Origin of the sequence: Campylobacter sp. (assembly GCF_030528245.1) — a bacterium.
In the GTDB taxonomy this organism is placed as follows: domain Bacteria; phylum Campylobacterota; class Campylobacteria; order Campylobacterales; family Campylobacteraceae; genus Campylobacter_D.
On record NZ_JAUMZG010000003.1, the window covers coordinates 1 to 56,794 of the forward strand.

The following is a 56,794-nucleotide window of genomic DNA, read 5'->3' on the forward strand; positions in this document are numbered from 1 at the left end:
TCCTTTGATAATTTTGCGATATTTTAACCCCTTTGACTTTAAAAAGGGCTTTTTAGCCCCCTCCTTTCAAGCTCGAGTTTTAAGGCGTGGGCGTTTTGTTCTAAGCCCTCTTTAAATTTAGCCACTGTGGCAGGTAGGATTTGGAAAAATTCTAAATGCTGCGTGATGAAAAGCAAATTTTTCTCCCACCATTGCGCTTCGTTTTGCGGGTTAAAAACAAGAATTTGCGCGAGATTTAGCTCAAAATTATGCAGGATAGAATGATAAAACGCCTTCACCGCACTTTTGCTGAAGGCATCAAGTCTCTCCTTTGCCCTGTCGCAATCACCCATCACCTCGCGCATGAAGTCCTTATCGTTTTGCACCAGTTTGAGTTTTGCAAATTTAAGCGCGAAGGCTGGGTTGAAGTCCTCAAAAAAGGCGATGAAGTCCTCGCATTGCCTCAAAATGTCGGCTAAATTCCGCCACGCTTGGCAAAGCTGGGCGTTTTGCTCCTCCACACTCTGCAAAGTAAGGGGAGGAAAGGGTTTTTTCAAGCTTTCATCACATAAATTTTCTACGCACCATAAAAAGGGCTTCTCCTCTGTGCCTGCTATCCTCGCACCGCCCTCTGTGGCATTGTAAATGCTAAGCTCAAATGCAAGCCGGGCATTTTCAATCCCAATTTCTAGCATGTAGCGGAATTTATTCCAAAGCCCGTGCGTCCACACCACGCCCTTGCCACCATAAGCGGGGGCGCTTTCTTTTTCGGGGTAAAACTGAGCATCATAATGCTCCCCGTAAATATAGCCCTTAGGATGCGAGGCCCCGCCCTCACCATAAGCTAAGTCTTGACCGATGAAAATGATGTTTTTATGCTCCAAATAAATGGCTAAAAAAAAGGCATTGTAAGCGACAGTCGTGCCCTGCGCGAGGGAGAATTTGGGATCAAAAAATTTAAATTGGGAGGAAAATTCGTCATTGTAGGGCGCTAAAACAAAACGGCGCCCGCTCTCCTCTAAATAACGCACTGCACTGGGATGCACTAAGAATAAAAGGACGAAAAGTGCGCCCTCGTCGATGTTAGCGTGGGCTTTTTTGATAAGCTCTGAGGTGATGGCCGTGCGCTCAAGCATCACCACATAATCGGGCCTTATGTCGTGCTGGGCTAGAATGCTATAAGCCGAATCGGCACAAATGATGCTAAATTTATCTTGATGTGCTTTTAAAAGTGGAAGTTGCTTGGTGAGGCTTGGCCCGGTGGATACGATGAGAGCGGTTTGGGCTTTTGATTTTCTTTCTTTAAGCAAAGTTTCAAAAGAAGGCTGAGTGAGCATGGGGACGAGATTGGCTACAAATTGCGTTATGCCCTCAAAGGCGTCCTCGCTGCTATTTCCCAGTGCGGCGATGTTGTTTTTAATGGCGCGAGTGATGTTTTCATTGAGCTTTAGAATTTCACTTTCAAAGCCCTCATAAAAAGCGCTTGTGATGTGCAGGGTATAGGTGCGTAAAAAGGTGAAAATGCGGGGGTCTGTCAGGAGGATGGCGAGATTGCTTTCATTGATATGGCTGTCAAAAATCATCAACCTTTTGCCTTCCAAATCCTCGCTAAAATCTAAAAAATGAAAGGCTAAGTAAAGAATTTCAAGCTCATCTTCAAAAACGATCAAGTGCTTAAGGTGAGAATTTTTAAGTAGGGTTTTAAATAAAACGCCATTACCAAAGCCGTAAAAATAAAGCACGGGATAAAGTAAAAACTCTTTGTTAAAAATTTCAAGCCTCTCTTTAAGCTCTAAAATGGGGTTTTGATGGACGCGTTTGCCGCTGATGTGGATGAAATTTAAAGAAAGCACGTCCCCACCATCGCTGATGGGCTTAAATTTGCTCGAGCTTAAATTCAAAAGGGCTAGGCGTTGGTAGGGGTTTATGAGATAAGAAACATTCCTCTCAAAAAGGGCTTTTTGCTCAGGGGTAAACTCACTCAAACAAAGGCTCCAAAAGCGTCTCAAGGTAATCCGCAGGATTAAAGGGAATGAGGTCTTGCATTTTTTCACCCACACCCACATAAAAAATCGGCAACTCAAGCTCTCTAGCAATGCTAAAAAGCGCCCCGCCCTTTGCCGTGCCATCGAGCTTTGTGATGATGACGCCATCAAGCTTTATGAGGTCGTTGAAAGCCTTAGCCTGCAAAATTCCCGCATTGCCCTGCGTGCCGTCTAAGACTAAAATTTTGCGGTGGGGTGCAGAGGGGAGGGCCTTAGCACAAATGCGAACAATTTTTTCAAGCTCAGCGGCTAAATTTTTTTGATTTTGCAGCCGACCCGCCGTGTCCAAAATAACCCTATCAAAGCCCCTAGCCACCGCCTTGCTGATCGCATCATAAGCCACCGCTGAGGGGTCGTGTCCCTGTGCTGAGAGGACGATGTCCGTGCCTATTTTCTCACTCCACAAACGCAGCTGCTCGATCGCCCCCGCCCGGAAGGTATCACAAGCGCCCAAAAGCACCTTTTCTCCCTCGCTTTTATACCAATGGGCAAGTTTTGCGATGCTGGTCGTCTTACCCGCGCCATTGACTCCCAAAATGAGATCCACAAAGGGCTTTGGGGCTAAATTTTTCGCCCCCTCGTAAAGAAAATACGCCCCCATCACGCGCTTTAAATCCTCCCTTTTAACCGCATCGCCGGGCGGGAGGTAGTGGAGTATCTCCTCAACAATCTCATAAGCCACATCGGCCTCAAGCAAGAGCTCTTCGAGCAAATTTTTGTTTAATTTTTGCTGCGATTTTACGCCGCTGATGCTTTGCAGAGTTTTTTGTAGGCCTTTTTTCAAAAATCCAAGCATCACAACACCTTAGCAATGTCAATCTCTAGCATTTCGCTGGGCACTAGGCCTAAGTATTGCTTGATGAGCGTGCCGCCTTTGCCGTATAAAAACATCATCGGCACACCGCTCACGCCACCTAAAACTCTGGCGAAAAGGTAATTTTCCTCGCCATTTGCGATTTGGTAGTTGATTTTATGCTTGAGGGTGAAATTTTCAAGCCCCTCTTTGTCCTTGTCCTCGAGTAAAACGCCGATGATGTTGAAATTTTCTTTGTATTTTTCTTGGATTTTATTAAGATGTGGGATTTCACCCAGGCAGGGCATGCACCAGGTGGTGAAAAACACAAAAAGCGTGGCCTTGTTGGCATTATCAAAGCTCAAATGTCCCGCCTCCTTTTTTACGGCCATAGAGCCGCCATCAAACATTTTTAAGCTGAAGGATAAATTTTCCTCATCCATCTGCTCTTTGACGCTGCTGATATTGTTATCCTCATCTTGCTTTTCACTGCTGCAAGCCAAGAAAATCCCCGCGATCAAGGCCACTGAAAGCAAATTTTTAAGCACTTTTTCAAACATCATTTTGCCTCGCTTTAAAATGCTAAAATTGTAGCAGGGGATGATAAATTTAAGGGACAAGATGCAAAAAGAACTCTTCAGGCAGGAGCAAAAAAGAAGGCTCAAGCAAAACGCAAGGCTAAAATTTAAGAAGGATTTTTTGATCCTCAAGGACTGCCTCCAACTCATCAAAAGGATGAAGGCGAGGAAAATCCTCATCTTTTTGCCCCTGTATTATGAGCCAAATTTGGTGCGCTTTCGCAGAATTTTAAGCAAAAATTGCGAACTTTTCGTGCCGCTTATGCAAGATAAAAGTTTAAAAATTGTAAAATTAAGACTGCCTTTTTCAAAAAAGCGCTTTGGGGTTTTAGAGCCAAACAATTCTTTTTTATCCGTAAGGCTTGATGTAGCCATCGTGCCTGTAATCGGCGTTGATTGCATGATGAAAAGGATAGGACACGGGCAGGGTTTTTATGATAGATTTTTTGCAAATTTAAAACAAGAGCCTCGCATCATTTTCGTCCAAAGCATAGAGGCTTTGAGTGAAGTAAAGCTCACAAAAAGTCACGATATCGCTGCTAAGTTTTACCTCAGTCCCCATAAAAAATATTTTAAGAAAGAAAAGAAAAATGATAGCACTCATCGCACTTATCGCCGCTTTAGTCGGCATTGGGATAGGATATTTGCTCGCTAAAAAAATCAGCGATGCCAAGCATGAAATTTTTGTGGCTCAAGCAAGGGCCAAGGCAAAAGCCATAGAATACGAAGCCGAGCTCATCTTAAAGGATGCGAAAAATTCCGTTCTAAACGCCGAGCTTGAGGTCAAAAAGCGCTACGAAGATAAGGCGCATAAAAATCAAAAAGAGCTCAACCACAGGCTTGATGAGCTTCACAAAAAGGAGCAGAGGCTGAAAAACTACGAGGAAAAAATCAAAACGAGCGAGGAAGAAATCGCTAAAAACAAAAGAGAAGTGCAAGAATTTTACAATGAGAGCCTCAGGCTAAAGCAAAGCTATGAGAATAGGCTGAGTGAGCTTTTTGTCGTGCTTGAGAGGGCATCAGGCCTTACGCAAAATGAGGCCAAGGCCCTGCTTTGTGAGAAGATTGAGGAAAATTCCCGAGCCGAATTTGCCCACATCATCCGCAAATACGAAGAGGAGGCAAAAAGCGAGGCCAAAAGGCGCGCCAACTACATCCTAGCGCAGGCCACTTCGCGCTTTGCGGGGGAATTTGCCGCCGAGCGCCTCATCAATGTCGTCAATATCAAAAACGATGAACTCAAGGGGCGCATCATCGGCAAAGAGGGGCGCAATGTCAAGGCCTTGGAAATGGTTTTGGGCGTGGATATCATCATCGACGATACGCCAGGCGCCATCATCGTAAGCTGCTTTAATCTCTACCGCCGCGCCATCGCCACGAGGGTCATCGAGCTTTTGGTCGAGGATGGGCGCATCCAGCCGGCGCGCATTGAGGAAATTTACGAAAAAGTTTGCAAGGAATTTGAGGGCAACATCCTAGAAGAGGGGCAAACCATACTGATTGATTTGGGGCTTTCTAAGATGCATCCTGAAATCACCAAGCTCATAGGAAAGCTCCGCTACCGCGCAAGCTACGGGCAAAACGCCCTCGCCCACAGCCTAGAAGTGGCGCATTTGGCCGGCATCATCGCCGCAGAATGCGGGGGGGATGAAAATTTAGCGCGCCGCGCGGGGATTTTGCACGACATAGGCAAGGCTTTGACGCATGATTTTGAGGGCTCTCATGTGGATTTGGGTGCGGAGCTTTGCAAGCGCTACAAGGAGCATCCGGCCGTCATCAACGCCATCTATGCCCATCACGGCTACGAGGAGGCTTTAAGCGTAGAATGTGCGGCCGTCTGTGCGGCCGATACCCTGAGCGCAGCAAGGCCGGGCGCTAGGCGGGAGGTTTTGGAGGCCTTCTTAAAACGGGTAACGGAGCTTGAGGAAATCGCCAAAAGCAAGGAAGGCGTCAAAAGTGCCTACGCTATCAATGCGGGGCGTGAAATTCGCATCATCACCAACGCCAGGGTGGTGAATGACGATGAAAGCGTGCTTTTAGCCAAGGAAATCGCCGCCGAAATCGAAGAAAAAATGCAATATCCGGGCGAAATCAAGGTCCATGTCATCCGCGAGCTAAGGGCCGTAGAATACGCGAGGTGAGCCTTGCAGGATATGATGGATACGCTTTTGCGTTATGGTTATGTGGTCTTGTTTTTCTACTCTCTGGGCGGGGGCATGGTAGGAATTTTATGCGCGGGGGTTTTGAGCTCCTTGGGGAAGATGGAGCTGTCCTGGTGCATAGCCCTAGCCTTCATCGCTAACACCCTAGGCTCAAGCGGGCTTTATTTCTTGGGAAAGCATGGCAAAAAGGACTTTCTGCCCTATTTCAAAAAGCATCGGCGCAAGCTCGCCCTAGCCCTGCTTAAGGTCAAACAACACGGCACGATTTTAATCCTCACGCAAAAATTCATCTACGGGCTAAAAACCCTCATCCCCCTAGCCGCCGCCCTTGCCAAATACGATCTCAAGCGCTTTCTCTTTCTCAACGCCCTAGCTAGCTTTATTTGGGCTTTATCTTTGGGCTTAGTGGGTTTTGCTTTCGGGGGTTTGGTGGAGAAAATTTTTGAAAAATTTGGAAACTACAGCTATGCGAGTTTTTTATTTTTAGGGCTTTTGATCGCCCTTTTGCTTGGGTATTTGGCTAAATTTTCTCAAAAAAATGCCTCTTAGTTTCTCCCGCACCTCCTTTAAAGAATTTCTTTTTTTCCTGCTTTTTTGCCTGAGCCTTTTGGGCTTCAATGTCGGCTTGGAATTTAAGGCTTATTTAAATTTCAAAGAGCAAGGGCATTATTTTCTGCCCCAAGCCCTAGTGGAGCAAAGCTACGAAAAAACCCGCCCCAGCGGTAAAAGCTACCGCGTTTTAAGACTCAAGGCGGACGATTTTTACTTTTACACCACAAGCTACAAGGATTTAAATTTAAGCCGCGGCGACTTGCTAAGCCTTAAAATCATCACAAACGACATAGGCTTTAGGGACTATTTGGCAAAAATTTTCTACGCGCCGGGCTATGATTTGACCCCACTAGGAAAGCGTGAGGATGGCCTCATCGCGCGCTATTTTCTCTCCCAGCACAGCGAGAGCAAGGCTAGGGAATTCTACGCCGCCCTCTTTTTTGCCCAGCCCATCTCCAAAGAGCTAAGGCAGGACATCAACCACTACGGCATCGCCCATCTCATCGCCATTAGCGGCTATCATATCGGGCTTTTGTTCGCCCTCATTTTTTTCTCCCTAGCCCCCTTTTATAGCTTTTTTCAAAAAAAATTCTTCCCCCACCGCAACGCAAGGCTGGATTTAAGCCTCCTCATCTTCGCCCTCCTCCTTGCCTACGCCTACCTCATAGGCTTTGTGCCAAGCTTCATCCGCTCGCTCATCATGGCCTTTTTTGGCTTTTATCTTTTGATGAAAAATGTCAAAATTCTAAGCTTTTTCAGCCTCTTTCTCTGCGTCTGCCTTTGCATCGGCCTCTTCCCGCGTCTGCTTTTTAGCGTGGGCTTTTTCTTTTCGGTTTTGGGCGTTTTTTATATTTTTTTGTATTTGCATCATTTTGCGCGCTTTTTCCACCCCATCATCAAGCTCATCTTGCTTAATGTTTGGACCTTTTTGGCGATGGTTTTGCCCGTGCTTTACTTTTTCCCCCTGCTTTCTTTCCAGCAGCTCTTTGGCATACCCTTAAGTTTTGCCTTTGTGCTTTTTTACCCTGTGGTTTTGTTTTTGCACCTCATCCATGCGGGCTCTCTTTTGGACCCCCTCTTGCTGGAATTTTTCGCTTTTAAATTCGCAAGCATCGACTTTAATCTGCCCGCTTGGGCCCTTTGGGGCTATCTTTTGCTCTCACTTTTGAGCGTGCGTTTTAGGGCTTTGGCGCTTTTTTGCCCCACCCTTAATCTTATCCCCTTCTTTTTCATTTAAAAGGAAGCAAATTTTCACCCCGAAAAGATAAATCACCCAAGAAAAATAAATCCAAATGAAAAAGAAAAGTATGGTCGAAAAGGACCCATAAACGCTCGCATAGGTTTTATTGTAAATCACATACAGCACGAACAAAAGCTTCCCCCCATACCAAAGCCCCGCCGCACCGAAGGACACAAGGGCTAGAATTTTAAGCCTCGCCCCGCCCACCGAGCTAGAATACGCGATGAAAAAAAGCCCCCACACCAGGGCAAAGGGTAGGATTTCAAAAAAATTCACGCCGATATGATAATCGTCCAAGGTTTTTTGCACTAGAGCCGAAAGGTAAAAGCTAAGTCCCAAGCCCAAAGGCACGAGGGTTAGCAGGGTCCAGTAGGAGCTAATACTCTGCCAAAAGCCCCTCGCCTCGCTTTTTGTGATGCGGTTGATGACAAAATCATAGCCCGAAAAAAAGGCCAGCGAGGTAAAAGCCATCGCCACAAGCCCGACCAAGCCCAAATTCACGCTATTTTTTAAAAAGGTGTCCAAATACCCCGCGATTTGCTCCTGATGCGCGGGGATGAGAAAGGTAAAAATCACCGCCTTCGCCCGCTCATAATGTTCCCTAAAGCTTGGCACCTGCGTAAAAACCGAAAAGCACACAAACAAAAGCGGTATGAGTGAAAGTATGGAGTAAAAGCTAAGCGCCGCCGCGTGGTTTAAAATTTCCCTATCCCTGAGGGCAAAAAGCCCTTTTAAAATCTTTTTCATTGCATCACCAAACGCATCAAAGTCAGCTCCTCGCCCTGCAGGGTCTTAAGCTCCTCGCCCCCACAAAGCGGGCATCTAAAAACATTTTCCTCCAAAATGCTCCGCCCCCCGCACTCAAGACAAGAAATTTCAAGCGGGGCAAGCTCCACAAAAAGCTGCGCTTCCTTGCAAAGGGGCGAATTGAGTCTAAAAGTCTCAAAGCAACGCTCAAAAAGCCCCAGCTCTATCCCGCTAAGGCGTCCTATTTTTACATAAATTTCTCGCACCGCCGCCGCATCCTCACGCGCCGCATAATCCTCACAAAGCTCCACCAAAGCCTCCACTATGCTAAGCTCGTGCATCAGCAAATCCGCGGTAAAAGCTCACCCTTAGGCAGCTCCAAGAAACGCCGCGCCCCGTAAGCATTTTCTAAAATCACCCGCGCCTTTTTTTCCGCTCCTAGCTCACCGATGAGGGCAGCACTTGGATTAAAACGGCGCAAAATTTCCAAAGCCGCCACCGCGTCCTCCTCCTCCACCGCTAGCACAAAGGTCCCCTCACAAGCTAGCTCATAAGGCTCAAAGCCAAAAAGCTCACACACCCCTGCCACCTCATCACGCACGGCTATCGCCTCCTCCCGCACGCAAAGCTCTAGACCACTCTGCGTGGCCCACTCGTTTAAAACCGCACTCAACCCCCCCCGCGTCGCATCACGCATCGCCACGACGCTAAGTTTTGAATTTAAAAGGCTCAAAACCTCCTCGCTCAAGCTTTTGCAGTCGCTTTTTATATCCGCTTCTAGCCCGTTACGCCGCACGAGAACCGCCGCGCCGTGTCTGCCCACATCGCCGCTAAGTAGGATTTTCTGCCCGGCTTTTAAATTTTGTGTGCGGCAGGGTTTGATGAGGCGACCTAGGGCGGTGGTGTTGATGAAAAGCCCATCCGCGCTACCTTTTGGCACGACCTTCGTATCGCCGCAGACGATTTTGACCCCTGCAAATTTAGCCTCGTCTTTGATGCTTTTTAGAATTTTTTCAAAATCCGCCCACAAAAAGCCCTCCTCGATGATGAAAGCAAGGCTTAGAAATTCGGGCTTTGCGCCGACCATAAGCGTATCATTTACCGTGCCTGCGATGGCTAGTTTTCCGATATTTGTCGTCTCGTCCAAAAAAATGGGGCTAAGCGTGAAGCTATCGGTTGTGAGGCTAAGCTCTCGGGCGGGGATGGTGAGGAGGGCGCTATCGTTAGCCTCTTTTAAGATTGCGTTGTCAAAATGGCTAAAGATGAGGGCTAGAAGCTCGCCCATCTCCTCGCCGCCGCCGCCGTGTGCTAGGGTGATCGTTTTCATCGTTTGCCTTAAATTTTTGCAAAATTATAATATTAATGGCTTAAGCTCTCTTTGATAATCCTCTCTTTTTCACCCTCAAGGGCGTTTGTGTGCTGCTCTAGAATGTGAATTTTAGCTTCCACGCTTTCAATGGCTGAAACGATTTTTTCCTGTGCGGCGAGGGGAGGGAGGGGGATTTTTAAATCGTTAATTTTGCTTGATAAATTGTTAATATTTGAACCCGTTGCAGAATTTTCAAGTTTTTGCTTAAAATCATCATTTGCAATAGAATAGAAAACAAATTTTGCATTAAAACGACTTCTCAAAATCCCCATAAAACCACCAGCGTAATATTGGATATCGTCTTTTATAAACGCCACTTTTCCTATATGTTTTAAGCTTCCGCTTGAAAAACACATAAAAATATCATTTTTTCGTAAAATTTTATTCCTATCCCCCACAAAATTCTGTTTAAGATAAATCATTTTTGAAAGCTCAAAAGTATTATTTAAAGTGATATTGTCCGCAGTCAATACGATATTTTGTGTCTTTTGTGTTGTTTGCTCGGTTTTGTCGTATGTTATACCCCTTACAATCTCACACACTTGCTCTAGCTTTACCCTCTCCCAGCCCTCACGCGGCGGGGTTGGTAAAGAAGCTATAAGAGCTTCTAGGCTTTGAGTAAGTCCTGCTTTTTGCAAGATTTTTGTAATGAAGCGTTGTAAGATTGCCCTTTGTGAAAGGAGAGATTCTATTGTCTTTAAGATTTCTTTAAGCTCTGCCTGTTCTCTCTCTCTCTCTCTCTCGTTATTAGCGTTCAAGGCATTAGCTAAAATCTCTGCTTTTCTTGTTTCTAACATTTCAAGCTTAGAATCTATTCTTTTGATTTGAGATTCTACGCTATCAATAGCACTTACGATTTTTTCTTGTGCTTCAAGGGGTGGGAGGGGGATTTTTATGGCTTTTAAATATTTAAAATGTCTTTCATATTTTTCTTTGTTGGGTATTTCACTTTCTTTTAAAATATAAAAGGCTAATTTGGTGTTAAGTTTATTTTTAAATTTTAGAATTTGAGTGCCGTCAGCCCCTCTAAAAAATGGAAAATCTACGAATTTAAGACTGCAACTATGGTCACCGAAGACGATTAGAGGTAAATCGATGATAGGATTTTCTAAATTTGTCCATCCATTAATAATCCCGTTTTCTTGCGAAATGATAGGGTAATTGCCCTTATCTAAAAAATTATTTTTTGGAATTTTAATATCGTTGAGTTTAGGCTTTAAAAGCATTTTTTCTAGCCTTACCCTTTCCCAGCCTTGTTTTGGTGGGGTGGGGATAGAATCTAAAAGGGCTTTTAAGTCATTTGTATTTGTCATACTGAAGGGCTTTGAGCGTGAAGTATCTAATTTAGATTCTATTTTTTCTTTTTCACAAGGGGGAGGGGCTTGAATTGCGAAGTCGCTCCCTCCCCCTTGTGTATCCCCCACCCCGACAACGCTTTCAAGGTTGTGCTTCGCACTTTCATTGATTTTTATTGTGGCAAAGTCGTGCTTTGCCACCGCAAAATTTGCAAAAAAATCTAGCTTAGATTCTAGCTCTTGTATAGAATCTAGCAAGGAAGCAATTAAGCGGCTAGTTGCCCCCCCCCCCGATAGATTCATCAGTATTTGCAATAATGCCGCAATTGACTAAAATCGCTTTAATCAACTCTTGGTATTTTTCTATGCTCATTCTTATGGTGTTATACTGCTCTTCTACCTTTTCACATTCTGCTACGATTTGCTTTTGGATTTCTAAAGGCGGTAGGGGGATTTTTGTGTTTTTAATTTCATTTATATTGATACTTTCAAACGCCATTCCCTGCCTACCTACAAATAGGTTTTTGCTGTGTTGCAATATAATAAAAAGAAAATCAAAATTTTCCGCCCTAATAGCCGCAAGTCCTCTGCCTATACAAATTTTCTCATAAGGATTTAAATTCACAGCACCAACAGGAGCACGCACGCTTACCAAAATATCATTTTTCACGCTTTCTTTTGTGATTTGAGAAGTCCAAACATTAGAATTTTTTAAATATTTGTCGCCAAAATCTTTTTTCCCTTGAAAAAATAAAAGCCCCTCGTTCCTATCATTGTAAAACTGCGATTGTGGAGATTGCCCTGCAATAACTTCACACACTTCCCCCAACTTCACAAGCGGATATTTACAATTTTCAAAAGGATTCTGTGTTTTGCCCTCGCCTTGTGAATTGATAGGATTTAAACTTATCGCCTTATTAAAATCCACTTTGCTAAAGTCTAGCATATCTATGAGTTTTGCTTTAAAAGCATAGGGGCTTAAAACTTGTGGGATTTCTTGCTCTTTTTTAAGGGATTTTTGAAAGTGATTGTCTAAGGCTTTTAAATCAAGTTTGCTTAAATACTCTTGCATAATGTAAAAGCTAAGTTTAGAGCTATCAAAACGATTTTTAGGATTATAAAGAGGGGTTAGAATCTCGCTTATAGCATTTATGCCTGAAGCGGTGATGTATTGTATGCCTTGCTTACCCTTTTTATTACTCCACTCATAGCCTAAGAATCTTTTCTGCTCTTTGTTATCGCTTGGGGCTTTTATAATGAGTGGGTTAGAATCTAAGCAGTAGCAAAAGTATAGAAACTTCTCTGCTTCAAGTTTTCTTATAAATTCTTGTTTGCTTTGACTTGGAGTAAAGGGATTTTGTGCTTTATGTTTATCGCTTTTTTTATTATATTCATCTTTTTCTTTTTGGATTAAAGCTTTGTAAGCATTTGCATATTCTTTAAAAAGCTCGTTTGTATAAAGCGTAGAATCTTCTTGCAAATTTAGCTCTAAAAGTGCTAAAAACTCATCTTTGTCGTATTCTCTAAAGGTGCAATATGCTTGAAGTAAGGCTAAAAATTCACCTTTATAAGCTTTTAAAAGTGTGGTTAGCTTATTTTCTACAATGTGTTTATAGAAGTCTTTGTAAAGGTCATTTTGACTTGTTTTTGTATCAGTATTTTTTGCCTTACGCAGAGCAAAAAGAATGATAGGATTTGTGCCTGTTTTAAAAAAGGTTTGATTACCTAAACTTACAAGGGCGATAATGTAAAAGTCGCGCAGCATTAGTTCTCTAGTGGCTTTGTAGATGCTGTCTTTGTTGATTAAAGAATTTGGCAGGACAAGGGATAAAAGCCCACTATCTTGCAGAGCTTTACTTGCTTTTTCTATAAAAAAGCATTCTATGGCGTTGTTTGATTCTATATTAAGCTTATCGTTAAAAAGCTCATAGGCACTTCTTACATCATCGCTTAAAACATTTAAAAAGCCATCTACTGAATAGGGTGGATTTGAAATAAGCACATTAAATTTAGAATCATCTATGCCGCATTCAAACGAGTCGTTAGCTAAAATATCCATATCTGTGCTGTGCATAAAGGAAGCAATTTTAGCGATTTTAGCTAGGCGGGGGTCTTTATCTTGTCCTAAAAATTTAGCTTTTTTATAGGATTTATTGATTTCTGCGTATTGGGTTAGAAAATGTCCTGCTCCACAAGAAAAGTCTAGCACACTAGCATTTTTAAACACAGGCAAAGAATGGATAATAAAATTTACCAAAGGCACAGGGGTAAAATACTGCCCCTCTTGTTGTGGCATATCGTGGATATAGCTTTCAAAATAATCGCCTAAAATATTAGAATCTGCATTTTTTGTAAAGGCTGTGTCCTCTAGCTTTAGGACTATGGGTAAAAGAATTTTAAAGTTTTTATAAAAAAGATTTTCGTTATAAACTTCTATGAAATTAAAATCGCCATTGGAAAAATATTTCAAGTCATTAAATATATTTTGGATTTTCTCTTTCACAACAATGCCTTCAAACGCACTTGTAAAAGCCTCCTCAATGCTGTCTTTAGAATGATAGGTGATTGTTTGATTAAGATATTTTTCCATTCCCGTTTTATAGAGCTTTTGCAGTCTATCTACTAAATCAAAGGCAGAATCACGGCTATAACCACGCCAATTAAAGTGCAAGTCATTTGCATTTTCTAACTCATCAGTGATTTTACATAAAAAAAGATTCATTAGCCCATTTAATGCTAATGACCTATCGCCCACTGCATTTGCCCTTAAAATGGTCGCCCATTCGTGTCGCTTTTTTTGGATTTCGCTTTGACTCATAGGCTTTAGATTATCTAGCTTTGGTTTAAGCTTAGTGATATTATAAATGGCAATTTCATCTTCAAAAATTCCACTTTTTTCATACTCCTTAGCGTAAGTATCACTCCATATTTGAAAGACTTCTTTATTTGAATTTGCGTCTTTATAGCCTTTCTTTTTGCTTTGTGCTAAAGTGGCTTCATTATCTTGCATATTGATAATGTAATTTTGATATTTGATATTTTTAGATTCTGCTTCTAAATCGCTGGTGTAAAGGCACAAAAATTTTGTAGCTTTTTCTTGCTGAAAATAGCTAAAAAGCTGTCCGCCATTATTTTGCATTCTCTCCCATTCTTTGCTAAATTCGCTTTTGCTAGTTTCCCCTGCGGTTTTGCACTCTATGATGAGATAGGGGGCATTTTTATTATCACGCACTAAAATATCAGCTTTGCCACTTTTTGCCTCTCTGCCTAGCTGCCATCTTGGCTCTAGCTCTAAAGACTCTGCTTTATAGCCCTTTTCTAATAATCTATGCACACATTCAAAGACGACAAAATTTTCAGGGTGAGAGAAGTTTGAAGTCGTGGCATCGTGTATCTTTATGCCTTGCGGGTAAATGAGCTTTTGCTTGGCAAAATCCACTTGCATACCATAGCCCCCAACCCTCTTAGCATAAAGCTCGCCTTTAGCCTCAAAGCCCAAAAGCTCCAGCACTTCTTTAAAATTTTTTTCCTCAATCATCTCCACCCCGCCCCAAATTCACCGCCACCCGCAGCGCCCACTCGCGCACTGGTTCATAAGCTCCCCCCTTGGCATCCTCCCGCTCCCGCGCCTCTCCCCACCCTCGCCCTCGCAGTTGCTAAAGGACACCACAGAGGCAAAGGGCAGCGTGTGGAAGGCATTAGCCTGCAAAAGCGAAAGCGCCGTGAGCGTGAAGCCACCTCGCGTGAGATGCTCCAGCAAATCCTCGCGCGTGTAAAGGGGCCTGCTAAAAAGCGCGAATTCCTCCGCACTGATGCGCGTGTTTGTGGGGATGATGCGCGTGCCATCTTGCGAGCGGATGGCCACCACGGCGTGTGCGCCGCTTCTGCCACTGGATGCAGTGATGTCCATCAATAAAATAAAAACCGAACCCCCGGGGGAATTTAAAATGAAATCCAACCCCCGATCGATCCCCGCCGCATCAAAGCCTGAAACAGGAATTTGCCAGTCATACTGAGGCAGGAGCGAAATGGCGCTGGCTAGAGCGATGTTATTGCTATTGATGGAAATGAGCTCGGGCGTTACGGGCGTGCCACGCCGCACAAAGAGTCGAAACCACCCCAGGACATCGTTTAAGCTTTCATAAAGCAAAGAATGTCGCAGCCCAAAGGACACGAAGGGGTTAGCCCCCTCACGCGTGTCGAAAAAATACCCCCCCGATCGGCGCGGCTCGGCGGGATTTTCTAAAATTTCAGCCACGATTTGAAAGCTCTGCAAAAGGCAAATTCCACACACCCCCGCCCCGCTTTCTGAGCCATCTGTGGTTTGGATGATGTCTAAAAATCTCTGCCGCCACGCGCTTGTGAAGCGAAAGGTGCTAGGCAGCGGCGTGGGTCTTAGCTCGCGTTTTTGACGCGTCAAATTCTCAGCGCCCGGCGCGGGACAATAGGGCAAATTCTCGCCCAAATTCGCATCGATGAAGCGCAGCCACTCAGCGCCCTCGACACTCAGGGAAAAGTCCGAAGTCGGGCTATTGGCCCTGTCCTTTTGCAGATAGCTTGGCGTTACGATGTAGGGCACTCCCCAGTGCAAACCATAGCGGGTCAGGCGCAGGGCGTGGTTTTCAAAATTCACCAAGGCCACCCTGCCCTGCCCCGTGGGGATGAATTTCCAAAAGGCGCGGTTGAGCTTGGGCGGGGCCTCATCCGTGCATTTGGCCCACCAAGCCCAGTTCCACTCATAGCCCTCGCTGTCCGCATAAAGGCAGTCAAGCCGCGCGGCTGGCTCGTTGTAGCTCGCGATGTGTCCGCTTTCTAGATTGTAGTAAAGCGGGGTGGTGTTTTTGCTGGAGCTGTTGTTTTTGAGAAAATAGCGCTCATTGCCGTCCCTAGTCGTCAAATCCCAAGCGATGAAGGTCTGCACGGTCAAATTCGCAGGCTGGGCTATGGTATCTGCCCATTTTTGCATATCCTTATGCAGGGTGTGCACTCTGAGGCTTTTATCGCGCACCTTAGCCGCATAGATATAATCCCCATCGTCCTTGAGCGTGTAGGCCTCATCAAGGCTATAAAAATGCCCATCTTTGAGCCTCCACTGCTGAGACTTGTCGTTGATAGCGCAAGGCATCAAAAGCGCATAGTCCCTAGTCTGCGCCCCTTGCGCGACGGAGTCTGGCGCACTCACGCAAAACCACGAGCCATCAAGCTTATAGGCAAGGCGCGAAAAGACATCATACCTAGCCTTCAGCGCCCTTTTATCACTGCAAAGACTCAGGGATAAATAAATTTTCCCACTTCGCGAAATGTAGGGCGCGTAGCAAAATTCATTGACGCTCGTATAAACCTTAATCGCCCTATCCTGCGGAGTCTGGACCCTCTTTTGCGGGGCGGCGGAGGCGGAGCTTACCAAAAGCACAAAAAGCAAAGCCACCACGCGCCAATCCATCACCTCTCCCTAAAGCCGTATTTGTAGTAGGCCGCGCAGGCCCCCTCGCCTGAAACCATGCAGCTTCCGATGGGATTTTTGGGCGTGCAAGCCGTGCCAAAAACCTTACAATCATAAGGTTTGGCAAGCCCCCTTAAAATCTGCGGACAAAGGCAGGCCTTGCTCTCCTTTTTGCTCACCACCTCGCAGTCAAAATGCTTTCGTGCGTCCAAGTCGGCAAATTCCTCCCGCAGCTCAAGACCTGAATTTAAAATCACCCCCAGGCCCCTGAATTCAAAATCACAGGGCTTAAAATAGCGCGCCACCAAATTTTTCGCCCTCTCATTACCCCCCGCACTCACGGCGCGCGAGTATTGGTTGAAAACCTCCGCCCTGCCTTCGTTGCATTGGCGCACCACATCCAAAACTCCCTCCATAATATCCACAGGCTCAAAGCCACTCACGGCTATGGGCGTTTGAAATTTCTGCGCCAGGGGGGTGAAAATTTCATAGCCCGTTATCACGCTCACATGCGAGGGGCCCAAAAAAGCGTCGATCTTAACCGCCTCATCGCTCATTATCGTCTCCACAGCAGCTGGAACGGTGATGTGATTGCTGAAAAAATAGACATTTTTGAGCTCCTGCTCTAAAATTTTTTCCAAAAGCAAGGCGCTCATCGGCGTGGTCGTCTCAAAGCCTATGGCGAAAAAAATGATTTTTTTGTCCGCATTTTCTGCAGCGATTTGCAGCACTTCAAGGGGCGAGTAAAGCGCCCTCACATCCGCTCCGCGCGCCCTTAGCTCCTGCAAAGAAAGCTCACTCCCCCTCACGCGCAGCAAATCGCCCAAAGTGCAAAAAATCACCCCATCTTGCGCGGCGAGTTTGAGGGCGGTATCGATGCGAGAGCGAGGCATGACGCACACGGGGCAGCCTGGGCCGTGGATAAAGTTGATTTCTTTGGGCAGTAGCTCAGAGAGGGCGTATTTCATGATGCTGTGCGTGTGTCCGCCGCAAATTTCCATGATATTTAGCGGCTTTTTCGCTTCTTTTTCTATAAGGGTTTTGAGGGCTAGGAGGGTGTTTTTGTCTCTAAATTCATCGATGAAATTCATAAAGTCCCAGGTCCCCCTCGTCCTCTTTTATCTCCCCGCTTTGCATCTTTGCTACGATTTCCTCGTAGGTTTTAAGGCTCTGCAGTGCGGCTTCTTGGTCTATCTTTTCCATCGCCACGCCCACATGGATGAGCACAAAATCCCCCACCGCCAAGGGCTCGGTGATGAGGTCCAAATTCACCCGCCGCTTCACGCCCAGGGTCTGCACGAGGGCGTTGTTGTGCGCGTCGATCTCAACGATCTTAGAGGGTATCGAAAGGCACATTAAAAACACTCCTTTTTAAGCCGCAAAAACTGATACCAAAGCTCCAAATTTCTGCCCGTTCTCGCGTCCAAAGTGATGATGTCGGCCTTGGGATTGAGCCGCTTGATGAGGCTTTTTGCCTCCGCAAAATCAAAGTCAAAATGCTCGGCCAAATCGGCCTTTGTGATGAGAACCATATCCGCTTTTTGGAACATCACAGGGTATTTTTGCGGCTTGTCGCTGCCCTCAGTAACCGAGAGCAAGACGACATTAAAATGCTGCCCCAAATCATAGCTGGCCGGGCAGACCAAATTCCCCACATTTTCAATGAAAAGCAAATCACACGCTTTCAAATCCAAATGATGCAAGGCCTCATGCACCATAAAGGCGTCCAAATGACAAGTCTGCCCCGTGGTGATTTGAAAGGCCTGCGCCCCCGCCTCGCGCACCTTTTTCGCGTCATTTTCGCTTTCCAAATCCCCCTCAATCACAGAAATTCTAAACTCCCCCCCCAAAGCCTCGATGGTTTTTTGCAAAAGCATGGTTTTACCGCTTCCCGGCGAGCTCATGAGATTGATGCAAGGCACTCCTGCGGCGCTAAAATGCTCTCTGTTATGCGCAGCTTCGTGGTCGTTTTTACTCAAAATGCTAGCAATGACCTCCACTGTTTTTGCCTGCTTGAGCTCGGGATTTTCGCGAGTGCGAAGAGTGTGCGCCTCCCCCATCGAGCAACCACAGTCCTTGCACATTTTTTCTCCTTATAAACAGCTTCTTGCAAATTTCAAACGATATATTTTAAACAAAAATCTTAAACAAAAAATTTTCATTTGTAAAAATTTATATCTTTAAAAAAATAAGTTTTAATTCGTTCACCTTCTATCCTCTATGATCTCCACATCGATGATTTCTTCGTTTTCGTTTTGATTGCGCGGCGTTTTGCGCTTGAGCGTGCTTTCAAAAACGAGGGCAAAGACAAGGACGCAAATCCCCAAAAGTGAGCTTAAAACGCCCGGCACCAGCAGCAAAAATCCCGCGATGACGAAAGAAAACTGCGTGAGCATGTTTTTGAAACTTCCCATTTGAAATTCAAGCATGTTTTTCCAAAAAAGCGCCAAAAGCGCCACGCCAGCTAGCATACTCAGCAAAAGAAAAAGCAAAAAATTCCCAAAGCCAAAGGCGATGATGAAAAGCGCACTGAAGGCCACCTCCACGACGATGAGGGGCAAAAAAGAAAGCCTCATAAGCCAAGCCTCCTAATAGCCTCCAGCGCCTCGCTAGCCTTGAGGATGCTTTTTTTCAGTCCCTTGCGCTCGATGAGCTCTAGCGCGTCATTTTCCAGCTCCTTACCCACGATGAGCGCGTAAGGAAAGCCCATCAACTCAAAGTCGTTCATCTTCACGCCAAAGCGCTCAGGTCTGTCATCGAGCAAAATTTCTAGCCCCTCATTTTTCAGCCCCTCATAAAGCTCTGTGGCAAATTCCAGGCCCCTCGCGTCCTTGACATTAGAAACGATGATGCAGAGGCTAAAGGGCGCTAGGGCCTTACCCCACACGCAGCCCTTTTCATCGTGACTTGCCTCCACCGCCACCGCGACAAGGCGACTCACCCCTATGCCATAGCAGCCCATGAAAAAGGGCATCGCCTTGCCATTCTCGTCCAAAAAATGCGCATCCATCGCGGCGGAGTATTTTTGCCCGAGCTTGAAAATATGCCCCACTTCGATGCCCTTGCTTTTTTGCAAATTCCCCCCGCAAAGCGCGCAGCGGTCATTTTCTCGCACTTCCACCAAGTCCTTAAAACGCTCCTTGTTTAAATTCACCACCTCAATGCCCACCAGATGATAATCCTCCTCATTCGCCCCCACGATCATCTGCCTCTCACCCTCAAGCTCCGCATCCACATAAAATTCCACGCCACCAAGCCCCACAAAGCCGATAAAGCCGGGCCTCAAACCCGCCCCCACAAGCTCGGCCTCAGTCGCCTCCACAAGCTCCAGCGCCCCGCAGGCATTTTGCGCCTTTGTCTCCTGCAAGTCATCACACCCCCGCAGGAAAAAGACCACCAAGCGGCTTCCGTCCTCAAAAATCGCTCTCCTCACCACCGCCTTGATGGTGTAAAAGGGATCGATTTTGAAAAATTCCGCCAGAGCCGCGATGCTTTTGACGCCCGGCGTGTGAAATTTGCTAGCATAAGCTGCCTCGGGACGCTCTTTATCGCAGGTTTTTTTAGCCCTCTTTGCCGCCTCAACATTGGCCGCATAATCGCATTTTTCACAATGCAAAACATCATCCTCCCCGCTGGGCGCAAGGACCATAAATTCCTTACTCCCGCTCCCTCCGATGGCGCCGCTATCGGCCTCAACGACCCTAAAATCAAGCCCAAGTCGCCTTAAAATGCGGCAGTAAGCCTCGTGCATGTTTTCAAATTCCCGTGCCAAATCTTGCGCATCCTTGTGAAAGCTATACGCGTCCTTCATCACAAATTCACGGCAGCGCAAAAGTCCAAAGCGCGGGCGGGCCTCATCGCGAAATTTCGGCCCGATTTGGTAGAGATTGAGCGGGAGTTGCTTGTAGCTGGTGATTTTGTTTTTCACCAAGGCCACCATCGCCTCCTCGTGCGTGGGCGCTAGGACGAAGTCGTTTTCCTTTCGGTCCCTAAAGCGCAAAAGCTCCTTGCCAAAGGCCTCATAGCGCCCACTTTCCTGCCAAAGCGCGGCAGGCGTGCTAAAACTCAGGCTCGTCTCTAGAGCTCCTGCCCTGTCCATTTCCTCCTTAACGATGGCGTGAATTTTGTTCAAAACCCGCTTTCCCAGCGGCAAAAACTGATAAAGTCCGCTACCAAGCTGCTCGATAAAGCCCGCCCGCGTGAGGAAGATGTGGCTGGCTAGCTGGGCGTCTTTGGGGGCCTCCTTGAGGGTCGGGGCGTAAAATTTAGTGAATTTCATCGTTTTCTCCTTGATTCAAGCCGAAGAGGTATTCTAGGCTTTGGGTGAAATTTTGCGCGTTGTTTTGCAGATTTTTCAGCCTCAGGGTGGGCCCGTGCAAAAAGGCCTTGAAAACCTGATGGATGAGCCTCCTAGCCTCCTCTTCATCGCTTTTTTTCAAATAGCCCTTCGCAAGGGCTCTCGCAAGCTGCTCATCAGCGCACTGCTTGGCCAAAAGCCGTAGCGCCTTGATAGTGGGCGTGAGGGTGAGCTCGCTGAGATTTTTAAAAAATTCTCGCGTGGCCGCACTGATGATACGGTAGGCGATCTTAGCCTCGCACTCTCTGAGGGCTAAATTTCTTTGCACAATTTCCTTCAAATCATCCACCGCGAAGACCTCCACGCCCTCCGTCTTACTAAGCAAAACATCTCGCGGCACAGCCATGTCAAAAAAATAGCGCCTAAAAGCGCAAGGACGCAGCAAATCGTCCGTGATGATGGGCGCGGCGGCATTGGTCGCGCAAAAAAAGAGCGCGTGTTTTTGCAGGTAAAGCTCCAAACGATCCAGAGCATCAAAGCGGCTTTTTGCACCTAAATTTTGGCTTAAATTTTTTGCCTTTTCTAAGGAGCGCGCCAGAATGACGACCCTCCCCCCGGCCTGCAAAAGATGCCTCGCAGCTAGCGCGGCCATCTCTCCCGCGCCGATGATGAGGGCCTCCTCGCCCTCAAGCTCTAAAAGCTCCCTAGCCTTGCTCACGGCGACCGAGGCGACTGAGATGGGGTTTTTAGAAATTTGCGTCTCATTACGCACTCTGGCCGCACATTTTAGGGCGTGATGGAGGGCTAGGGCTAAATTTTCGCCGCAAAAGCCGCCCTCCTTGGCAAAGTCAAAGGCGTTTTTTATCTGCCCTGTGATCTGCGTCTCACCCACGACAAGGCTATCTAGCGAGCTAGCTACGGAAAAAAGATGATGGATTGCCCCGCTTCCCTCAAAAATATCCGCCCTTCGCATCAGCTCCTTATAATCCACGCCGCAAAGCAGGGCGAGGCTCGTGATGATGTGCTTGTCCGTGCCCTGAGTGTCCCTCACAAAGGCTAGAATTTCCACGCGGTTACAGGTGCTGATGATGAGGCTTTCTAAAATCGAATCCTTGGCCGCGATGAGCTTTAAAAATTCCCTCTTCTGCGCCAAATCGCCCAAAGAAAGTCTCTCTCTCAGGGCTAGATTGGTATTTTTATGCGTGAAACTGATGCAAAAATACTCCATCAAAATTCCCTCTCAAGCAAGGCGGCGATGAGGGCCTCAAGCTCTTGCTTGCGGTGATCTTTGATCGAGGCTAGGGCGAGCTGGGCCTGACTTTGGGCTGTAGCGCGTGCCTTTTGTAAACTTTCATGCTCCTCAAAGCCAGCCCTTAGCCAAGCGCTTTCTTCGGGGCTAAGCTCCCTTTTGAAGAGTCCCCTTAGTCTCTCTTGCGCGGGCGGGGTCAGGCTCTTGTAAAGGTAGATGTAGGGCAGGGTGGTTTTGCCCTCCTTAAAATCGCTCATAGCGGGCTTTCCGAGCGTTTTTTCGTCGTTTTTTACATCCAAGATGTCATCGATGATTTGAAAGGCAAGCCCCAAATGCCTCCCATAGCCCGCAAACGCCTCCTCCTCAAGCCCCGACAAAACCGCCCCACATCGCGCCACCGCCTCGATCAAAACGGCGGTTTTGTGGTGGATCATCTGCATGTAGGCCTCTTCGTCGGGGTTGAAATTCTCACTCAAACGCACGTCCATAAGCTCACCGATGGCGAGTTTGCTGACCGCTTGAGAGAGGATTTGCGCGATGCTTTGATTTTGCTTGCTGAGCTCAAAGAAGGCCTTGGAATACAAAATGTCCCCGAGCATGAGGGCGTTTTTCGTGCCAAATGCGGCGTTGATGGACCTTGCGCCGCGTCTTAACGCACTCCCATCGATGATGTCATCGTGCAGCAGGCTTGCTAGGTGGATGAGCTCGATGATGGCGCATAAAACCACACTATCCTCATGCTCCGGCGCGATGCTGAGTAGGAGCTTGGAGCGGAGTTTTTTGCCGCTTTTGAGATGGCGAAACATCTCCAAAATGGGCGCATAGGCCAAATCCTCCAAAAAGGCCTCAATCTGCGCGTCGATCCTTTGCAAATTCATTCTTTGTTTTCTCTCGTGAGGGGCCTGACCTGGGGCTGGTTGAGGTCGATCATGGGCACGATTTTGTTGTGCTGAGGGGGGTTTTTGAGGGGGGTTGTGTTAGGGTCTAGAAATTCAACCAAGAGCCTAGAATCTTTATCTTCAACATAAACGTTAAAGGTCGCGATGCCTTTTTTGTAGTCGTAAAATTCCAAGATCAAACGCGCCCTATCCAGGGGTGGATTTTTGTAGTCGGGGATGAGGCTTTGGGTGGCCCAGTCTAAATTCCTGCGCAAAGAAAGGACAAATTGGCGCGGGAATTTTCTATACTTAGAATGCACGATGATGTTGGTGTTGTCAAAAAGCGTCCAGTAAAAGTCAAAATTTTGCACCTCCTCCTCAAAACCAAGCTCTTTGATTTGCACACTCGCCTTCTGATCCTTTTTAAGCTCAAATTTATAGGTGTAATCAAAGCTAGGACTTGAGGCGCCAAGGCTCAAAAGCAGGGTAAAAAGCAGGGCAAAAATCCGCATCTAGCCCTCGTGTCCGAGTATTTTCGCGCCCAGCTCGATGAAGAGGTCGTTTTGCCTCTGTGCGATGAGCTCGCCCTCTTCTAAGATGAAATTTTGCACATCTTTCTCGCTGAGGCCCTGTTTTTCCAAAAGCTCCACCATAGCAATATACTCGGCAAAAAAATTCTCAAAGGTCCTCTCCAGGGCGCCAAGATTGCCGTTTTGGATGATTTCTATAAATTTCTCCTTGGGGCCCTTGTTGAGCATCGCGTCTAAAAAATCCATCTTCGTCCCTTTCTTAAAAGCTTGATTATAAAATTTAAGAGTTAAAACTCGTTAATGCCCTCACATAAAGCTCGGCGCATCGTTGGAAAAAAGGATCAAATCGCCATTTTTCGTGTGCCGCTTGAGGGCGGGGATGAGCTCTGCTTTGTCCTTCAAAATGAGGGTTTTGATTTTGAGCTCCCTTTTAAAAAGCGCGGCGTTCGTTTGCGCGGTGATGATGGCGCAATCAAAGCTTTCGTTGATGCTTTGCGCTAGGGCTATGTTATCGGCCTCATGCGTCTCAATGATGCCCGGCGTTACTAAAATCTTGCGCCCCTGATAACTCTTACAAAGCGCGTAGCTTTGGCTCATGCCCTTTAAATTTCCATTGAAGCCATCATCAATGATAAATTTAGGCGCCCTTGAAAGCACCTGTAAACGATGCTCCACAGGCCTTAGGCCTTGGATTTTCTGGCGGATTTTATCCAGCCTTACGCCTAAAAATTTCGCGCACAAAATCGCCGCGCAGAGATTTTCTGCATTGAAGGCGCCTAAAATAGGGCTTGAAAAATGCTCCTCCTCCCCCTCCAAAAGCAGGGAAAACTCAAGTCCCTCAAGGCTAGCCCTCACGCGCAAAAGACCCTTGTCGTAAATTTCAGTCTTATCGTCCTCATTTTTGAGGGTGCTAGAATGCAAAAAGGCCCTTTGCAAATTTTTAGAATTCAGGGCTTTGAGCTTGGTCGCCCTTGTATTTTCTACGCTTTTAAAATACTCCAAATGCGCATTGCCAATCTCCCCCACGATGCAAAATTGGGGCCCTAAAAACGCGCTCAATTCCAAAATATCCCCGCTGGCCCTAGCCCCCGCCTCGGCGATGTAAATTTGAGTCTGGGGGCTTAAATTTTCGTTGATGTCTTTTACGATACCCATCAGGGTATTGACACTGCGGGGACTTTTTTGGGTTTTAAAATCCTCACAAAGAAGCTCGTAGAGGAAATTTTTGATGCTGGTCTTGCCAAAACTTGCGGTGATGAGGATGATTTTTAGATCGGGATGGAGCTTGTTTTTTGCCTTTTTTTTGAAATGAAGGGCCTGAAAGAGGTCCAAAATTTTAAGGCTAAGCAAGGCGAGGGGGAGGGTTAGGAGATTGAAAAGAAAGGAAAATTCTAAAGATAAAATGGCAAAACAAAGCGCATAAAGGCACACGAAGATGAAAAACCATCGCACTTTAGGAGTGAAGATGAGCTTTTTGTCGAGCTTTTTGTTCCAAAAATACAAAAGCGGCGCGTGGATGAGGACAAAATACGCCAAAGCCAACCACGAAAAGCCCAAGGCGGTCAAAAAAACGACACAGGGCAGGGCCAGAAAATACACATGCCAAAGCGGTCTGTGGTAGTGGAAAATGAGGCGTGAAAGCTTGTAAGAATACCACTGCAAGGCGGTGATGAGGTAAAAGGCTAGGCAGAGATTGAAAAGCAAAACGCCGAAGTAGTAGGGCAGGGTTTGTGCCATCAAAGCTCCTTTTTGATGATGCGAGCGATGTGCGGAGCGTGGCGTAAAAAGAAAAAATGATCCCCATCAAGCGGGTGAAAGGAGCTTTTTGAGATGAGCTTGTGGATGCACTCGCCGCTGCTAAGGGGCGTGGCGGCGTCCTCTTTGCCCCAAAAAATCAGGGCTTTTTGCGAGAAATTTTCAAAAACAGAGCGAAAATCCTCATCCACAACCCTCTTAAAGGTCTCATACATCAGCGGACTAAGCCCTGCGCCGTCTTTGCTAGCAAAAAGGCGCCACAGCTTCCCGAGTCCTAGAATTTTGAGCCTTTTGAAGAGGGCGATTTTGAGCCGGACCTGGAAGGATTTTCGCACGGGGATGCCAGCACTGGAGAGCAGGATGAGGGGGGTTTTGTTTTGTGTGGCTAGGAGCGTGGCGATCTTCCCTCCGAAAGAATGCCCCATGAAGCAGTCGATTTTAAATTTTTTTTGCCGTAAAAATTCCTGCACGATGAGGGCGTAATCCTCACTTTGCAAGGCCCTCTGCACGCTAGAATTTCCAAAACCGGGCAGATCCAAATAAATTTGACAAACTCCCCCCAAGCACCCCCCAAACGCCCCGCTCATCAGCTCTTTACTTGCTCCCCAGCCGTGGAGGATGAGGATTTTTTTCTCCCGCTCTGGGGCGAAAATTTCATAAGAAAGCTCGTAAGCCAAATTTTCAAAAAAAATCGTGCTTCGCGCCATTTTAAGCCTTTTGATTTTTGTAGATATTTTCCAAAAGCTCCACGGCGTTTTGTAGCCTTTCAAATTCTTTCATGCTGAGTAAAACGGCTTCGAATTTGTTATTTTTAAGGATGACGATCTTGCCCGAATCGCTTTTTTTGAGCCTATCTAAAATGGGGCTAAAATTCCTCACAAGCTCGGTGGCGGTGTGAATTTCGTCTTGTTTGAAAGAAAGCATTACAATTTGCCCTTTTGGCCGCTGATGGAATGGAGAAAATCGTAACGGATTGCAATTTTTGCCTCATTACAAGCGCTGCGGGCTAGCCCCTCCACCACGCCGTTAAAGTCCTCAAAAAGATAGTGCGCTAGGGATCCTGGGCAGGGGTTGATTTCGTTGAGATGGACCTCCCCATTTAGGATGAAAAAATCACACCGTATCAAAGCGCCCTTAAAAAGCGGGTTGTAAATTTTAGCAAAGGTCGTTTTTAGCTTGTTTTTAAGCCCCTCATCCAAGGGCGCTTCCTGAATTTTACCCGTGCCCGAAAAGCTGAGATATTTTTGCTCAAAATCTAAAAATTCCTTTTTTTGAGGCTCTTCAATGATGGAGAAAACGAACTCCTCGCCGATCATGGCCCCTGCGAGATTGTATTCCTTCACATCGCTTTCAAAGGCCTCCACGACAATCGCATCATCAAGCTCAAAGGCCACATCTTTAGCATAGTCCAATCCTTTCGCGTCCTTAGCGATGCTGATGCCTATGCTACTGCCAAGCCTTGCGGGCTTTAAAATGCAGGGAAAGGTCGGCGTGAAATTTTGTGTCTCGTGCTTTCTTAGCATGGTGTAGGGGAGGGTTTTGATGCCTAAATTTTGCGCGTAAAGCTTGGTGAGCTCTTTGTTGAAAGACAAAACGCTAGCCTCAAGGCGAGGCCCGATGAAATTTAGATCAAAAAATTCTAGCAAGGCGGCGATTTTCCCATCCTCTCCGTCGCGCCCGTGAATGAGATTGATAACGCAATCACAAGGCACCCTCCCCTCGCTCAAAAGCCCTTTTTTGTAAAAGCCTCCCCGTTTTAGGATGAGTTTTTTTTCCTCCGTGTAGGCTTTGGAGCTGAAAATTTTCGCGTTCATTTTGGAGGCTGGGATGAGGTAAAAATCCCTCTTCGCATCACAAAAGATGAATTCCAAAGGCGCGTTGAGGATTTTTTGAAGCACCACGGCGCTAATGATGCTGATTTCATGCTCGTAAGAATTCCCGCCAAAAAGTATTGCAAATCTCATTTTCCGTCCTTAGGCGAGTTTTTTCAGGGCCTCTTTGACAAGCTCGCCCGTGTCCTTAGCCGTGCAGGAGGATAGGACGCTTAGGATTTTATCCTGCTTGAAGCCCAGACTCAGCAGGGCTGCTAGGGCACTAGCACTCTCATCGCTCACGCTACTTAGGGCTGCTTTGGCGCCTTCTAGCTCGACAAGGATGCGCTTGGCGCTTTTTGCACCGATGCCCGGCACCTTTTTAAAAAGGCTCTCATCGCCCAAAGTGAGGGCCTTGTAAAAGCTGTCGGTATCAAGGCTTGAGCACACTGCCATCGCGGTCGTAGCGCCGATGCCATTGACCCTAAGGAGCATTTCAAAAATTTTCTGCTCCTCCCTGTCCAAAAAGCCGTAAAATTTATGCGAGTCCTCCTTGATGATGGGCGTGATAAAAAGCTCATAAGACCTGCCTTTTTCAAGCTTTGCAGCGCAAAAAAGCGAGACAAAGACCCCATAGCTCACGCCGCTTTGGCATTTGAGCACGATGAAGGTTGGTTCTTTTTGGGTGATTATCCCTTCGATGGCGACGACCATTTCACATCCTCCTCTTCGTAGTTTGAACCCTGCACAAGCTCCACGCCCCCCCCATCGTTTGGATCTTTTTGGATCGTGATGCGCTTGGCCCTTTCCTCACCCGCCTCGGGGACGAAGGTGAGATCTTTCTTCGGGGCAAGGAGGCTGAATTTGATCTCATTCATATCGCTAAACGCGCCGCTTTTGTTGATGAATTTGGCGTTGAAAAGCTCATTTTGCAGCTCTAGCAACTCCTCATTAAGCGCCTCCCTTTGCTCCAAAAGTGCCCTTTCTGAAAGCTGGATTTTACCAAGCTCTTGAGTCAGCAGGGCGTAATCTTGCAGCATTTTTTGATAATTCGCCGGGACCTTCTGCCCCGAATTTTTAAGCGCTTGCACCTTTTTTTCAAGCTCTTGCACCGCGTTTTTGGAGGCGTTTAAATTTTGCTTGAGCAAAACGCCTTTTCGCTTGAGGCTTGCAAGCTCGCTTTCTATATTTTTTAAATTTTCATCGTAATTTTTTTCCATTTTGACCCGGGCGTTGAATTTATTATTTTCCCCCTCAAAACGCTCCACAATGGCACTTTCATAAAAGGCTATCGTATTGTTCGCGGCAAGGCTTTCGATGTAAATTCTATCCGCCTCGATGCTCCCGCCCAAGCTTTTTTTGATCCGCACCTCATAGGCCTTGACCCTCCCTCCCTCGAGCAAGTCTATGCTCAGTTTATCGCCCTCAGCAAAGCCTCTGTGCGTTTTGATATAGCCCTCTTTGGCGTGAATTTTAGCCTTAGTGTGCGTCGTGCCATCGATCCTCAGTCGCGTGGCGCTTAGGTGCGTGTTGCCCGCCACACTGCCATTGACATTGAGCTCCTCGCATTCTATCCGCACTCCAGAGCCCACCGCATCTTGTATTTCTGAGACCAGTCTTATGTTGATTTTGACATTTTTATCCAGTCCCGCGCGGATGATGCCCACGCTTTTAAAATCCACGCCGTTAAAATCCAGCTCGTTGGCGATGTCGTAATTGGAGCCATTTTCTGCTATGAAGCCCTTTCTGGTCGTGATATACTGAGTGCAATCCTCCTTTTCCTCCACCCTGAAGGCACTTGAGCAAGAAAATGTGATTTTATTTTCCTTAGCCTCCAAAACCTTTAAAGTTTGCAAATTTAAATTTTTGCCCTCCTTGCCGCTCTTGGCCTTGTAGTGCTTGAGAGCGATCTCATTTTCATCCACCCCAACGATGCCCGTGCGTTTTTCATCCATCGTAGCACCACTCATCCTTTCTCGGTAGCTTAAAACGAGCTTTTCATCCTGACTGTGAGTGGGATTGATGCCCCTTGCTACAGGGATGTAAATGATTTCTTTTAGAGGGCTATTTTTGTGCTTGAGGGTGAGGTCTAAAAGGCCCTGTTTGAAGTCAAAAACGCGAATTCCTATGAGGAATTTCAATTTCAGCATTTTTTTGTAGATATTTTGCAAAAGCTTGATGGCAAGCCTGTCCTCGTAGCCAAAGGCTCTAAAATCAATCTTTGCGATGATTTTGGTTAAATTTTTATTCGCCACGAGCTGGATGGCGTTTGCGAGCACGTCCTGAGAAAGCTTGGTGATTTCGATCTTATACTCTTGCTTGATTTGCAAATCATCCCTCAAAAACACATCATCTTTTTCAAAAAGCACGAGCTCTTTTTCACTGATTTTCTGCCACTCTTGATTGCCGAAGCGATACTGGGTCGAAAAGGCGAGAAGATTAAAATCCAGCTCCCCGACACTGATGCCCGTCCTTGAAGCCACTCCAAGCATTTCTTTGTGGGGGTTTTCTGTGTAGGAGACGATTTTTTCTTCCAAAATTTGCTTCCTTGGTCGTTTTGATTTAATTGTAATCAAGTTTAGTTAAAATAGCCCCTTTAATTTCGTCTTATTTTTGTTTTTTATGAAAAATTTGGTACTCAAAAATTGCATCATCAATGCCCTGGGGATTTTGTTTTCACGCGTTTTAGGACTGGCTAGGGATGTTTTGATCGCTCTTTTTTTAGGCGCAGGAATTCATAGCGACATCTTTTTTGTCGCGCTCAAAATGCCCGCTTTCTTCCGTCGCATCTTCGCAGAAGGAGCCTTTGGGCAGAGCTTCTTGCCCAATTTCACCCGCGCGCGAAAAAAGGGCGCCTTTTGCCTCTGCGTCCTGGCACAATTTAGCACCATCGTCCTCCTGCTTTGCCTTTTGGTGAGCTTTTTCTCCTCCTTTTTCACAAAAATTTTTGCCCTCGGCTTTGACGCCAAAACCCTAGCCCTCGCCTCCCCCCTAGTGGCGATAAATTTTTGGTATTTGCTTTTCATTTTTTGGGTGAGTTTTTTGGGCGCGCTTTTAAATTACAGGCAAAAATTTTTCCTCACCTCCTTTTCAGCAGCCTTGTTTAACCTCAGCATCGTCATCGCCGCCTTCTTCGCAGATAGCACCACTCCCCATCACACCCTCTATATTTTCTCCTACGCGACCGTTTTAAGCGGAGTAGCCCAGCTTGTTTTGCATCTTTACATCCTGCGGCAAAGTCCCATATTCAAAGCCATGCGTCTAAGCCTGAAATTTAAGCGATACAAAGCCAGCCTCAAGGGCTTTTATGGTAATTTCTCCCACGGAGTGCTCGGCGCATCAGCCACGCAAATAGGCTCACTCCTAGACACCACCATCGCTAGCTTTCTCATCAGCGGGAGCATCTCCTACCTCTACTACGCCAACCGCGTTTTCCAGCTACCCCTAGCCCTTTTTGCCATAGCCCTCACCCAAGTAAGCTTTCCTAAAATTCTAAAACTTTTAAAGGCTAAAACCGAAAAAGATGCCCTAAAATTCATGCAAAAATCCCTCGCCATCCTAACCCTACTCTTACTGCTTTCAACCCTCATCGGCGTGATTTTTTCCCTTGAAATTTCGCGCCTTTTGTTCGAGCGGGGGAATTTCACGCACGAGGATAGCATTTTGACCGCCTCTGTCTTAAGCGCCTATTTGCTGGGCCTCCTGCCCTTTGGTTTGCAAAAACTCCTCTCCCTGTGGCTTTATGCAAAATTGCAGCAAAAGCAAGCCGCCCTCATCGCCATCAAGGCTCTGTTTTTGAGTGCTTTTTTGTCCGTGGGGCTTATTTTTTGCATTGAGGATGAAAATTTAAAGGTTTTGGCCGTGGCGCTTTCTAGTTCATTAAGCGCTTTTTACCTGCTTTTTGCCAGCGTGAAAGCCTTCGGTTTTAAGCAATTTTTTGCCTTAATTTCTCTAAAATTTAGCCTCTTAAGCCTTTTGTTTTTATCCCTTTTTGGTCTTTTGTTGTGGGAGGGGAAAAGCTGGATCATCGGGCTTTTTGTTGGAATTTTTACGAGCATAACGGGAGGATTTAATGCAGCTTTTTGACAGCGCCTTGAAAGAAAAAATACCCCTCAATGAAGAAAAAATCAACCTCTACCTTTGCGGCCCGACCGTGTATGATGATGCGCACCTTGGGCACGCTAGGAGCAGCGTTTGCTTTGATTTACTGCGGCGGGTTTTGTTGGCGCTAGGACGGCGGGTGAGCTTTGCTCGAAACTACACCGACATTGACGATAAAATTTTAAAAAAAATGCAAGAAAGCGGGCAGAGTTTGGAGCAAGTGAGCGAATTTTACATCGCAAGCTACGAGCGGGATATGAGGGCTTTGAGGGTTATGGAGCCTGATTTTAAGCCCCGAGCGACCCACTTCATCAAGGCGATGATAAGCCTCATCGAAAATTTGCAAAAGCGAGACTTTGCCTACGTTTTGGAGGATGGGATTTATTTTGATGTGAGCAAGGATGCGGATTATTTCAGTCTTTCAAAAAGGCAGAGCGAGGAAAATTTAAGCCGACTTTCAGGCAACAGTGCGAAAAAAAATGCCAGCGATTTTGTGCTGTGGAAATTTGACGCGGCCTTTTACGAGGCGCCTTTTGGCAGGGGTAGGCCGGGCTGGCATACTGAGTGCGTGGCGATGATTGAGAGCCTTTTTGAGGATGGGCTTGACATCCACGCTGGGGGGGCGGATCTGCTTTTTCCGCATCACGAAAACGAAGCCGCCCAGTGCCGCTGCGCCTGGGGCAAAAATTTGGCAAAAAGTTGGCTGCACAATGGCTTTGTGAAAATGCACGGGGAAAAGATGAGCAAAAGCCTCAACAATAGCTTTTTCCTCAAGGACGCCCTCAGGGAATTTCACGGCGAAGTTTTGCGCTTTTATCTCTTGGGCACGCATTACCGGGCGCATTTTAACTACTCAAGGCCGGATTTGATGGCGGCTAAGAGGCGTTTGGATAAATTTTATCGCCTAAAAAAAAGGCTGAATTTGGCAGGATTTGATGAGGATTTTGCTGGCCTTAGCGCCCCCATTTCGGGGCAAATTTTAGCCTGCTTGAGCGATGATTTGAACATTTCCAAGGCCCTAGCCCTCTTGGATGAATTTTTAAATTCCGCCAATGCCGCCCTGGATAAGGAGCCCAAAAATAAAGCTTTAAAGCAGGATTTGACGGGGTCCTTGCAAGAGCTTGCCTCCATTTTTGGCTTTGGTTTTTTGAGCGGGGAGGATTATTTTCAGTGGGGCGTGAGCAAGGAGCGACGCGAGGGCATTGAGGCGCGCATTTTGCAAAGGGCTGAGGCGAAAAAAAATAGAGACTTTCAAAGAGCGGACGCGCTCAGGGCCGAGCTGGCCGCGGAGGGCATCGTGCTTTTGGACACGCCACAGGGTGTGGTTTGGGAAGTGGATGATGAAGCTTAGGGAGGTTTTGGGTCGCTTTAGCCCCTACTACAGGCAGTATTGGAGGCATTTTGCTCTGGGAATTTTAGGGATGTTCTTATCCGCCCTTGGCACGGCTGGGAGTTTTCAGGCCCTGCAGCCGATTTTGGATTATATCTTCGTGCAAAAAAGGCTCGATCTGCTCTACATCGTGCCTTTTTTTCTCGTTTTTGCCTATTTTTTGAAAAATTTGGGCGCGTATATGCAGACCTTTTACATCGCTTATGTGGGGACAAGGGTGCTTAAAAACCTAAGAGAGCGGGTTTTGGAAAATCTTTTGCGTCTGGATCTTACCTTTTTCAAAAAGCACAAAAGTGGCGAGCTCATCAGCCGCTCGACCAACGACATCGGCGCCTTGCAGAGCATCGTTTCAAACATCATCCCAGATTTTTTGCGCGAGGCCATGACGACGGTGGGACTTTTGGCGGTGGTGATTTACAATAGCCCCAAGCTCGCCCTCATCGCCCTCATCGCCCTGCCTTGCGCGATTTTGCCCCTGGTTTATCTGGCAAGGAGGCTTAGAATTTACGCCAAAAGGACTCAGGAAAGCAATGCCGACCTGCTTGCGATTTTGAACGAAATTTTTTCCAACATCGAGCTCATCAAGCTCTCAAGCGCCGAAAAGCGGGAGCGGGATAAATTTGACCTGCCCAATGAAAGCCTTTGCAAGGCCACGCTCAAAAACACTCGCATCGACGCCCTCATAAGCCCCATGATGGAGATGATCGGCGCGCTCGGCGTGGCGGTGGTGATCCTCATCGGCGGCCGCGAGGTGATCGGGGGGGAGCTGAGTGCTGGCGCCTTCATCGCCTTCATCGCGGCGCTTTTTGGGGCCTACACGCCCATAAAGCGCCTCACTTCACTTTACGGCAGGCTTCAAATGGCCGTGGTCGCAAGCGAGCGGACCTTTTACCTTTTGGACTTGGAGCCTGAAATTTTGGGCGGTCCTTGCGAGCTGCCTCCCCTTTCTGCGCTAGAATTTCGCGATGTGCATTTTGCCTACGAGGGTCAAAGCGAGCTTTTAAGAGGCGTGAATTTTTGCCTCAAAAGGGGGGAAATTCTAGCCCTTGTGGGGGAGAGTGGGGGCGGGAAATCCTCCATCATCGGGCTGATTTTGCATTTTTTTGCTAAAAATGCGGGGGAAATTCTGCTAAACGGCGAGGGCATTGAAAATTTCAGCCTCAAATCCCTGCGCTCACGCATAGGTCTGGTCACGCAAAATATTTACATTTTCAACGAGAGCGTCGCGCAAAATGTAGCCTACGGGGAGGATTTGAGTGAGGAGAGGGTGCTGTGGGCACTCAGGGCGGCGAATGCTTATGATTTTGTGGAGAAAATGGGCGGCATTCACACCCCGCTTTTGGAAAATGGCAAAAATTTAAGCGGGGGGCAAAAGCAGCGCATCGCCATCGCCAGAGCCCTGTATAAAAGGCCTGATTTGTTGATTTTTGACGAGGCGACTTCGGCCCTGGATAACGAAAGTGAAAGGGCCATCATCCAAAGCATCGAGGCGCTGAAAAAGGACAGGCTCATCCTGATAGTCGCGCACCGCCTAAGCACCATAGAAAATGCCGATAAAATCGCCGTGATGGAGGGGGGCAGGATCGTGGCGTGCGGGAGTGATGGGGAGCTTTTGCAAAACTGCGCGCTTTATCAAAAATTCAAAAATAAGGGTCGCTGCGATGCTAAATTTTAACAATTTTAGCTAAGATAATGGGCTTATAAAGGATGAAGATGGATTATGATTTTTTCAAACCCTTGCTGTTTAAATTGGAGCCCGAAAATGCCCATCGCTTGGTGGAATTCTCACTCAGAGCCCTCAATGCATTTTATCCGGGGGGCCTGAGTCTCCTTGCTCACAAGTATATTTTTAGCGATGAGGCTTTGAAGCAAAATTTGCTGGGGCTTGAGTTTGCTAATCCTGTCGGGCTAGCGGGGGGTTTTGATAAAAACGCCACGATGCTAAGAGGCCTAGCGGCTTTGGGCTTTGGCTTTTTGGAGTGTGGCACCTTGACGCCTAGGGCACAAGAGGGCAATGAAAAACCCCGCCTGTTCCGCCTCACTTCGCAAGAAAGCTTACAAAATGCGATGGGCTTTAACAACGATGGGGGCGAAAAAATCGCTTCGCGACTTGCGAAAATTCATCCCTTTGTCCTGCCCTTGGGAGCCAACATCGGCAAAAACAAAGACACGAGCCATGAGGCGGCTTTGGAGGATTATCTCGGCCTTTTGCGCACTTTTAAGCATTTGTGCGATTATTTTGTCATCAACATTTCCTCGCCCAACACGCAGAATTTAAGGGCCCTGCAAAACGATGGCTTTCTTAGTGACCTACTTGAGGAGGCGCGAAAGATTAGCTCTGTGCCCGTTTTGATTAAAATCGCGCCCGATATGCCCGTGCCTGAGGCCATAAAGCTTTGTCAAAACGCCATAGAAAAGGGCGCTAGTGGCTTCATCATCGCCAACACCAGCACGGATTACTCCCTTTTGGACACTCCCCGCACTTTCGGGGGGCTTAGCGGGAGACTTATCGCTAAAAAAAGCGGGATTTTCTTTGAAAATTTAGCCCGTGAGCTTTTTGGTAAAACCCTACTCATCGCAAGCGGGGGGATCGACAGTGCGCAAGAAGCTTGGGGGAGGATTAAAAGCGGGGCCCATCTGGTGCAAATTTACACGGGCTTGGTTTTTAGGGGTCCTGGCCTTGTGAGGAGGATCAACGAAGGACTCGCCGTGCTTTTGAAAAAGGAGGGCTTTTTGCATCTTAGCGAGGCGGTGGGGGTGAATTTAAGATGATCGCTTATGAAAAGCAGATTTTAAAAAATAAGCTTGAGGTCTATGCCCTGCCCGTAAATAAGGGCAGCGGAGTCATTAGCGTGGATGTATTTTACAAGGTGGGTTCGCGTAATGAGGTTCTGGGAAAAAGTGGCATCGCACATATGCTAGAGCATCTTAATTTTAAAAGCACGAAAAATTTAAAGGCGGGGGAATTTGACGCGGTGGTGAAGGGCTTTGGCGGCGTGGATAATGCCAGCACGAGCTTTGATCACACGCATTATTACATCAAATGTTCGAGAACACATTTGAACAAGGCTTTGGAGCTTTTTGCCGAGCTTATGGCGAATTTGGAGCTCAAAGATGAGGAATTTCAGCCCGAGCGGCAGGTGGTTTTGGAGGAGAGGCGGTGGCGCACGGACAACAATCCGCTTGGGTATTTATACTTTCGCCTCTTCAACCACGCCTTCATTTACCATCCCTACCACTGGACGCCGATAGGCTTTTTTAGGGACATTGAAAGCTGGAGCATCGAGGACATTAGGGATTTTCACGCGACCTTTTACCAGCCCAAAAATGCGATTTTGCTCGTGAGCGGGGATGTTGAGGCGCGGGAGGTTTTTGCGGGGGCGAGGCGGCATTTTGAGGGCATTAAAAACACCAAGGCCCTGCCTAAAATCCACACCAAAGAGCCGCGCCAAGATGGCGCCAGACGTGCCGAGCTTTTCAAAGACGGCGGCACGGAGCTTTTGGCACTGGCTTACAAAATCCCCCCTTTTAAGCATAAGGACATCCCAGCACTCCATGCTCTATCGGAGCTTTTGGGTAGTGGCAAGAGCGCGCTTTTGAGCGAAATTTTAATGGACAAATTGGGCTTGATTAATGAATTTTACTGCTTTGTCAATGACAGCGTGGATGAGAGTTTGTTCATCTTCATCGCCAATTGCAATTTAGGCATTAAAGCCGAGCGGGTGGAGCGGGAGCTGCTTAAAATTTTAGAGAAAATCAAGCGGGGTAAAATTTCTAGCAAGGACCTGCAAAAAGTGAAAAACAATGTCAGGAGCGACTTTATCTTTTCTTTCAACAATGCCTCTTCGGTTTCGAGCATTTATGGTTCTTTCTTGGCGCGGGGGGATTTGAAGCCGCTTTTAAATTATGAGAAAAATGTTGAAAATTTAAGCTTGGAGGATTTGATTGGAGCGGCGAAAAAATATTTTGTCGCAAAGAATTCCACGACTTTGATTTTGAGAAAGGACAAAAATGGATAAAAGCATCATCATCGGCGCGATGACAGCCCTCATCACACCCTTTAAGAATGGGAATTTGGATGTGGTCTGCTATGAAAAATTGATCAAAAGACAGATTGCAAACGGCATAGCCGCAGTGGTGCCGGTGGGCACGACAGGCGAGAGTGCGACCCTTACTCATGAGGAGCATAGGCAGTGCATTGAAATCGCCGTGAGCGCGTGTAAAAATACGGGGGTGAAGGTTTTGGCCGGAGCGGGGAGCAATGCCACTCACGAGGCGGTGGGCTTGGCGCAGTTTGCGGCAAAATGCGGCGCGGATGGAATTTTAAGCGTAACGCCATATTATAACAAACCCACTCAAGAGGGTTTATACCAGCACTATAAATCTATAGCTAATAGCGTAGAAATTCCTGTGCTTTTATACAATGTCCCCGCGCGCACGGGCTGTGAGATAGCCACGGATACGGCGATAAGGCTTTTTAGGGATTGTGAAAATATTTACGGCATCAAGGAGGCGAGCGGGAGCATCGATAAATGCGTGGATTTGCTTGCTCAAGAGCCTGAAATGGCGCTGATTTCTGGCGATGATGCGATCAATTATCCCATACTTTCTAACGGAGGTCGGGGGGTGATTTCTGTGAGCGCGAATTTACTGCCCGATAAGATCAGTGAGCTGACAAAGATGGCCTTGGCGGAGGATTTTAAGGGGGCGAAAAAAATCAACGACGAGCTTTATGCCATCAATAAAATTTTATTTTGCGAGAGCAATCCCATCCCCATCAAAACGGCGATGTTTATCGCAGGCCTCATAGACAGCCTAGAATTTAGGCTTCCGCTTTGTCCACCGAGCGGGGATAATCGCCTCAAAATAGAAAAAGTTATGCAAAAATACACCATCAAAGGATTTTAATGGAATTTCAAAACAAAACTTTAGTCATCAGTGGGGGCACTAGGGGTATAGGCAGGGCTATCGTGTATGAATTTGCAAAAGAGGGCGCCAACATCGCTTTCACTTACAATGCCAATGCCCAGATTGCTGAGGATATGGTGAGGGATTTGGAGGCCAATTACAAAATCAAAGCCAGAGCTTACGCCTTTAATATCCTCGAGCCTGAGACTTACAAGGAGCTTTTTGAGAGCATTGATGCGGATTTTGATCGGGTAGATTTTTTCATCTCCAACGCCATCATTTCAGGGCGCTCAGTCGTGGGTGGCTATACGAAATTTATGAAACTCAAGCCTCGCGGCATCAATAATATCTTTACCGCTACGGTTAATGCCTTTGTCGTCGGGGCGCAAGAGGCGGCTAAAAGGATGGAGAAAGTGGGTGGGGGCAGCATCATCTCCATCTCATCGACGGGGAATTTGGTGCATATCGAAAACTACGCCGGACACGGCACGGCTAAGGCTGCGGTGGAGGCTATGGCGAGGTATGCTGCGACGGAGCTTGGGGACAAAAACATTCGCGTGAATGTCGTAAGCGGCGGACCCATCGACACGGATGCGCTCAAGGCTTTTACGAATTATGAAGAAGTCAAGCAAGCAACGATAAATTTAAGCCCGCTCAATCGCATGGGGCAGCCTCAGGATCTGGCCGGAGCTTGTCTTTTCCTTTGCTCGAGCAAGGCAAGCTGGGTAACGGGACATACTTTCATCGTAGATGGCGGAACAACTTTTAAATGAGCAAAAAGATGATTTTAATCGCCGGTCCCTGTGTGATAGAAAGTAAAGAATTGGTTTTTAGGGTGGCTGAGCAGTTGCAAGAATGGAACGAAAATGAAGAAATAGAGTTTTATTTCAAGTCCAGTTTTGACAAAGCAAATCGCACGAGCCTAAGCTCCTTTCGCGGTCCGGGTCTTGAGAAGGGGCTTGAAATTCTAGCCGCTGTGAAGGAAAAATTTAAAATGCCCATCCTCACCGACATCCACGAAAGTTTTCAGGCCGCGCCCGTGAGCGAGGTCGCGGATGTGCTGCAAATCCCCGCTTTTTTGTGCCGTCAAACGGACCTGCTCGTTGCCGCGGCAAAAACCCCCGCAAAAATCAACATCAAAAAAGGGCAGTTTTTAAACCCCAGCGATATCAAATACAGCATCAAAAAAGTGCTAGAGACCCGAAACGAAAGCGGCGAGGGCTATGAGTCGGCACGAAAAAATGGCGTCTTTGTCGCCGAGCGGGGCAGTAGCTTTGGCTATGGAAATTTGGTCGTGGACATGCGAAGCCTCGTGATCATGCGCGAATTTGCGCCCGTAATTTTTGACGCGACCCATAGCGTGCAAATGCCAGGAGCCGCAGGAGGCAAAAGCGGTGGAAGGAGTGAATTTGTAGAGCCTCTAGCTAGGGCGGCGGGGGCCGTGGGCGTGGATGGGTATTTTTTTGAGACCCACCTCAACCCCTGCGAGGCGCTTTGTGATGGGGACAATATGCTAAATTTAGAGCGCTTGAGGGCCTGCGTGAAAACGCTTTTGGCCTTGAAAAAATTCATCGATTAAGGAAAAACCATGAAGATTATCGAAGGTCAATTAAAACTTAAGGGCAGTGAAAAAATCGCCCTCATCAATGCGCGGTTCAATCACATCATCACCGATAGACTCGTGGAGGGAGCGAGGGATGCCTTTTTGCGCCACGGCGGGGCGGAGAAAAATTTGGAGCTCATCTTGGTGCCCGGCGCCTTTGAGCTGCCCTTTGCTTTAAAGATGGCGATTGGGAGTCAAAAATTTGATGCGATTTGCTGCCTGGGCGCGGTGATAAGGGGCTCTACGCCGCATTTTGACTACATTTCTGCTGAAACCACGAAGGGCATCGCCAATGTGAGCCTTAGCCACGATGTGCCGGTGAGCTTTGGGGTGCTGACGACCGACACGCTTGAGCAGGCCCTTGAGCGCGCGGGGAGTAAGGCCGGCAATAAGGGCTTTGAGGCGATGCTGGGTTTGATTGAAATGCTGAATTTAAAGAGCCTTTTGGGGAGCTAAAATGGCAACGAGGCATCAGGTGCGCCAAAGCATCGTGTCCCTACTTTACGCCCTTGAATTTAACGAGAAAAACGAGGATTTTGTCGAGGAATTTTTACGCACAAAAAAAATCCGCAACGAGCAAAAAAATTTCACTCTGAGCCTTTATGAGGGGGTTTGTTCAAGCATTGAGGCGCTTGATGAGGCCATCAACCCTCACCTGAATGCAAACACGATGGATCAAATCGGGCATTTGGAAAGGGCGATTTTGAGGCTGGGCGCTTATGAGCTTTTGCACACGCCGACAAGCAAGGCCATCATTATCAACGAAGCCGTGGAGCTGGCAAAGGAGCTCATCGGCGATAATGCACCCAAGTTCATCAACGGAGTGCTGGATGCCCTTGAGGCTGGAAAATGAAGCTTTGCGTGGCCTTGGATCTGGCAAGCAAGGAGCAGTGCCTGAGACTGGCCAAGGAGCTTGAGGGGCTTGATGTTTGGCTTAAAATAGGGCTTAGAAGCTATGTGAGGGACGGCTTTGCCCTCATCGAGGGGCTAAAAAAAATCAACCCGGCGCCCATTTTTTTGGACCTTAAATTTTACGACATCCCCAACACTATGGCCGATGCTTGCGAGGAGTGCCTGAGGCTTGGTGTGGATATGATCAACCTTCACGCGAGTGCGGGAGGCTCGGCGATGGATGCGGTGATGAAGCGGCTCAATCGCCACAAAAAGCGTCCTCTAGTCCTTGGCGTGTCGGCGCTGACGAGCTTTGATGGGGCGGAGTTTTTTGAAATTTATGGACAAAAACTTGATGGGGCCGTGGTGAAACTGGCAAAACTTGCCCATGAAAAAGGACTTGATGGTGTGGTTTGCTCGGTGTTTGAGAGCCTTTTGATCAAAGAAAATACGCAAAATTCTTTCCTCACGCTCACGCCGGGGATCAGGCCCTTTGGTGAGGCGAGTGGGGATCAAAAAAGGGTGGCAAATTTGCAAGAGGCCAAGAAGCAAAAGAGCGATTTTATCGTGGTGGGGCGCCCCATTTATGAGGCCGATGAGCCGAGAAAAATTTGCGAAAAGATCCTCGCGCAACTTTAGTCGCGATTAACGCGGCGTTATTTTTGATGTGGTCAAATCGTGCATCATCGTTATAAGGATTTTCATGCGTATCACTCCTGAAAATTTATACCGCAAAAGGCGAGATTTTATTAAGATGGGCGTGGGGCCATGCTGGGAGCTAGCCTCGTGCAGTCCAAGCTTTTAGCCCTAAATTTTAGCCCGAGCGCGAATGAAGATGGGCTTAAAATCAGTGATGAAAAACTGGCGAATAATTATGTGAATTTTTATGAATTTTCTGTCAATAAAAAAGAAGCAGTCAAACACGCGAAAAATTTCACAACAAAAAATTGGGAAGTTAGCATAGAAGGAGAGGTCGAAAAGCCTTTAAAGCTTGGTATGGAGGACTTTTTAGCCTTTCCTTTGGAGGAGAGGATTTACCGCTTTAGGTGCGTTGAAACTTGGTCGATGGTGGTGCCTTGGGTGGGCTTTGAGCTAAGGCATTTAATAGATAAGGTCAAGCCCACAAGTGAGGCGAAATTTGTGAAATTTACCACGCTTTTTGATAAAAGCCGCTTTCCTGACCAAAACGCCTTTTTTCCAACGCTTAAATATCCCTATGTTGAGGGTTTAAGACTTGATGAGGCGATGAATCCTTTAAGCATTTTAGCCGTAGGTATGTATAAAAAGCCTCTCCTCGCACAAAATGGCGCACCGATACGCCTTGTCGTGCCTTGGAAATATGGCTTTAAAAGCATTAAATCCATAGTCAAAATAGAATTTGTCAAAGAACAGCCTGTTAGCACTTGGCAAGCTTACGCACCTGATGAATACGGCTTTTATGCTAATGTCAATCCAGCAGTCTCTCATCCTAGATGGTCGCAAGCCGATGAAAGAGCCTTAGGAGAGTTTTTCACCAAACCTACGCTTTTATTTAACGGCTATGAAAAAGAGGTCGCGCATTTATATGCAGGTATGGATTTAAGGGCAAATTTTTGAAGCGTTTAAAAGCTAAATTTTATAAAAATTTGGCTTTTATCATTTTTATTTTAAGCCTTATTTTTACCACTTATGCAGCGGTTTATAATGTCTTTTTTGTGGGCTTTGATTTAATTAAAGAGCTTTATTTTTATACAGGCATTTTTGCACTTGTATTTTTACATTTAAGCATTATTTTTTCTCTTTTTAAATTTAAGCCTACAAAAACCTATCCAAAATTATTAGGACTTTTTGGGGGGATTTGGGTTTTTTTACATTTTATCGTGTATTTTGTTTTTTCTAAAAATTTAAGCCTTGTAAAACTTTATGATGATATTAGCAAAAGATTATTTGAGGGCAGTGGCTTTGTAGCCTTTATCATTATTTTTTTAATGTTTTTAAGCTCTTTTAAACGCTTTAAAAAGCTTGAAAACATAAGAAAGCTTGGTTATTTATGTATAGTTATAGCAAGTTATCATTATTTTTTATCCGCAAAAGTTCCGCAGTTTTTTGAGTATCTTGCCTTAAGTCTTGCTTTGTTTTATTTTACCTTGCGTTATACAAAAAGATTTTTTGCTAGATTAAAAAGCTCCCTTTGTTAAACTCACCACCACCAAGCATATCTAAACATAAGGGCGTGAGATCTTATAATATTAGCTGAAGAGAAAATTCCACTATATCCTAAAGAAATATCAGAATCCTTAGTCAAGTCATAAGAAATTCCCCCTTGCACTACTCCATAAAGTCTAGCAATGTCAAGTTCAGCATTTAAGACATTGCTATCAAGATGTAAGGTTCCTTTTGCATCTTTATAGACATTAATAATCGTCCCTAGTGCCACAACTGTTTTAAAACGATTAATCCAAGGAGTTTCATATTTTACCGTAGCGACCGCATCGATGAAATTAAAGTTTTGTGCTAAATAATGCTCCCTTGTGCCTCCTAAGTGATTAAGAGTAAAAGGCTTAGAGTGCATACCTAGATAATTAAAGCCTATTTGAGGAGAGATTTTTGCATCATTTTTAAGATAATGACTTAGTCCCACTCTAGCATTAGCCCCGTATCCAAATACCTTTGCCGTAGAACTAACAGAGCCTATATAACCACGGTAAGCCTTAGTTACATCTCTTTTTATATAATCAATCTTAGTAGTAAGATTCATAAAATAAGTTGTTAAATCATCTTCATAAAAGCTATTTTTATAAGTTAAACCTGCATAATAAGAATTTCCATCTATTTCTAATCTTTGTGCATTAACCTTTTGGTCAACATTTTCAAAGCCTGTATAAATTCCTAAGACTCCATAATCATTTGGAAGTTGTCTTTGTGTAGCGATAAGCATACCTGAGGAATTTGATTTTAATGTCCCTGTCTCACTTCCTAAGTTTGCCCTAAAGTTTTGATAATAAGGAATCACAAAGCTATGATTTTGAGAGTTTTCATCTCTGTGATTGGTGTGGAGTCGTTCTAACTGACTTAAGCTTTTGCCATTTGCATTTACTTCACTTTTTTTACCTGAAACAAAGACTTGAGTTGTTGCTTCTCTTAGCATCCTTGAGAGATTGACATTTCTTACTCTTTGAGAATAAATAATAGATTGTGCTAGGGTTCTACCACTTAGCTCATCTCTATTAATGATAGCTCTATAGCGACCCTTACCCCCGTAATTTTCAAAGGTATAAATGCCTGAAACAGAATAGAGTTTATTGACATCTATACCTTGACCATTATTGATTTTATCTCCTACACTATTGCCGTTTTTATCTGCGATGAGGCTATAAGCATCATAGGTTTCATCTACATCTAAATTATGTGTGCTAACAAAAGCATTTTCTAAGCTAATGTTTGCATAATCTCCATCTACAAGTAAGGCTTTGTTTTTTCTCTCTTCTGCTGTGGTATATTCTTCTTTATTAAAATACCAAATAGGGATATTAAGCTTACCATTATTGTTTTCTATATGGACACCCTTTGTTGTTTTACCTATCTCTCCTATGGTTTGAAAATTTTTTGTCCCTTCAATCCTTCTAAAGTCATTAACAACAGTTAAAGTTCCGCCGTCATTGATGATACCCTTTGTGATTTTGCCTTGATTGTGGATAGTGGCGGTGTTTTTATTTGTAAAGGTAGTGATAGTGCCTTGGTTATTTATCGCTACTCCATTTGTATTATTTAGAGTTGTGATAGTGCCAGCATTGTTAAGTGAGCCGCCTTTAAGATCGAGTTTAGCGATTTCGCCGCCATTATTTACAGAGCCGCCACTAAAATCTAGATCGCTGATTTTACCCTGATTGTTGATAGTTAAGTCATTGTTTGATGTGAGTTTATCGATACTAGCACCACTACTATTATTTACAACGGCACTACCTTGCTTTTTGCTCACATCTAGTGATGATACTGCTCCATTATTAGTAATGTCGCCCTTTTTGTTATCGATAGTGAGTTGTCCGCTAGTGAGTGTGGTAGTAATTGTGCCGCCATTATTGTTAAATGTTACTGTGTTTTCTCCGTTATTATTTTTATCAACGTTGGAGATTAAGCCATCGTATGTGCCTTGAGTTTGATTTTGGAAGCTATTATTAGTAGTAAAGCTTGCTGTTTCTTTATCGCTTGTTAGGGTGATATTATTTATCTCTCCTTTGTATTGTTTAAAGGTTCCATTTTGTAAGACAAGATTATTTACCACGCCATTATGCTCGGCTTGGCTCATATCATCTTTGGCACCTAGGTGGAATTCTCCACCTTGTAGATTTAGAGTCCCTACACTGCCGCCTCTTTGATAGGACTTACCATTTTGGAGATTAAAAGTGCCTATATTGACATTTTTGAAGATTTGAGCGTCACTTGTTGCGGTGGTTTGGTTGAGGGTGCTTATAGTGAGTGTGTCGGTGCCATTTTCATTATTGACCTTTATATTTAGGCGTTCGGCGGTATTGTTTAAAGTGTCTATCGTGCTTTTACCGCCTAGCTTGATTTCAAATTTCACATCGCCTTTAACATCAAAAGTGCCGATGGTAAGATTACGGTTAGTGAGCGCACCGTAACTACCATTCTCCTCCTTCATATTTTGCCAAGGGGCGTTTTCTATCGTTTTTTTATAATCGAATTTAAGGTAATCCACTTGTGCACCTTGCTTAAATTTCCAATTGAGCTGATTAAAGTTCGTGCTATTTTTATAAGCAAGGGCAACGCTTAGATAATAGTAGTGATGCGTCCCAGTGTAATAATTTTCATTATCAGCACTCCACCCTCTTGTGTCCATAAATTGTTTTTTAAATTTTCCTTTTTTTGTAATAGTTCTCCAGTATATGGTATAAACATTATTGTTGCTATTAAATTGATTGATAAGATCGTTTGCGTTATTTTCAGGTGGCATAGGAGTTTGTGCTTGCAATCCTATACATACAAGCGAAATGGCACAAGCGATAGACAGAGGGAGCTTGATACAGGGACTTAAAGAGAGATTATACCCCCCCCCCCCGTGTGAGAGTTTGGTTGAAATTTTTGCATTATTAAACCTCTCATAATTAAGATAAAAATAATTGCAATTATAAAGAAAAATTAACAAAAAGTAAAGAGAAATTTGAAAAATCGTTTTTTTTTTTGTAAAATATGGAAAAATGGGAGTTTTAAAGGGGTAAATGGAGTAAAAGTGGTGGTTAGAGGCAGAATCGAACTGCCGACACGCAGATTTTCAGTCTGCTGCTCTACCGACTGAGCTATCCAACCCCAAAGAAAGATTTAATTTTATCTTTTTAACTTTAATTTAAGTTTAAAATTTTAATTTTTCTTAAAGTTTAATTGTATAGAATGAATCAAATTTTGGAACACAAGAGAGGTTTGCTTGAGACAATTTGGACTGGATAGACGCACCTTTCAAATCTTTCTCATAGGCTATATTATCATTGCCCTAGCGGGTGCTTTGCTTTTATCTCTCGACTTCACACACGCAGCACCCATTTCCTTTTTAGATGCCTTTTTTACGAGTGCTTCAGCCGTGAGTATGACGGGGCTTGTGGTCAAAAACATCGCTGTAGATTTCACACTCTGGGGACAAATCATCGTACTCGCACTCATACAAATCGGAGGACTGGGCTATATGGGAATAGGCCTTTTTGTCTACATGCTCGTTAGAAAAAAGGTAGGCTTTAGCGGTAGGAATTTACTTAAAGAGTCTTTGCTTTATCCCTCAATGGACGGCTTGTTCATATTTTTCAAAAAGGTTTTATTGTTCATCTTCATCATAGAGCTCATCGGCACCATACTCTTCACCCTGCGTTTCGCCCTAGAAATGGACTTTTTCACGGCGCTTTGGTTTGGATTTTTCCACTCCATCAGCGCCTTTAACAATGCAGGCTTTAGCATCTTTCAAACGGGCTTGGTGCACTATAAGCACGATATCGCCATCAATCTCATCACAACAAGCCTCATCATCATCGGCGGACTGGGGTATTTTGTCGTTATTGAGCTTTATTTTTTCCAAAAAAAGCGCCTCCAAAACCTCAGCCTGCATACCAAAATCGTCGTTTTTGCAACCATCATTCTCATCATCTCCTCCACGCTGATCATCTTCATTTTTGAGTATTCCAATTCCAAAACCATAGGCAATTTTTCCTTTTTCGATAAATTTCTAGCCTCCTATTTTGCCGCGATCAATTACAGAACCTCAGGCTTTAATACCCTTGATTTTTCAGGTTTTAAGGACGCGAGTCTCTTTTTTGGCTCTTTGTTTATGGTGATAGGCGGCGCGCCCGGTGGCACGGCTGGAGGGATGAAAATTACGACTGTCACAGTACTTTTGCTCTATGCCTACTGGACGCTTCGCAACGGAAGGGTGCGTATATTTCGATATGAAATTCAACAAGAAACGATAAACAAAGCCTTCATTATTGCCGTTGGTTCAGCCGTTTATATTGTCGTTTGCGCCATAGCCCTCTCCCTGCTAGAAACTGAATTTAAATTCATCGTCCTCCTCTTTGAAACCTCATCAGCCTTCTCCACTGTCGGGATTTCTGTGGGGGATGGCGGAAATTTGTCCCTTTGCGCTAAATTCACAGACACGAGCAAGATCATCCTCATCGTTATGATGATAAGCGGCAGGATAGGAGTTTTTGCCTTTTTCCTCTCCGTTTTCCACCGCGACAAGGCTATGCACGTTCGCTACCCGCAGGGTAAGGTCAATCTATAAAGGAAAAAAATGAAAAATCAAAGTTATGGCATTATAGGGCTTGGAAAATTTGGGACGGTTGTGGCCGATGAGCTTTTGGGCGCGGGGCATACCGTCATCGTTGCCGATAAAGACGAGGAGGCTCTCAAGCAGCTGCAGCACACAGCAAACTACGCTTACATCCTAGACTCCACCAACATCGCAGCGCTCAAGGAAGCGGGCTTTCACGATCTTAGCGTGGTCATCGTCAGCATCGGCGGTAATGTCGAAAAAAGCATACTCACCCTGATGGCACTCAAGGAAATCGGCGCCAATCACATCATCGCCAAGGCCAGCTCGAACATACACGGGCAAATTCTTTCGCGACTGGGCGCCACGAAGGTCATCTACCCCGAAAGAGAAAGCGCCAAAAGACTGGTCAAGGAATTTTTAGTGCGAGCGATGGAATTTGAGGTCTTTGACCTCTCGGCCAATACAGTGCGCGCCATCAAACTGAACATCGACGAGGAATTAGCGGGCAACTCTCTCAAACACATCGCCCAAAATATGCATGTCATCGCTTACAAAAGGGCCAATTCTGAGTGGAATTTATTGCCCGATTTGGAAACCATCACCGTTTTTATCAATGATACTGTCATTCTACTGGGCACTATAAAGGACCTAAAGTCTTTTGAGCATTGAAGCTTGATTTTGTAAAATAATAAAATTGAATGCATTCAAAAACCATCAAATTTTTCCAACTGAAAAACGCTTATCGTTACAATAGCGACTCCCTGCTTTTGGCGGATTTTGCCTTGAATTTTGGCGTGAAAAATGAGCTTTTGGATGTGGGTGCGGGGTGCGGGATTGTCGGCATTTTGTTGAAGTGTTTCCATCCAGAACTCAGCCTCAGTCTTTTAGACATTCAGACGCAAAACATCGCGCTCATTGAGCGGAATTTGCAAGAAAACGCCCTCAAAGCGGAGCTTTTTTGCTGTGATTTTAAGGATTTCATAAGCGTAAAAAAATTCGATCACATCATCTCCAACCCCCCCTTTCACAGGCAAAACGCACAAAAAAGCCCCAACCTCCACAAAAATATGAGCAAAAGCGGGAGTTTTTTGCCCCTACAAAATTTCATCGCCAAGGCCGATTCTTTGCTAGCGCCGCGTGGGGTCTTGTATCTTTGCTACAGTGCCCAGGCCCTGGGCGAGCTTTGCGCCATTTTGGAAAAACATAAACTAAAACTCACTAAAATTCGCTTCGTTCACAGCAAAAAAGAGGCCGCAGCTAGGCTTTTGCTCGCACAGATTAAAAAGAGCAGTCAAAGCGCCTGTGAGGTTTTGCCGCCCCTATTTGTGTATGATGGGGGTGGTTTGAGTGAGGAAATGGGGCGGATTGGCGCTCGATTTAAGGGGATAGAAAGTCGCGATATTGACGCATGAAATTTTGGTTCAAGGAGGAGTGGTGTGAAAACCAAGCGGGGTTTCAACTACGGCTTTGACGCAAGCAAGTGCGCCCAGTGTGGGGGCAAGTGCTGCACGGGAGAAAGCGGTCATATCTTCATCGATGCGAAAGAAGCGGCGCGTTTGAGTGAGCATTTGAAACTAAGCATTGAGGAATTTAAGACAAAATACCTCACAAAAGTGGGCGCTAAAATGAGCCTGAAGGAAAAGGAATTTGAAGATGGATTTGCGTGCATTTTCTTTGATGAGGCGAGGAGAAACTGCGGGATTTACGCCCTGCGTCCAAAACAGTGCCGCACTTTTCCTTTTTGGGACTATTTCAAAAACCATCAAAAAGAATTGGAAGAGGAATGTATAGGAATTTGTTACTTGCCCTAGTGGCCTTGTTTTTGGCGGCCTGCGGGGGTAGGGCCGTGGTTTATTCTGAGCCTAAAAATTTGCAAAATGTCGATTTTGACGCGGATTTAACGCGGGCCTTTATTCGTGAGAGCTATGGCGATTACGAGGGAGCTCGCGATGCGTTTTGGGCTATGTTTGAGCGTTATAAGGCGGTGAAATTCCTAGAGCAGGCCCTTTATTTGACCCTTTCGCACAATCTTCCCAAGGCCGATGAGCTCGATGCCATCGCGCAAAAATACCTCGCTCAAAGCAATACCCTCAAGCGTTTGAGTGCGCTTTACGCTTTGTCCATTTTGGATCTCAAGCGGGCTGAAATTTTGGCCAAAGAGCTGCTTAAAAGCGATGATTATGCGGGAAATTACGAGCTTTATGCAGACATCATGCTGAGGAAAAACAAGCCCAAAGAAGCGATCAAATACTACAAATTCGCCTACAAACAGGTGCCAAATGAGGCCTTGGCGCTGAAAATTGTCGGCGTCTACGCCCTGCAAAATGACACAAAAAGCATCAAGGCCTTGCTTGAGGACTTTCACAAGATGAACGGCTGCACCCTAAAAACCTGCGGCCTGCTTTTTAGAATTTATTTTGAAGCGGGGGATTATGAGAGCTTTGAAAACATTTTGCTCGAGCTTTATGAGCTGAGTGGGGATAAGAATTTTATTTTGACCCTGATTGATAATTTGAACCAGCGCGGCAAGGGAGAGGATGCCCTAAAAATCGCAATGCGCTACGATATGGACGATGATGTGAAGATCTTTTTGTATCAAAATTTAAAGCGCTTTGACGAGGCGAGGGCGCTCTCCCTTAAGCTTTATCAAGAAAGCAAAAAGAAAGAGCACCTACTGCGTGCCGCGCTTTTTGAATTTGAGGCAGCAAGCGTCGACAAAAAGCCCACTTTGGAGGAGGCAAGGTCTGTGGCCGCAAAATTTGAGGAGGCCATCGATGCGCAAAGTGAGGCCATTTTTTTGAACTATTATGGCTACTTGCTGATCGATTATGAGCTCGATGTCAAGGAGGGGATGAAGTGGGTTGAGCTCGCCCTGCAGAAGGAGCCGCAGAATTTGTATTATTTGGACTCCTTGGCTTGGGGGTATTATAAGCTTGGCGAGTGTGAGAAGGCTTGGGAAATTTTTGAGCAAACCCTGCACGATGCGGAGTTTTCAAATTCCAGCGAAAGCAAAGAGCACTTGCAGGCGATAGAGCGTTGTTTGCGATGATTTTAGAAGAAATTTTAAAAAAAACCAAGGAGGACTTGGAGGCGAGAAAAAAGGCCCTGCCCTACGACATGCTAGGACGCTCCCTAGCGTCAAATCCCTTCTTTCCCAAGGACGTTATCAGGGCATTGAGGCGTGAAAAAAGCGAGATGAAAATCATCGCCGAGGTCAAAAAGGCAAGCCCCAGCAAGGGCCTCATCCGTGAAAATTTTGAGCCCCTAAGCATCGCCTTAAACTACGAAAAAGGCGGCGCGGCGGCGATTTCAGTTTTGACAGAGCCGCACTTTTTCGAAGGCTCGCTGGAGTATCTAAGTCTCATCCGCCGCTACACACAGGTCCCACTTTTGCGCAAGGATTTTATTTTTGAGGAGTATCAGCTTTTAGAAGCCCTAGTTTATGGGGCGGATTTCGTGCTTTTAATCGCCAGAATGCTCAGCACCAAAGCGCTCAAAAAGCTCTTAGAATTCGCGCGCCACTTGGGGCTTGAGGCCCTGGTGGAGATCCACAGCAAGGAAGATTTGAGCAAGGCAATCTTCGCAGGGGCCGATATCATCGGCATCAATCACAGAAATTTAGAGGATTTTTCCATGGATATGAATTTGTGTGAAAAACTCATCCCGCAAATTCCCAATTCTAAAATCATCATCGCAGAAAGCGGCTTGGGGGATGTGGCGTTTTTAAAGCACTTGCAGGCTCTTGGCGTGGATGCCTTTTTGATGGGCGAGCATTTCATGCGCCAAAGGGACGAGGGCTTGGCGCTGAAAAAAATTTGCGAGGCTTGAATGGATCATCTTTACGCACCTTGGCGGAATGAGTATTTTGAGGGTAGGAGTGAGGATTGCCCCTTTTGCCTTGAGAAAAAAATTCAAAGCGATGAGGAATTGGGCGTGATTTTTAGAGCCAAACACTGCTTTGGGATGATGAACCGCTACCCCTACTCGCCGGGGCATTTTATGATCATCCCCTACTCACACGAGGAGCGTATCGAGGCGCTTGAGGAGGAGGCTTGGCAGGAGATGAGCGCTTTGGTGCGGTGGGGCGTGAAAATTTTAAAAGAGCACCTGAAGGCCGGCGGGGTCAATATCGGCATGAATTTAAGCGCCGATGCGGGTGCTGGGATAGCGGCGCATTGTCATTATCATCTCGTGCCGCGTTGGGCCGGGGATACGAATTTCATCACGACCATAGCCCACACACGCGTTTATGGTAGCGATAAGGATGCGATTTACAGACTCTTGTTTGAGGCCTTTAAAAATGCTGAGTGAGCTTGAATTTGAGGACTTCAAAGCGCAGGAATTTGACAGCGTGCTGGATGTGAGGAGTCCTAGGGAATTTAAAGAGGCGCATTTGAGCGGGGCACTAAATTTCTACGCTTTAAGCGATGAGGAGCATCAAGAAATTGGCACGCTTTACAAAAAAAGCCCCTCCTTGGCAAAGACAAAGGGCGCGGCCTTCATCTGTGCCAATGTGGCAAGGAGGCTTGAGGACCTGACGCAAAGGGTGCGCATCGGTGCTAAAATCGGCGTTTATTGCGCTAGGGGGGGGCTCCGCTCGAGGGCGGTGGGGGTGATTTTGAGTGAGCTGGGGTATCGTGTGGTGCGGCTTCGTGGGGGCTTTAAAGCGTATCGGGCCTTTGTGAATGCGTATTTTGCCGCGCCTTTGGGCCTGAAATTCTTCGTGCTTTGCGGCAATACGGGCTGCGGGAAAACCGAGCTTTTGTCCCTGCTTTCGCGTGCGATTGATTTGGAGGCGATGGCGGGGCATTTGGGCTCGTCTTTTGGCGATATTTTGGGTGAGCAGCCCAGTCAAAAGGCCTTTGAGGAGGCTTTGTTTTTTAGATTGCAAGCCTTGAAAGAGTGGGCTTTTATAGAGAGTGAAAGCCCTAAAATCGGTCGCATAAGCCTACCCAAGCGACTTTATGAGGCGATGCAGGGGGGCGTTAAAATTCTCTGCGTGGCAAGCCTGCAGGAGCGCATCGCAAGGATAAAGCGGCTTTATAAGGATAGGATGGATGCGACGCGGTTTAGGCTGTGCTTGGGGAGGATTAGCCCCTATATCAGCAGGAATTTGCGCCTTGATTTGCAAAAAAGCTACGAGCAGGGCGAGTGGGAGAGGCTCATCGCTATGCTTTTGAGCTATTATGATGGCTCGTATAAGAAGCCTGCTAGAGTGGATAAGGTCCTCAATACCGATGACATCGGCAGGGCGAGGGAAGAGCTTTTGGAATTTTGCATTTTAAAAAGTTTCCATTAATATCATTCTCAAAATTAAAAATATGAAAGTTGATAATAAAGATACTGTAGGTAAAGTAATCAGCCATGTCATAATTATAACTTTTAACAAATTCCAATTTATGCGCTTAACTTGAAGCCCTACTCCTAATATAGCGCCAATTAAAACATGAGTTGAACTTATAGGAACACCAGCTTGAGAAAATAAGAGTATGATAGCACCAGCACTTACCTCGATACAAAATCCCGAAACTGGATTGATAGAGATGATTTTATTGCCTACTGTATTTATCACTTCTCTTCCTAAAAAAAAGAAGCCTGATATTAAAGCAATGCCCAAAATAACGAATAAGAAAAAACTAGGATTAAATCCTGTATCAATATCACCATCTTTAAGCACATCTAAAATAGCTAAAAACGGTGCAAGAACATTGGCTATATCATTAGAACCATGAGCAAACGCAAAACAACAAGCACCTATAATTTGAAATATGATAAAAATTTTCTTGACAACTTTTGTAATTTTTGTTTTAGAAAAAATTGATAAATAAGAAGTAAGAATAAAATAGAATATAGAAACTACAACTATCAAAATCCATAGATTGGTCAAAAAATGATAAAAGTTTTCATATTTTACTCCTTCCAGCAAAAAAATTCCTAAATTCACAACCAATCCACTGCAAACAAAATAGGGAATAAATTTTAAATTCTTGTTAATATTGATAACTTTTTTCCTTGCCTTAATCTTGTCAATAAAGATTTGAAAGTCGTCGTTTTTATTGATCGAATCAAGCTCTAGATTCAAGTATGCATCGACTCTTTGAGCAGCATCTGATATATACTTGCTTTGTATGATCCTTTTTTTTTCTTTAAGGATACGTAAAAGCCTTTCCTTCCTCTTGATGGGAACAATGATGTTTTTGACGACAAACGCATATAAAAAATAAGCCAAAATACAACTCAAAAATGGAACGATTGCCCAGCTTAAAGTTATTAAGCCAATATATTGCCATTTAACAATATTAAAAGTTTGTATTTTGTCATATTCTATGACGCACATCATGATAGATGCCCCAACCAATCCTCCAATAATACAATGGGTAGCAGAAATGGGCAGTCCTTTTTTAGTCGCCAACAAAATCCAAATTCCAGAACTTAAAAGCGCACTCAACATAATGCAAACAAACAAAACTGGAGAAATCGAATCTGGAAAAATTATAATTTTATCTCGAATCGTTTCAACAACTTTATTGCCAGCAAATAAAACTCCGGAAATTTCAAAAATAGCACATACAACCAAGGCCTGTTTTAGTGTTAAAGCTTTTGAACCCACACTTGTTCCAAACGAATTTGCAGCATCATTACTGCCGATATTAAAAGCTAAAAAAACGGCACAAAAACTAACAAAACAAAATAGGAACACATTGTTGAAATTAAATTTATAAATTCCGTAGAGAATTAAGATCGAAGACAAAAGAAATAAATTAAGAAAAATAAATACACTTTTATTATTCATTAAATAACAATCCCTTCTTAAAAAAGAAACAAAAATTTATTAAAATTGTGACTGATTTTAATAAATTTTAATTAATGATTTATTATTAATTTTAGCTTCAGGTGGTGTTCATTGAAAAAAATATTTCATTGTCTAATGTTGACCTACCTTCTCTTTGGGTATTCAGACAAAATGATATCTGATAATCACTGGACTTATTTTGATTTCAATGCCAGTCAAAAACCTCAAGCCATTCAAACTGAAGAGGTGGATTTTCAACTCGCTTTAAATTCCACTCTTGCAAAAATTTTTGAACAAAATAACGGAATAGACAATACAAAGGGAGATTTGAATTTTGAAAGAGAAAATTTTCAAATAATGAGTCTGACATCCTTATATGAGGGAGAAAATAACTCCTTGCTTTTTCAAAAAGAGCTTTTTATTTCAAAAGAAAACTATAATTATTACGGAGGTTTGATCAATCGATACGCTACAAATAATTTTTTGCTAGGAGTCAATAGCTTTATCGACAAACAAAAAGAAGAAGGTGTAGCGAGTATTGGTAGCGAATTTGTTTATGCAAATTTTTTCAAATCTTACGCAAACTATTACATTCATAAAGAAATGAAAAATAGTCTGCAATTTGGACTGAATTTTGCTTTGCCCGACAATCAAAGTATAATTTTTGATATTTATCAAGATGACGCAAAAAATAATTATCAATTTTCTTATAAGCCCTACAAGGCGTTTTCATTTAATTTATTACACAAAACATTCGATCATGAAGATGAAATGATTTTTCGAATAGGATTTAGTTTTGATTTTAATGAAAATTTTTTCAAACAATTGAAAACTACAGATGATATTTTAGAAGGAATTGAGCGTTATAATTTTTTCGAAAAAAACCGTTAAACAAGATATTCGCACAAAAGCGTTGAATATTAAAAAAAATTTTATTTTGAAGTGCTTATCGCAACATTTGTTTGTAAAGTAAAGATAATGTAAAATATTTTAATTTCATGCCAGAAAGGACCAAAAATGAAAAAAATCCTCGCCTTGATCGCCTTCGTGGGCTTGTTTGTGAGTGCCTGCAGTGAGAGGGCAGAAACGAATGGGGAGCTCAGGGTCGGCACTTCTCCGGATTACAAGCCTTTTAACTATAAAGAAGATGCGAAGCTTACTGGGGTTGATACCGATTTGCTTAATGAAATTGCTAAGAGAGAAGGCATTACATTGAATTGGGTTGAGATAAACTACGATGGGCTCATCCCGGCCCTCAAAACAGGTAAAATCGATATGATAGCTTCTGCTATGAGTGCAACAGACGAAAGAAGACAGAGTGTCGATTTTAGTGATGTTTACTATGAATCAACTAAAAACCTTTACATCAAACACAAAGACAATGCCGATTTGAATTCTAGAGAAGACCTAGAAGGCAAGGCTTTAGGCGTACAGCTTGGTTCCTTACAAGAGCCTTTAGCTAATTCCATTAAAGATGCGAAAGTGCAAGCCAGCGAGGACTTAGCAGTAGCAGTCTTGGCACTTAAGAGCAAGAAAATTGATGCGGTTATTGCTGGTAAAGAGGTACTAGTTGGTTTTTTGATGGAAAATCCTGACTTGGTAGCCTTTTTGGAAGAGGACGATGGTACGGATAGTGGCTTTAGCTTTGCTGTTGATAAGGGCAAGCAAGCAGAACTTTTAAATAAAATCAACAAATCTTTAAAAGAACTTAAAGAAGATGGAACTTTCGACAAAATTATCAGTAAGTATGGACTTAACTGATTAAAAACGAAGCCTTGCAATGCTTTTTTGTAGGGCTTCAAAAAAACTATCAATCTCAACCAACTCATGCGTGTAGTGTAAGCTTACCCGAAGCCACCCCGGCCTAAAATCAAGCCTTTGATTGTCCCTAAGTCCGAGCAAATCATGCCCGTAAGGCCCCGCACAGGCACAGCCCGCCCTCGTTTCGATGCGGAATTTTTTACTCAGCTCATAGGCCAAATCGAAGGGCGAAATTCCCTTGATGTTGAAGGAAAAAATTAAAAGTCGTTTTTGCAAATTCCTAGCATAAAGCTCCAAATCCTCAATCCTCTCGCATTGCTTGAAAAAATAATTTTTAAGCCTTTTTTCCCTTTTTGCTATCTCCCTCACGCCGATTTTATCCTTCACCTCAAAGGCCAAAGCCGCACGGATGAGCTGCAAAATCCCTGGCGTGCCCGCCTCCTCTAAATTTTCTTCATTGCAAAGATAACTTTGACTGGTCCTTGAAACATAGCCCACCGTCCCCCCCGCCGCAAAGCTGGGTTTGTCCCCGCAGAGGCTTTTTTTGATCGCCAAGAGTCCGCAAGAACCCACGCCGCCGACAAGCTTATGCGCGCTGATGAAAAGCGCGTCATAAAATTTGCAAGGGATGTTTTTGTAGGGGATGAAGCTTGAGGCGTCAAAGGCCACCAAACCACCATAAAATCGGACGAGGGTGGAAATTTTTTCAAAATCACTCAAAATGCCCGTTACATTGGAGGCGAGGGAAAAGCTGCCTATCAATTTGCGCCTTTGATTGTCCTTTAAAATTTGCTCCAAAGCATCAAAATCCAGCTCCCCGCTTGGATTCAAAGGCACCCTCACGCACTCACAAAGCCCCTCCCTGAAAGAAAGCTCGTTAGAATGATGCTCATAAGGCCCCACGATGACCAAAGGTAGGGATTTTTTATCAAAATCGCCAAAATATTTTTGCTTCAGCACGGGGGGAAGGTAGATGCCTAAAAGCTCTTGAAATTTCTTAATCGCCCCGCTACTTCCCGTGCCGCACGCTATGAGGGCAAAATCCTCGCTTAAATTTAGGCTTTTTTTGATGCTCTGCCTAGCCCCCTCGTAAAGTCGCTGCATTTTAAAGGAGTGCAGGGCGCTGTCGGAGTGGGTGTTGGCATAGGTGGGTAGGATTTTTGCAATTTTTTTTTCCACAGACTTTAAGGCCAAAGCACTGGCCGCAAAATCAAAATAAAGCGTGCCTTTTTTTAAAATCAAATCCCTCTTCAAAGCCTCAATATCCAAGCGCTGTCCTTGCAAAAATTTGCTAAGATTATACAAAAAATTTTCAATCTAAGGAAAAGCATTAAATTCAGCGACTTTGCCGCCCTGCATCGTGAGTTTAGCCTGGGCGAGATGGTGGATTTTTATAGCGTTTTTGACGGCTTTGAGGGACAGAATTTTTCGGGGCGACTTTTTGAGGACATTGAGAATTTGATCCTGAAAAATTACAACAAGCTCCCCCTTTCTAGCCTTGATAAAACGAGCGCTTACGCCCTCACGCTTCTTGCGAAAAACAACCGCAAAAGATACTCCATCAATGCCAAAATCAAGCATTTCAAGGCTCTAAATTCCATCCATTATTTTTTAAATTCTCACATTCTAAGCCTTGAAAAAAGCAAGGAGGAAAAACTCATCAAAAACAAAAATCAAAAAGTCAAAAAAGAGCTAAGAGCCTACACCGTGCAGGATAAGCTCATATTTTGCGATCATTTCACGCGCTTTTATTTTTACTTTTTAAAACCCAACGAAGAGCTGATACTGCGCGGGGAATTTGAAGAGGTTCTAAGACGCATCCGCGCGCAATTTGAGCTTTATCAAAGCTTTTGTTTTGAGCAGCTGGCTA

General features: G+C 45.2%; 54 protein-coding genes, 1 tRNA gene and 1 pseudogene (1 of these 56 cut by a window edge). 28 read left to right on the forward strand and 28 right to left on the reverse strand.

What is annotated here, in order from left to right; translation table 11 throughout:
- Positions 1-38 precede the first annotated feature (38 nt).
- Genes Q4A73_RS01060 through Q4A73_RS01070 form a run of 3 tightly spaced genes read right to left on the reverse strand, consistent with a single transcriptional unit; the run spans position 39 to position 3,377 of the window.
- A complete protein-coding gene (locus tag Q4A73_RS01060; RefSeq protein WP_303205583.1) occupies positions 39-1,964 on the reverse strand; it encodes a motility associated factor glycosyltransferase family protein in 1,926 nt (641 codons plus the stop codon).
- Entirely contained in the window at positions 1,957-2,820 is an 864-nt protein-coding gene (gene ftsY / locus Q4A73_RS01065) for a signal recognition particle-docking protein FtsY (protein WP_303205584.1), read from the reverse strand. The genes Q4A73_RS01060 and ftsY overlap by 8 nt, the downstream gene beginning before the upstream one ends.
- On the reverse strand, positions 2,820-3,377 hold the full coding sequence (locus Q4A73_RS01070; RefSeq protein ID WP_303205585.1) for a TlpA disulfide reductase family protein: 558 nt from the start codon (positions 3,375-3,377) through the stop codon (positions 2,820-2,822). Before Q4A73_RS01070 ends, ftsY begins: the two co-directional genes overlap by 1 nt.
- Before the next feature lie 61 nt (positions 3,378-3,438).
- Here Q4A73_RS01070 and Q4A73_RS01075 point away from each other — a divergent pair, with 61 nt between their 5' ends.
- The 4 genes from Q4A73_RS01075 to Q4A73_RS01090 are packed head-to-tail and all read left to right on the forward strand — an operon-like array spanning position 3,439 to position 7,346.
- The gene (locus Q4A73_RS01075; RefSeq protein ID WP_303205586.1) at positions 3,439-4,050 is read left to right on the forward strand and encodes a 5-formyltetrahydrofolate cyclo-ligase; all 612 of its coding nucleotides are present in this window, start codon (positions 3,439-3,441) and stop codon (positions 4,048-4,050) included.
- A complete protein-coding gene (rny, locus tag Q4A73_RS01080) occupies positions 3,986-5,536 on the forward strand; it encodes a ribonuclease Y (protein WP_303205587.1) in 1,551 nt (516 codons plus the stop codon). Before Q4A73_RS01075 ends, rny begins: the two co-directional genes overlap by 65 nt.
- Before the next feature lie 3 nt (positions 5,537-5,539).
- Positions 5,540-6,106, forward strand: a complete 567-nt coding sequence (locus Q4A73_RS01085; protein WP_303205588.1) for a DedA family protein — start codon at positions 5,540-5,542, stop codon at positions 6,104-6,106.
- Positions 6,096-7,346 (forward strand): ComEC/Rec2 family competence protein, encoded by a 1,251-nt coding sequence (locus Q4A73_RS01090; protein WP_303205589.1) that lies wholly within the window; start codon positions 6,096-6,098, stop codon positions 7,344-7,346. Before Q4A73_RS01085 ends, Q4A73_RS01090 begins: the two co-directional genes overlap by 11 nt.
- On the opposite strand, the gene Q4A73_RS01095 is transcribed toward Q4A73_RS01090, so the two are convergent.
- From Q4A73_RS01095 to Q4A73_RS01195, 21 genes are all read right to left on the reverse strand, one after another.
- Positions 7,269-8,096, reverse strand: coding sequence for a YihY/virulence factor BrkB family protein (locus Q4A73_RS01095; protein WP_303205590.1), 828 nt, complete (start codon positions 8,094-8,096; stop codon positions 7,269-7,271). The two genes, Q4A73_RS01090 and Q4A73_RS01095, sit on opposite strands and share 78 nt — an antisense overlap.
- Positions 8,093-8,437, reverse strand: coding sequence for a hydrogenase/urease maturation nickel metallochaperone HypA (locus Q4A73_RS01100; RefSeq protein ID WP_303205591.1), 345 nt, complete (start codon positions 8,435-8,437; stop codon positions 8,093-8,095). The genes Q4A73_RS01095 and Q4A73_RS01100 overlap by 4 nt, the downstream gene beginning before the upstream one ends.
- Positions 8,437-9,423 (reverse strand): hydrogenase expression/formation protein HypE, encoded by a 987-nt coding sequence (gene hypE / locus Q4A73_RS01105; protein ID WP_303205592.1) that lies wholly within the window; start codon positions 9,421-9,423, stop codon positions 8,437-8,439. Before hypE ends, Q4A73_RS01100 begins: the two co-directional genes overlap by 1 nt.
- 32 nt (positions 9,424-9,455) lie before the next feature.
- On the reverse strand, positions 9,456-11,075 hold the full coding sequence (locus Q4A73_RS01110; protein WP_303205593.1) for a restriction endonuclease subunit S: 1,620 nt from the start codon (positions 11,073-11,075) through the stop codon (positions 9,456-9,458).
- Positions 11,035-14,298: an N-6 DNA methylase gene (locus Q4A73_RS01115; RefSeq protein ID WP_303205594.1), complete on the reverse strand. Its 3,264-nt coding sequence runs from the start codon at positions 14,296-14,298 to the stop codon at positions 11,035-11,037. The genes Q4A73_RS01110 and Q4A73_RS01115 overlap by 41 nt, the downstream gene beginning before the upstream one ends.
- Before the next feature lie 18 nt (positions 14,299-14,316).
- A complete protein-coding gene (locus tag Q4A73_RS01120) occupies positions 14,317-16,203 on the reverse strand; it encodes a DUF1561 family protein (RefSeq protein ID WP_303205595.1) in 1,887 nt (628 codons plus the stop codon).
- Positions 16,203-17,294: a hydrogenase formation protein HypD gene (gene hypD, locus Q4A73_RS01125; RefSeq protein WP_303205596.1), complete on the reverse strand. Its 1,092-nt coding sequence runs from the start codon at positions 17,292-17,294 to the stop codon at positions 16,203-16,205. Before hypD ends, Q4A73_RS01120 begins: the two co-directional genes overlap by 1 nt.
- Positions 17,278-17,559, reverse strand: coding sequence for a HypC/HybG/HupF family hydrogenase formation chaperone (locus Q4A73_RS01130; RefSeq protein WP_303205597.1), 282 nt, complete (start codon positions 17,557-17,559; stop codon positions 17,278-17,280). Before Q4A73_RS01130 ends, hypD begins: the two co-directional genes overlap by 17 nt.
- A complete protein-coding gene (gene hypB, locus Q4A73_RS01135; RefSeq protein WP_303205598.1) occupies positions 17,559-18,287 on the reverse strand; it encodes a hydrogenase nickel incorporation protein HypB in 729 nt (242 codons plus the stop codon). Before hypB ends, Q4A73_RS01130 begins: the two co-directional genes overlap by 1 nt.
- A gap of 120 nt (positions 18,288-18,407) precedes the next feature.
- Positions 18,408-18,779, reverse strand: a complete 372-nt coding sequence (fxsA, locus tag Q4A73_RS01140) for an FxsA family membrane protein (RefSeq protein WP_303205599.1) — start codon at positions 18,777-18,779, stop codon at positions 18,408-18,410.
- Complete coding sequence (locus tag Q4A73_RS01145) at positions 18,776-20,482, reverse strand: proline--tRNA ligase (RefSeq protein ID WP_303205600.1); 1,707 nt, start codon at positions 20,480-20,482, stop codon at positions 18,776-18,778. Before Q4A73_RS01145 ends, fxsA begins: the two co-directional genes overlap by 4 nt.
- The gene (hemA, locus tag Q4A73_RS01150; RefSeq protein ID WP_303205601.1) at positions 20,469-21,728 is read right to left on the reverse strand and encodes a glutamyl-tRNA reductase; all 1,260 of its coding nucleotides are present in this window, start codon (positions 21,726-21,728) and stop codon (positions 20,469-20,471) included. Before hemA ends, Q4A73_RS01145 begins: the two co-directional genes overlap by 14 nt.
- The gene (locus Q4A73_RS01155) at positions 21,728-22,621 is read right to left on the reverse strand and encodes a polyprenyl synthetase family protein (RefSeq protein WP_303205645.1); all 894 of its coding nucleotides are present in this window, start codon (positions 22,619-22,621) and stop codon (positions 21,728-21,730) included. Before Q4A73_RS01155 ends, hemA begins: the two co-directional genes overlap by 1 nt.
- Before the next feature lie 2 nt (positions 22,622-22,623).
- Positions 22,624-23,139 carry an exporting protein gene (locus Q4A73_RS01160; protein ID WP_303205602.1) on the reverse strand — a complete coding sequence of 172 codons (516 nt, stop codon included), beginning with the start codon at positions 23,137-23,139 and terminating at the stop codon, positions 22,624-22,626.
- Positions 23,140-23,403, reverse strand: coding sequence for a DUF2018 family protein (locus tag Q4A73_RS01165; protein ID WP_303205603.1), 264 nt, complete (start codon positions 23,401-23,403; stop codon positions 23,140-23,142).
- Positions 23,404-23,463: 60 nt separating this feature from the next.
- Positions 23,464-24,897 carry a UDP-N-acetylmuramoyl-tripeptide--D-alanyl-D-alanine ligase gene (locus Q4A73_RS01170; protein WP_303205604.1) on the reverse strand — a complete coding sequence of 478 codons (1,434 nt, stop codon included), beginning with the start codon at positions 24,895-24,897 and terminating at the stop codon, positions 23,464-23,466.
- Positions 24,894-25,619, reverse strand: coding sequence for an alpha/beta fold hydrolase (locus Q4A73_RS01175; protein ID WP_303205605.1), 726 nt, complete (start codon positions 25,617-25,619; stop codon positions 24,894-24,896). Before Q4A73_RS01175 ends, Q4A73_RS01170 begins: the two co-directional genes overlap by 4 nt.
- A 1-nt stretch (position 25,620) precedes the next feature.
- The gene (locus tag Q4A73_RS01180) at positions 25,621-25,836 is read right to left on the reverse strand and encodes a type II toxin-antitoxin system Phd/YefM family antitoxin (RefSeq protein WP_303205606.1); all 216 of its coding nucleotides are present in this window, start codon (positions 25,834-25,836) and stop codon (positions 25,621-25,623) included.
- The gene (locus Q4A73_RS01185) at positions 25,836-26,876 is read right to left on the reverse strand and encodes a D-alanine--D-alanine ligase (protein ID WP_303205607.1); all 1,041 of its coding nucleotides are present in this window, start codon (positions 26,874-26,876) and stop codon (positions 25,836-25,838) included. The genes Q4A73_RS01180 and Q4A73_RS01185 overlap by 1 nt, the downstream gene beginning before the upstream one ends.
- 9 nt (positions 26,877-26,885) lie before the next feature.
- On the reverse strand, positions 26,886-27,437 hold the full coding sequence (gene ruvA / locus Q4A73_RS01190; RefSeq protein ID WP_303205608.1) for a Holliday junction branch migration protein RuvA: 552 nt from the start codon (positions 27,435-27,437) through the stop codon (positions 26,886-26,888).
- Entirely contained in the window at positions 27,413-29,215 is a 1,803-nt protein-coding gene (locus tag Q4A73_RS01195; protein WP_303205646.1) for a DUF342 domain-containing protein, read from the reverse strand. The genes ruvA and Q4A73_RS01195 overlap by 25 nt, the downstream gene beginning before the upstream one ends.
- 130 nt (positions 29,216-29,345) lie before the next feature.
- Between Q4A73_RS01195 and murJ the strand changes: the two genes are divergently transcribed.
- The 13 genes and pseudogenes from murJ (at position 29,346) to Q4A73_RS01260 (ending at position 41,793) form a co-directional block, all read left to right on the forward strand.
- Complete coding sequence (gene murJ, locus Q4A73_RS01200) at positions 29,346-30,809, forward strand: murein biosynthesis integral membrane protein MurJ (RefSeq protein ID WP_303205609.1); 1,464 nt, start codon at positions 29,346-29,348, stop codon at positions 30,807-30,809.
- Positions 30,796-32,175: a cysteine--tRNA ligase gene (cysS, locus tag Q4A73_RS01205; RefSeq protein ID WP_303205610.1), complete on the forward strand. Its 1,380-nt coding sequence runs from the start codon at positions 30,796-30,798 to the stop codon at positions 32,173-32,175. Before murJ ends, cysS begins: the two co-directional genes overlap by 14 nt.
- Entirely contained in the window at positions 32,162-33,889 is a 1,728-nt protein-coding gene (locus tag Q4A73_RS01210; RefSeq protein ID WP_303205611.1) for an ABC transporter ATP-binding protein, read from the forward strand. The genes cysS and Q4A73_RS01210 overlap by 14 nt, the downstream gene beginning before the upstream one ends.
- A 38-nt stretch (positions 33,890-33,927) precedes the next feature.
- Positions 33,928-34,986 carry a quinone-dependent dihydroorotate dehydrogenase gene (locus Q4A73_RS01215; protein ID WP_303205612.1) on the forward strand — a complete coding sequence of 353 codons (1,059 nt, stop codon included), beginning with the start codon at positions 33,928-33,930 and terminating at the stop codon, positions 34,984-34,986.
- Positions 34,983-36,233 (forward strand): pitrilysin family protein, encoded by a 1,251-nt coding sequence (locus tag Q4A73_RS01220; protein WP_303205613.1) that lies wholly within the window; start codon positions 34,983-34,985, stop codon positions 36,231-36,233. Before Q4A73_RS01215 ends, Q4A73_RS01220 begins: the two co-directional genes overlap by 4 nt.
- Positions 36,226-37,122 carry a 4-hydroxy-tetrahydrodipicolinate synthase gene (gene dapA / locus Q4A73_RS01225; RefSeq protein WP_303205614.1) on the forward strand — a complete coding sequence of 299 codons (897 nt, stop codon included), beginning with the start codon at positions 36,226-36,228 and terminating at the stop codon, positions 37,120-37,122. The genes Q4A73_RS01220 and dapA overlap by 8 nt, the downstream gene beginning before the upstream one ends.
- Positions 37,116-37,895 (forward strand): enoyl-ACP reductase, encoded by a 780-nt coding sequence (locus Q4A73_RS01230; protein ID WP_303205647.1) that lies wholly within the window; start codon positions 37,116-37,118, stop codon positions 37,893-37,895. Before dapA ends, Q4A73_RS01230 begins: the two co-directional genes overlap by 7 nt.
- Positions 37,896-37,903: 8 nt before the next feature.
- Entirely contained in the window at positions 37,904-38,701 is a 798-nt protein-coding gene (gene kdsA / locus Q4A73_RS01235) for a 3-deoxy-8-phosphooctulonate synthase (protein ID WP_303205615.1), read from the forward strand.
- 9 nt (positions 38,702-38,710) lie between these two features.
- Positions 38,711-39,181 (forward strand): 6,7-dimethyl-8-ribityllumazine synthase, encoded by a 471-nt coding sequence (gene ribH / locus Q4A73_RS01240; protein WP_303205616.1) that lies wholly within the window; start codon positions 38,711-38,713, stop codon positions 39,179-39,181.
- Position 39,182: 1 nt separating this feature from the next.
- Positions 39,183-39,578 carry a transcription antitermination factor NusB gene (gene nusB / locus Q4A73_RS01245; protein ID WP_303205617.1) on the forward strand — a complete coding sequence of 132 codons (396 nt, stop codon included), beginning with the start codon at positions 39,183-39,185 and terminating at the stop codon, positions 39,576-39,578.
- Complete coding sequence (gene pyrF, locus Q4A73_RS01250; RefSeq protein WP_368492637.1) at positions 39,575-40,255, forward strand: orotidine-5'-phosphate decarboxylase; 681 nt, start codon at positions 39,575-39,577, stop codon at positions 40,253-40,255. Before nusB ends, pyrF begins: the two co-directional genes overlap by 4 nt.
- Positions 40,256-40,319: 64 nt before the next feature.
- Positions 40,320-41,212, forward strand: a pseudogene (gene msrP / locus Q4A73_RS01255) (protein-methionine-sulfoxide reductase catalytic subunit MsrP).
- On the forward strand, positions 41,209-41,793 hold the full coding sequence (locus tag Q4A73_RS01260; RefSeq protein ID WP_303205618.1) for a ferric reductase-like transmembrane domain-containing protein: 585 nt from the start codon (positions 41,209-41,211) through the stop codon (positions 41,791-41,793). The pseudogene msrP and the gene Q4A73_RS01260 overlap by 4 nt, the downstream one beginning before the upstream one ends.
- A gap of 2 nt (positions 41,794-41,795) precedes the next feature.
- Here Q4A73_RS01260 and Q4A73_RS01265 read toward each other — a convergent pair whose 3' ends face one another.
- Together Q4A73_RS01265 and Q4A73_RS01270 are read right to left on the reverse strand one after the other, a co-directional pair.
- Positions 41,796-44,585: a hypothetical protein gene (locus tag Q4A73_RS01265; protein WP_303205619.1), complete on the reverse strand. Its 2,790-nt coding sequence runs from the start codon at positions 44,583-44,585 to the stop codon at positions 41,796-41,798.
- A gap of 259 nt (positions 44,586-44,844) precedes the next feature.
- A tRNA-Phe gene (locus Q4A73_RS01270) sits at positions 44,845-44,920 on the reverse strand.
- A 115-nt stretch (positions 44,921-45,035) separates the two neighbouring features.
- Here Q4A73_RS01270 and Q4A73_RS01275 point away from each other — a divergent pair.
- The 8 genes from Q4A73_RS01275 to mnmH are packed head-to-tail and all read left to right on the forward strand — an operon-like array spanning position 45,036 to position 51,669.
- Positions 45,036-46,379 (forward strand): TrkH family potassium uptake protein, encoded by a 1,344-nt coding sequence (locus Q4A73_RS01275; RefSeq protein WP_303205620.1) that lies wholly within the window; start codon positions 45,036-45,038, stop codon positions 46,377-46,379.
- A gap of 9 nt (positions 46,380-46,388) precedes the next feature.
- On the forward strand, positions 46,389-47,039 hold the full coding sequence (locus Q4A73_RS01280) for a TrkA family potassium uptake protein (protein WP_303205621.1): 651 nt from the start codon (positions 46,389-46,391) through the stop codon (positions 47,037-47,039).
- A gap of 29 nt (positions 47,040-47,068) precedes the next feature.
- Positions 47,069-47,782 (forward strand): methyltransferase, encoded by a 714-nt coding sequence (locus Q4A73_RS01285; protein ID WP_303205622.1) that lies wholly within the window; start codon positions 47,069-47,071, stop codon positions 47,780-47,782.
- Positions 47,783-47,806: 24 nt separating this feature from the next.
- Positions 47,807-48,181, forward strand: a complete 375-nt coding sequence (locus tag Q4A73_RS01290) for a YkgJ family cysteine cluster protein (RefSeq protein WP_303205623.1) — start codon at positions 47,807-47,809, stop codon at positions 48,179-48,181.
- Entirely contained in the window at positions 48,154-49,419 is a 1,266-nt protein-coding gene (locus Q4A73_RS01295; RefSeq protein ID WP_303205624.1) for an ATP-dependent nuclease subunit B, read from the forward strand. Before Q4A73_RS01290 ends, Q4A73_RS01295 begins: the two co-directional genes overlap by 28 nt.
- Entirely contained in the window at positions 49,416-50,198 is a 783-nt protein-coding gene (gene trpC / locus Q4A73_RS01300; protein WP_303205648.1) for an indole-3-glycerol phosphate synthase TrpC, read from the forward strand. Before Q4A73_RS01295 ends, trpC begins: the two co-directional genes overlap by 4 nt.
- A complete protein-coding gene (locus Q4A73_RS01305; protein WP_303205625.1) occupies positions 50,199-50,681 on the forward strand; it encodes an HIT domain-containing protein in 483 nt (160 codons plus the stop codon).
- Entirely contained in the window at positions 50,671-51,669 is a 999-nt protein-coding gene (gene mnmH / locus Q4A73_RS01310; RefSeq protein ID WP_303205626.1) for a tRNA 2-selenouridine(34) synthase MnmH, read from the forward strand. The genes Q4A73_RS01305 and mnmH overlap by 11 nt, the downstream gene beginning before the upstream one ends.
- Here the strand turns inward: mnmH and Q4A73_RS01315 are convergent.
- Positions 51,652-53,163, reverse strand: a complete 1,512-nt coding sequence (locus Q4A73_RS01315) for an inorganic phosphate transporter (RefSeq protein WP_303205627.1) — start codon at positions 53,161-53,163, stop codon at positions 51,652-51,654. The genes mnmH and Q4A73_RS01315 overlap by 18 nt on opposite strands.
- A gap of 111 nt (positions 53,164-53,274) precedes the next feature.
- Here Q4A73_RS01315 and Q4A73_RS01320 point away from each other — a divergent pair, with 111 nt between their 5' ends.
- Together Q4A73_RS01320 and Q4A73_RS01325 are read left to right on the forward strand one after the other, a co-directional pair.
- Positions 53,275-54,054, forward strand: coding sequence for an inverse autotransporter beta domain-containing protein (locus Q4A73_RS01320; protein WP_303205628.1), 780 nt, complete (start codon positions 53,275-53,277; stop codon positions 54,052-54,054).
- Positions 54,055-54,180: 126 nt separating this feature from the next.
- The gene (locus Q4A73_RS01325) at positions 54,181-54,924 is read left to right on the forward strand and encodes a transporter substrate-binding domain-containing protein (RefSeq protein ID WP_303205629.1); all 744 of its coding nucleotides are present in this window, start codon (positions 54,181-54,183) and stop codon (positions 54,922-54,924) included.
- On the opposite strand, the gene Q4A73_RS01330 is transcribed toward Q4A73_RS01325, so the two are convergent.
- Complete coding sequence (locus tag Q4A73_RS01330; RefSeq protein WP_303205630.1) at positions 54,925-56,193, reverse strand: aminotransferase class V-fold PLP-dependent enzyme; 1,269 nt, start codon at positions 56,191-56,193, stop codon at positions 54,925-54,927.
- A gap of 111 nt (positions 56,194-56,304) precedes the next feature.
- Between Q4A73_RS01330 and Q4A73_RS01335 the strand changes: the two genes are divergently transcribed.
- On the forward strand, positions 56,305-56,794 hold the 5' portion of the coding sequence (locus Q4A73_RS01335; protein WP_303205649.1) for a DUF234 domain-containing protein. The gene runs 299 nt beyond the window's last position; the window shows 490 of its 789 coding nt (coding positions 1-490); the start codon lies at positions 56,305-56,307; its stop codon lies beyond the right edge, outside the window.

What these genes read in the sequence shown, in the direction of transcription:
- ftsY (WP_303205584.1), bottom strand. Translation starts at nt 2,820, where the DNA reads ATGCTTGGATTTTTGAAAAAAGGCCTACAAAAAACTCTGCAAAGCATC.
- Q4A73_RS01070 (WP_303205585.1), bottom strand. Translation starts at nt 3,377, where the DNA reads ATGTTTGAAAAAGTGCTTAAAAATTTGCTTTCAGTGGCCTTGATCGCG.
- Q4A73_RS01075 (WP_303205586.1), top strand. Translation starts at nt 3,439, where the DNA reads ATGCAAAAAGAACTCTTCAGGCAGGAGCAAAAAAGAAGGCTCAAGCAA.
- rny (WP_303205587.1), top strand. Translation starts at nt 3,986, where the DNA reads ATGATAGCACTCATCGCACTTATCGCCGCTTTAGTCGGCATTGGGATA.
- Q4A73_RS01090 (WP_303205589.1), top strand. Translation starts at nt 6,096, where the DNA reads ATGCCTCTTAGTTTCTCCCGCACCTCCTTTAAAGAATTTCTTTTTTTC.
- Q4A73_RS01095 (WP_303205590.1), bottom strand. Translation starts at nt 8,096, where the DNA reads ATGAAAAAGATTTTAAAAGGGCTTTTTGCCCTCAGGGATAGGGAAATT.
- Q4A73_RS01100 (WP_303205591.1), bottom strand. Translation starts at nt 8,437, where the DNA reads ATGCACGAGCTTAGCATAGTGGAGGCTTTGGTGGAGCTTTGTGAGGAT.
- hypE (WP_303205592.1), bottom strand. Translation starts at nt 9,423, where the DNA reads ATGAAAACGATCACCCTAGCACACGGCGGCGGCGGCGAGGAGATGGGC.
- Q4A73_RS01115 (WP_303205594.1), bottom strand. Translation starts at nt 14,298, where the DNA reads ATGATTGAGGAAAAAAATTTTAAAGAAGTGCTGGAGCTTTTGGGCTTT.
- Q4A73_RS01120 (WP_303205595.1), bottom strand. Translation starts at nt 16,203, where the DNA reads ATGGATTGGCGCGTGGTGGCTTTGCTTTTTGTGCTTTTGGTAAGCTCC.
- hypD (WP_303205596.1), bottom strand. Translation starts at nt 17,294, where the DNA reads ATGAATTTCATCGATGAATTTAGAGACAAAAACACCCTCCTAGCCCTC.
- Q4A73_RS01130 (WP_303205597.1), bottom strand. Translation starts at nt 17,559, where the DNA reads ATGTGCCTTTCGATACCCTCTAAGATCGTTGAGATCGACGCGCACAAC.
- hypB (WP_303205598.1), bottom strand. Translation starts at nt 18,287, where the DNA reads ATGTGCAAGGACTGTGGTTGCTCGATGGGGGAGGCGCACACTCTTCGC.
- fxsA (WP_303205599.1), bottom strand. Translation starts at nt 18,779, where the DNA reads ATGAGGCTTTCTTTTTTGCCCCTCATCGTCGTGGAGGTGGCCTTCAGT.
- Q4A73_RS01145 (WP_303205600.1), bottom strand. Translation starts at nt 20,482, where the DNA reads ATGAAATTCACTAAATTTTACGCCCCGACCCTCAAGGAGGCCCCCAAA.
- hemA (WP_303205601.1), bottom strand. Translation starts at nt 21,728, where the DNA reads ATGGAGTATTTTTGCATCAGTTTCACGCATAAAAATACCAATCTAGCC.
- Q4A73_RS01160 (WP_303205602.1), bottom strand. Translation starts at nt 23,139, where the DNA reads ATGCGGATTTTTGCCCTGCTTTTTACCCTGCTTTTGAGCCTTGGCGCC.
- Q4A73_RS01165 (WP_303205603.1), bottom strand. Translation starts at nt 23,403, where the DNA reads ATGGATTTTTTAGACGCGATGCTCAACAAGGGCCCCAAGGAGAAATTT.
- Q4A73_RS01175 (WP_303205605.1), bottom strand. Translation starts at nt 25,619, where the DNA reads ATGGCGCGAAGCACGATTTTTTTTGAAAATTTGGCTTACGAGCTTTCT.
- Q4A73_RS01180 (WP_303205606.1), bottom strand. Translation starts at nt 25,836, where the DNA reads ATGCTTTCTTTCAAACAAGACGAAATTCACACCGCCACCGAGCTTGTG.
- Q4A73_RS01185 (WP_303205607.1), bottom strand. Translation starts at nt 26,876, where the DNA reads ATGAGATTTGCAATACTTTTTGGCGGGAATTCTTACGAGCATGAAATC.
- ruvA (WP_303205608.1), bottom strand. Translation starts at nt 27,437, where the DNA reads ATGGTCGTCGCCATCGAAGGGATAATCACCCAAAAAGAACCAACCTTC.
- Q4A73_RS01195 (WP_303205646.1), bottom strand. Translation starts at nt 29,215, where the DNA reads ATGCTTGGAGTGGCTTCAAGGACGGGCATCAGTGTCGGGGAGCTGGAT.
- murJ (WP_303205609.1), top strand. Translation starts at nt 29,346, where the DNA reads ATGAAAAATTTGGTACTCAAAAATTGCATCATCAATGCCCTGGGGATT.
- cysS (WP_303205610.1), top strand. Translation starts at nt 30,796, where the DNA reads ATGCAGCTTTTTGACAGCGCCTTGAAAGAAAAAATACCCCTCAATGAA.
- Q4A73_RS01210 (WP_303205611.1), top strand. Translation starts at nt 32,162, where the DNA reads ATGATGAAGCTTAGGGAGGTTTTGGGTCGCTTTAGCCCCTACTACAGG.
- Q4A73_RS01215 (WP_303205612.1), top strand. Translation starts at nt 33,928, where the DNA reads ATGGATTATGATTTTTTCAAACCCTTGCTGTTTAAATTGGAGCCCGAA.
- Q4A73_RS01220 (WP_303205613.1), top strand. Translation starts at nt 34,983, where the DNA reads ATGATCGCTTATGAAAAGCAGATTTTAAAAAATAAGCTTGAGGTCTAT.
- dapA (WP_303205614.1), top strand. Translation starts at nt 36,226, where the DNA reads ATGGATAAAAGCATCATCATCGGCGCGATGACAGCCCTCATCACACCC.
- kdsA (WP_303205615.1), top strand. Translation starts at nt 37,904, where the DNA reads ATGATTTTAATCGCCGGTCCCTGTGTGATAGAAAGTAAAGAATTGGTT.
- ribH (WP_303205616.1), top strand. Translation starts at nt 38,711, where the DNA reads ATGAAGATTATCGAAGGTCAATTAAAACTTAAGGGCAGTGAAAAAATC.
- nusB (WP_303205617.1), top strand. Translation starts at nt 39,183, where the DNA reads ATGGCAACGAGGCATCAGGTGCGCCAAAGCATCGTGTCCCTACTTTAC.
- pyrF (WP_368492637.1), top strand. Translation starts at nt 39,575, where the DNA reads ATGAAGCTTTGCGTGGCCTTGGATCTGGCAAGCAAGGAGCAGTGCCTG.
- Q4A73_RS01280 (WP_303205621.1), top strand. Translation starts at nt 46,389, where the DNA reads ATGAAAAATCAAAGTTATGGCATTATAGGGCTTGGAAAATTTGGGACG.
- Q4A73_RS01285 (WP_303205622.1), top strand. Translation starts at nt 47,069, where the DNA reads ATGCATTCAAAAACCATCAAATTTTTCCAACTGAAAAACGCTTATCGT.
- Q4A73_RS01295 (WP_303205624.1), top strand. Translation starts at nt 48,154, where the DNA reads ATGTATAGGAATTTGTTACTTGCCCTAGTGGCCTTGTTTTTGGCGGCC.
- trpC (WP_303205648.1), top strand. Translation starts at nt 49,416, where the DNA reads ATGATTTTAGAAGAAATTTTAAAAAAAACCAAGGAGGACTTGGAGGCG.
- Q4A73_RS01305 (WP_303205625.1), top strand. Translation starts at nt 50,199, where the DNA reads ATGGATCATCTTTACGCACCTTGGCGGAATGAGTATTTTGAGGGTAGG.
- mnmH (WP_303205626.1), top strand. Translation starts at nt 50,671, where the DNA reads ATGCTGAGTGAGCTTGAATTTGAGGACTTCAAAGCGCAGGAATTTGAC.
- Q4A73_RS01315 (WP_303205627.1), bottom strand. Translation starts at nt 53,163, where the DNA reads ATGAATAATAAAAGTGTATTTATTTTTCTTAATTTATTTCTTTTGTCT.
- Q4A73_RS01325 (WP_303205629.1), top strand. Translation starts at nt 54,181, where the DNA reads ATGAAAAAAATCCTCGCCTTGATCGCCTTCGTGGGCTTGTTTGTGAGT.